51 protein-coding genes and 2 tRNA genes (1 of these 53 running past the window's edge) are annotated in these 57443 nt (G+C 63.3%); 25 read left to right on the top strand and 28 right to left on the bottom strand.

Annotated features, from left to right (window positions below):
- The 5 genes from BRO63_RS10415 to BRO63_RS34165 all read left to right on the top strand — a co-directional run.
- Positions 1-1039, top strand: the 3' end of a protein-coding gene (locus tag BRO63_RS10415; RefSeq protein WP_088139721.1) for a hypothetical protein. Its footprint begins 1691 nt before the window's first position; only the last 1039 of its 2730 coding nucleotides appear in the window; its start codon lies off the left edge, out of view; it ends in the stop codon at positions 1037-1039.
- Positions 1040-1049: 10 nt separating this feature from the next.
- Positions 1050-5252: a DEAD/DEAH box helicase gene (locus BRO63_RS10410; RefSeq protein WP_088139720.1), complete on the top strand. Its 4203-nt coding sequence runs from the start codon at positions 1050-1052 to the stop codon at positions 5250-5252.
- Between the two features lie 12 nt (positions 5253-5264).
- Positions 5265-7472, top strand: coding sequence for a hypothetical protein (locus BRO63_RS10405; protein ID WP_088139719.1), 2208 nt, complete (start codon positions 5265-5267; stop codon positions 7470-7472).
- A gap of 6 nt (positions 7473-7478) precedes the next feature.
- The gene (locus BRO63_RS10400; RefSeq protein WP_088139718.1) at positions 7479-8354 is read left to right on the top strand and encodes a phospholipase D-like domain-containing protein; all 876 of its coding nucleotides are present in this window, start codon (positions 7479-7481) and stop codon (positions 8352-8354) included.
- Between the two features lie 461 nt (positions 8355-8815).
- Positions 8816-8962 (top strand): hypothetical protein, encoded by a 147-nt coding sequence (locus BRO63_RS34165; protein WP_179215068.1) that lies wholly within the window; start codon positions 8816-8818, stop codon positions 8960-8962.
- 43 nt (positions 8963-9005) lie between these two features.
- On the opposite strand, the gene BRO63_RS10395 is transcribed toward BRO63_RS34165, so the two are convergent.
- A protein-coding gene (locus BRO63_RS10395; RefSeq protein WP_088139717.1) for an IS3 family transposase occupies positions 9006-10126 on the bottom strand; the annotation gives its coding sequence in 2 pieces (ribosomal slippage) (positions 9006-9868 and positions 9868-10126; 1122 coding nt in all).
- 315 nt (positions 10127-10441) lie between these two features.
- On the opposite strand from BRO63_RS10395, the gene BRO63_RS33925 reads away from it, so the two are divergent.
- Together BRO63_RS33925 and BRO63_RS34160 are read left to right on the top strand one after the other, a co-directional pair.
- Positions 10442-11194 (top strand): hypothetical protein, encoded by a 753-nt coding sequence (locus BRO63_RS33925; protein ID WP_143219461.1) that lies wholly within the window; start codon positions 10442-10444, stop codon positions 11192-11194.
- Between the two features lie 589 nt (positions 11195-11783).
- Positions 11784-11960, top strand: a complete 177-nt coding sequence (locus BRO63_RS34160; RefSeq protein ID WP_179215067.1) for a hypothetical protein — start codon at positions 11784-11786, stop codon at positions 11958-11960.
- 558 nt (positions 11961-12518) lie between these two features.
- Here the strand turns inward: BRO63_RS34160 and BRO63_RS10385 are convergent.
- From BRO63_RS10385 to BRO63_RS10340, 10 genes are all read right to left on the bottom strand, one after another.
- Positions 12519-12595 (bottom strand) — tRNA-Pro (locus BRO63_RS10385).
- A 220-nt stretch (positions 12596-12815) separates the two neighbouring features.
- Positions 12816-13247, bottom strand: a complete 432-nt coding sequence (locus BRO63_RS10380) for a MerR family transcriptional regulator (protein ID WP_054458247.1) — start codon at positions 13245-13247, stop codon at positions 12816-12818.
- A gap of 57 nt (positions 13248-13304) precedes the next feature.
- On the bottom strand, positions 13305-13646 hold the full coding sequence (locus BRO63_RS10375; protein ID WP_042792972.1) for an integration host factor subunit alpha: 342 nt from the start codon (positions 13644-13646) through the stop codon (positions 13305-13307).
- A gap of 3 nt (positions 13647-13649) precedes the next feature.
- Positions 13650-16067: a phenylalanine--tRNA ligase subunit beta gene (pheT, locus tag BRO63_RS10370; protein WP_088139715.1), complete on the bottom strand. Its 2418-nt coding sequence runs from the start codon at positions 16065-16067 to the stop codon at positions 13650-13652.
- Positions 16068-16080: 13 nt separating this feature from the next.
- Positions 16081-17103 (bottom strand): phenylalanine--tRNA ligase subunit alpha, encoded by a 1023-nt coding sequence (gene pheS, locus BRO63_RS10365; protein ID WP_088139714.1) that lies wholly within the window; start codon positions 17101-17103, stop codon positions 16081-16083.
- Between the two features lie 75 nt (positions 17104-17178).
- Positions 17179-17538: a 50S ribosomal protein L20 gene (rplT, locus tag BRO63_RS10360; protein ID WP_006218741.1), complete on the bottom strand. Its 360-nt coding sequence runs from the start codon at positions 17536-17538 to the stop codon at positions 17179-17181.
- A 17-nt stretch (positions 17539-17555) separates the two neighbouring features.
- A complete protein-coding gene (gene rpmI / locus BRO63_RS10355; protein ID WP_006218740.1) occupies positions 17556-17753 on the bottom strand; it encodes a 50S ribosomal protein L35 in 198 nt (65 codons plus the stop codon).
- Between the two features lie 324 nt (positions 17754-18077).
- The gene (locus BRO63_RS10350) at positions 18078-19607 is read right to left on the bottom strand and encodes a YifB family Mg chelatase-like AAA ATPase (protein WP_088139713.1); all 1530 of its coding nucleotides are present in this window, start codon (positions 19605-19607) and stop codon (positions 18078-18080) included.
- Between the two features lie 184 nt (positions 19608-19791).
- Positions 19792-20043, bottom strand: a complete 252-nt coding sequence (locus tag BRO63_RS10345) for an accessory factor UbiK family protein (RefSeq protein WP_088139712.1) — start codon at positions 20041-20043, stop codon at positions 19792-19794.
- 180 nt (positions 20044-20223) lie between these two features.
- A complete protein-coding gene (locus BRO63_RS10340; RefSeq protein WP_088139711.1) occupies positions 20224-20634 on the bottom strand; it encodes a DUF5339 family protein in 411 nt (136 codons plus the stop codon).
- 543 nt (positions 20635-21177) lie between these two features.
- Between BRO63_RS10340 and BRO63_RS10335 the strand changes: the two genes are divergently transcribed.
- Positions 21178-21516, top strand: a complete 339-nt coding sequence (locus BRO63_RS10335) for a P-II family nitrogen regulator (protein ID WP_006218735.1) — start codon at positions 21178-21180, stop codon at positions 21514-21516.
- A 28-nt stretch (positions 21517-21544) separates the two neighbouring features.
- A complete protein-coding gene (gene amt / locus BRO63_RS10330; RefSeq protein ID WP_013392915.1) occupies positions 21545-22783 on the top strand; it encodes an ammonium transporter in 1239 nt (412 codons plus the stop codon).
- 101 nt (positions 22784-22884) lie between these two features.
- On the opposite strand, the gene ptsP is transcribed toward amt, so the two are convergent.
- From ptsP to thrS, 6 genes are all read right to left on the bottom strand, one after another.
- On the bottom strand, positions 22885-24594 hold the full coding sequence (gene ptsP, locus BRO63_RS10325) for a phosphoenolpyruvate--protein phosphotransferase (protein ID WP_088139741.1): 1710 nt from the start codon (positions 24592-24594) through the stop codon (positions 22885-22887).
- Between the two features lie 106 nt (positions 24595-24700).
- Positions 24701-24970 (bottom strand): HPr family phosphocarrier protein, encoded by a 270-nt coding sequence (locus BRO63_RS10320; RefSeq protein WP_013392913.1) that lies wholly within the window; start codon positions 24968-24970, stop codon positions 24701-24703.
- Positions 24971-25079: 109 nt separating this feature from the next.
- Positions 25080-25481 (bottom strand): PTS sugar transporter subunit IIA, encoded by a 402-nt coding sequence (locus BRO63_RS10315; protein WP_088139710.1) that lies wholly within the window; start codon positions 25479-25481, stop codon positions 25080-25082.
- A gap of 18 nt (positions 25482-25499) precedes the next feature.
- Positions 25500-26471, bottom strand: coding sequence for a glutathione synthase (gene gshB, locus BRO63_RS10310; protein ID WP_088139709.1), 972 nt, complete (start codon positions 26469-26471; stop codon positions 25500-25502).
- A gap of 154 nt (positions 26472-26625) precedes the next feature.
- Positions 26626-27177 carry a translation initiation factor IF-3 gene (gene infC, locus BRO63_RS10305; protein WP_080551054.1) on the bottom strand — a complete coding sequence of 184 codons (552 nt, stop codon included), beginning with the start codon at positions 27175-27177 and terminating at the stop codon, positions 26626-26628.
- A 20-nt stretch (positions 27178-27197) separates the two neighbouring features.
- Positions 27198-29150 carry a threonine--tRNA ligase gene (gene thrS / locus BRO63_RS10300; RefSeq protein WP_088139708.1) on the bottom strand — a complete coding sequence of 651 codons (1953 nt, stop codon included), beginning with the start codon at positions 29148-29150 and terminating at the stop codon, positions 27198-27200.
- 598 nt (positions 29151-29748) lie between these two features.
- On the opposite strand from thrS, the gene BRO63_RS10295 reads away from it, so the two are divergent.
- Entirely contained in the window at positions 29749-30489 is a 741-nt protein-coding gene (locus tag BRO63_RS10295; protein WP_088139707.1) for a response regulator transcription factor, read from the top strand.
- A gap of 36 nt (positions 30490-30525) precedes the next feature.
- On the opposite strand, the gene hemN is transcribed toward BRO63_RS10295, so the two are convergent.
- On the bottom strand, positions 30526-31956 hold the full coding sequence (gene hemN / locus BRO63_RS10290) for an oxygen-independent coproporphyrinogen III oxidase (protein WP_088139706.1): 1431 nt from the start codon (positions 31954-31956) through the stop codon (positions 30526-30528).
- 166 nt (positions 31957-32122) lie between these two features.
- Between hemN and BRO63_RS10285 the strand changes: the two genes are divergently transcribed.
- The gene (locus BRO63_RS10285; RefSeq protein ID WP_088139740.1) at positions 32123-32389 is read left to right on the top strand and encodes a hypothetical protein; all 267 of its coding nucleotides are present in this window, start codon (positions 32123-32125) and stop codon (positions 32387-32389) included.
- Positions 32390-32395: 6 nt separating this feature from the next.
- Here BRO63_RS10285 and BRO63_RS10280 read toward each other — a convergent pair whose 3' ends face one another.
- Positions 32396-33883 (bottom strand): glycosyltransferase family 39 protein, encoded by a 1488-nt coding sequence (locus BRO63_RS10280; protein WP_088139705.1) that lies wholly within the window; start codon positions 33881-33883, stop codon positions 32396-32398.
- A 292-nt stretch (positions 33884-34175) separates the two neighbouring features.
- On the opposite strand from BRO63_RS10280, the gene BRO63_RS10275 reads away from it, so the two are divergent.
- The 8 genes from BRO63_RS10275 (at position 34176) to BRO63_RS10240 (ending at position 42528) form a co-directional block, all read left to right on the top strand.
- On the top strand, positions 34176-34913 hold the full coding sequence (locus tag BRO63_RS10275; protein ID WP_088139704.1) for a FadR/GntR family transcriptional regulator: 738 nt from the start codon (positions 34176-34178) through the stop codon (positions 34911-34913).
- Between the two features lie 140 nt (positions 34914-35053).
- Positions 35054-36628, top strand: a complete 1575-nt coding sequence (locus BRO63_RS10270; RefSeq protein WP_088139703.1) for an ABC transporter substrate-binding protein — start codon at positions 35054-35056, stop codon at positions 36626-36628.
- Positions 36629-36730: 102 nt separating this feature from the next.
- Positions 36731-37738 (top strand): ABC transporter permease, encoded by a 1008-nt coding sequence (locus BRO63_RS10265; RefSeq protein ID WP_054458263.1) that lies wholly within the window; start codon positions 36731-36733, stop codon positions 37736-37738.
- A complete protein-coding gene (locus BRO63_RS10260) occupies positions 37735-38574 on the top strand; it encodes an ABC transporter permease (protein ID WP_088139702.1) in 840 nt (279 codons plus the stop codon). The genes BRO63_RS10265 and BRO63_RS10260 overlap by 4 nt, the downstream gene beginning before the upstream one ends.
- A 9-nt stretch (positions 38575-38583) precedes the next feature.
- The gene (locus BRO63_RS10255; RefSeq protein WP_088139701.1) at positions 38584-40215 is read left to right on the top strand and encodes an ABC transporter ATP-binding protein; all 1632 of its coding nucleotides are present in this window, start codon (positions 38584-38586) and stop codon (positions 40213-40215) included.
- Between the two features lie 39 nt (positions 40216-40254).
- On the top strand, positions 40255-40545 hold the full coding sequence (locus BRO63_RS10250) for a cupin domain-containing protein (RefSeq protein ID WP_088139700.1): 291 nt from the start codon (positions 40255-40257) through the stop codon (positions 40543-40545).
- Between the two features lie 16 nt (positions 40546-40561).
- On the top strand, positions 40562-41626 hold the full coding sequence (locus BRO63_RS10245; RefSeq protein ID WP_088139698.1) for a histone deacetylase family protein: 1065 nt from the start codon (positions 40562-40564) through the stop codon (positions 41624-41626).
- A 14-nt stretch (positions 41627-41640) separates the two neighbouring features.
- Complete coding sequence (locus tag BRO63_RS10240; RefSeq protein ID WP_088139696.1) at positions 41641-42528, top strand: DMT family transporter; 888 nt, start codon at positions 41641-41643, stop codon at positions 42526-42528.
- 9 nt (positions 42529-42537) lie between these two features.
- Here the strand turns inward: BRO63_RS10240 and BRO63_RS10235 are convergent, their stop codons facing one another.
- Positions 42538-43563: a LacI family DNA-binding transcriptional regulator gene (locus BRO63_RS10235; protein ID WP_088139695.1), complete on the bottom strand. Its 1026-nt coding sequence runs from the start codon at positions 43561-43563 to the stop codon at positions 42538-42540.
- Positions 43564-43695: 132 nt separating this feature from the next.
- Here BRO63_RS10235 and BRO63_RS10230 point away from each other — a divergent pair, with 132 nt between their 5' ends.
- The 4 genes from BRO63_RS10230 to BRO63_RS10215 are packed head-to-tail and all read left to right on the top strand — an operon-like array spanning position 43696 to position 48441.
- Positions 43696-44238, top strand: coding sequence for a TRAP transporter small permease (locus tag BRO63_RS10230; RefSeq protein WP_088139693.1), 543 nt, complete (start codon positions 43696-43698; stop codon positions 44236-44238).
- 42 nt (positions 44239-44280) lie between these two features.
- Positions 44281-45561 carry a TRAP transporter large permease gene (locus BRO63_RS10225; protein ID WP_088139691.1) on the top strand — a complete coding sequence of 427 codons (1281 nt, stop codon included), beginning with the start codon at positions 44281-44283 and terminating at the stop codon, positions 45559-45561.
- Between the two features lie 22 nt (positions 45562-45583).
- The gene (locus BRO63_RS10220) at positions 45584-46600 is read left to right on the top strand and encodes a TRAP transporter substrate-binding protein (protein ID WP_088139690.1); all 1017 of its coding nucleotides are present in this window, start codon (positions 45584-45586) and stop codon (positions 46598-46600) included.
- A gap of 59 nt (positions 46601-46659) precedes the next feature.
- The gene (locus BRO63_RS10215) at positions 46660-48441 is read left to right on the top strand and encodes an IlvD/Edd family dehydratase (RefSeq protein ID WP_088139688.1); all 1782 of its coding nucleotides are present in this window, start codon (positions 46660-46662) and stop codon (positions 48439-48441) included.
- Positions 48442-48450: 9 nt separating this feature from the next.
- Here BRO63_RS10215 and BRO63_RS10210 read toward each other — a convergent pair whose 3' ends face one another.
- Positions 48451-48843 (bottom strand): YbaN family protein, encoded by a 393-nt coding sequence (locus BRO63_RS10210; protein ID WP_088139686.1) that lies wholly within the window; start codon positions 48841-48843, stop codon positions 48451-48453.
- 209 nt (positions 48844-49052) lie between these two features.
- Between BRO63_RS10210 and BRO63_RS10205 the strand changes: the two genes are divergently transcribed.
- On the top strand, positions 49053-50549 hold the full coding sequence (locus tag BRO63_RS10205) for a methyl-accepting chemotaxis protein (RefSeq protein ID WP_088139685.1): 1497 nt from the start codon (positions 49053-49055) through the stop codon (positions 50547-50549).
- 111 nt (positions 50550-50660) lie between these two features.
- On the top strand, positions 50661-51299 hold the full coding sequence (locus BRO63_RS10200; protein ID WP_088139683.1) for a LysE family translocator: 639 nt from the start codon (positions 50661-50663) through the stop codon (positions 51297-51299).
- Positions 51300-51388: 89 nt separating this feature from the next.
- Here the strand turns inward: BRO63_RS10200 and BRO63_RS10195 are convergent, their stop codons facing one another.
- The 7 genes from BRO63_RS10195 to BRO63_RS34460 form a co-directional block, all read right to left on the bottom strand.
- The gene (locus BRO63_RS10195) at positions 51389-51583 is read right to left on the bottom strand and encodes a hypothetical protein (protein ID WP_088139739.1); all 195 of its coding nucleotides are present in this window, start codon (positions 51581-51583) and stop codon (positions 51389-51391) included.
- Positions 51584-51740: 157 nt separating this feature from the next.
- Positions 51741-53360: a GGDEF domain-containing protein gene (locus BRO63_RS10190; protein ID WP_088139681.1), complete on the bottom strand. Its 1620-nt coding sequence runs from the start codon at positions 53358-53360 to the stop codon at positions 51741-51743.
- 352 nt (positions 53361-53712) lie between these two features.
- Positions 53713-53789: transfer RNA gene (locus BRO63_RS10185), tRNA-Val, on the bottom strand.
- 213 nt (positions 53790-54002) lie between these two features.
- Positions 54003-54665 (bottom strand): phosphoribosylanthranilate isomerase, encoded by a 663-nt coding sequence (locus BRO63_RS10180; RefSeq protein ID WP_088139680.1) that lies wholly within the window; start codon positions 54663-54665, stop codon positions 54003-54005.
- 68 nt (positions 54666-54733) lie between these two features.
- Complete coding sequence (locus tag BRO63_RS10175; protein ID WP_088139679.1) at positions 54734-55951, bottom strand: TRAP transporter substrate-binding protein; 1218 nt, start codon at positions 55949-55951, stop codon at positions 54734-54736.
- Positions 55952-56003: 52 nt separating this feature from the next.
- Entirely contained in the window at positions 56004-56813 is an 810-nt protein-coding gene (gene truA / locus BRO63_RS10170) for a tRNA pseudouridine(38-40) synthase TruA (RefSeq protein ID WP_088139677.1), read from the bottom strand.
- A 3-nt stretch (positions 56814-56816) separates the two neighbouring features.
- The gene (locus BRO63_RS34460) at positions 56817-57065 is read right to left on the bottom strand and encodes a hypothetical protein (protein ID WP_256943274.1); all 249 of its coding nucleotides are present in this window, start codon (positions 57063-57065) and stop codon (positions 56817-56819) included.
- Positions 57066-57443 lie beyond the last annotated feature (378 nt).

Raw genomic sequence — 57443 nt, 5'->3', positions numbered from 1 at the left:
CTCGGCCGTGGGCAAAACACTTTCCGGTGATCAGAATGGCAAGCATTTCACCTTTGTGGGCGTCAATTCGGATGTGCTGCGAATTTTGATGACACACCCCGAGGTCCCACACGGTACCTCTGTAATGGTCGCCTACCGCCAAGCTGATTCCACGCTGAAGACGCTTACGAGCATGAAAGATGTGGACGAATTTAAACCCTACCGCGGACGAATCGGCCTTCTAGCGCTGGAGTTAGAACGGCGACTTGCGGAAATTCCGAATCCGCTCATCATCAACAAGCTGCGCGAAATGCCTCTGACGTTCAAGTTTGAAGATAGCGGCCAGAGTGGCGAACATGTCTACCACAAGTTTGATCTGGAAGGTGGTGCCCGGGTATTTGCTTCTGGTTGGGTCTATCGTCACGCGCCTGATGAAGATCCTCCATTTCGTCGCGCGGCCGCTAGCTCAATTCAGCCCGGCGACTTTATCTTCGACATGAGCGACACACTGCGCGCCAAACTGGAGTCAGCGCTGCAGCTTAATGGCGTAGGCGTCAGTTCAGTTGTAGATCCGGTCCGCACGTTGCTCAAGCTGTACCACGACGACGTACAACGCCGTTGCGCGCTCATGTTCAAGTCTACGAAACGATCGGCTTTGGCACGCGAGATTCACGCCAGGATGCTCGAGCTTTCCCCTGCTGCGGCGGACTGCCGGCCTGGTCGTGTTTACTACTGGTTGGCGCTGACCAAGGAAGACAAACGACCCCATGCCTCTAAGGATGCCAAGTACTTCAAGATCTTTTGCCAGGCATTGGGTATCAGCGACGAAGAGGCCGAGCAACACTGGGCTTTCGTGCGCAATGCACGACGATTGAACCAATATCTGGGGCGAGAGTTGGTTGCTCGATATGCCGAAATCCTGTTTCAGCCCGAGAGCGCCATGACCTATCGAAAGGTGCATGAAGATGTCATCCGGGAGCTTCAGCAGGACGCATTGCGTTGCGTCTATCGCGTCGAACACGTTGTACCCCCCTCAGGTCGAGTAACCCCAGGCAACTAAGGAGAGACAAGTGCCCATCCTCAGTGAGAATCCGCGTGACATTCATCCTGCATACAAGGAGGCGGTGGTAGATAGCCTGCTAAACGGTTTGTCGGCACGGTTGGCGGGTCGGGGAGAGTTCTACCAAGTCGTCTATGGGGCTAAGCCGAGTGCGACACTGATGTCGGAGTTCATCGTTCCGATGCCTCCTGAAGAACGCGACGGCGACGAGGAGGCAGATCCCATCCGAATCAGTGCTCACGGCATGGATTTTCAGATCAACTCGACAGCTGCAGGTACGAAATTGTCGGCTTCCCTGACCGGTGCCGTATACGTCCGGATTCTGCCCACAGAAGATGAGGTGAAAGCTGGCGGAAGACTGGAAGCCACTTTCCCCTTGACCCGTCAGGCTCGGTCCGAAATTCGGGGCAAGGTCAAGGATGCGTTGACGAAGCTCATGGCCGAGTTGCCTGGAGGCAAGAAACACCCCGAGTGGGGAGCGAAAAGCTACGACGTCCGCAAAGGAATCTATGAATCGATGGGGCTGCTTTTCGACAACCGTTTGGATCGTACACCGGCAGAGGAAGAAGCAAATGTAGATGGTGAGGAAAGCGAGAGCTCCAGCGGCATAGAAGATGGTGAGGCGATACCAGTGCAGGAGGTCGCTGTGGGAGTGGCCACACCAGACGGCTTGGCTGAAGACATCCCGCCCCCAGCAAAGTGGCTTCGGCTCGAACTCACCATGCCTGCCTTCGAGTTCACACCGGCTACCGCCGAAGCCGATGCCAAGTTGGCTACCTATTCGCTGAACGAAGCCATCGCCACGCAACTGGCGGACTGGGCTGCCAGTTCGAATACGGAAAGCGGCGGGAAACTGTGGGGATACAAGCGCACACGCGTATTGCCATCTGACGTGCGCAACTGGAATCACTACTTGGAACGGGTGCGTGCCTCGACGCTTCCTATTGTTCTGCCCAAGTTTGATTTGCGTTGGGTCATTCAGGTGACGCCTGATCCGGTAGATGCGGATCGCATGACGGTCCATGTGGCGATAGAGAACTGGAGCGATCCGCCAACGAAGACCAATTTTAAAGAGGTGGAGGCCACACTCTTTCAGGTCTCAGTAACCGTAGGAGTGCCGGCGGCCGAACACAAGTTCCTGCGTCTAGACCGCGTGAAGCCATCCTACCGGTATAACCAGTATCTCAAATACCCGGCACTCGGATTTAATGGGGGCGTCACCCTCTCTGTCAACGGTGAACAACATCTACTGACGACCACCTGGACGCCGCGGTACACGTTGCCCCGCGCTATCCCGACCGACGGCGCCGTGGAACGCAATATCGAGCGACTCTCTCAACCCGATTACCTGGCCGGGCTAAGACCGCTTATCGCGGACTACGAGGCATGGCTGACCAAGGCCGAAGCGCATCCTGTGGATCGGGGACTCGACGGCCCAAATGCGATTGAACATCTCGCTGCCGAAAGGGAAAAGCTGCACGTGGACCTCGCAGCATGGCGACGCGAGCTAGGAGCTATTCGTTGCGGTCTGGACATCCTTGAGAAGTCACACGCGCATTGGAGCGGGCCAGGAGTCCAAAAGTCGCCACTCGGCATCCCTTTCGAAGCTTGGCTTTCTATGAACACCGCCATGTCCAAGGTAGCCAAGTCGAAGGGTTACAGCGAATGGAGGCTATTCCAGCTCGCGTTCATTTTGGCGTCGATTCCAGCATTCGCAACACGAATTCCTGAGTTTCACGACTTCTACACACCCGAGGTCGCGATGCACGCCGAAGCCGTGACTCTGCTGTACTTCTCCACAGGTGGCGGCAAGTCCGAGGCGTTCCTGGGTCTGCTTGCGTTCGTACTCTTTCTCGATCGCCTCAGAGGAAAACATAGAGGCGTGTCGGCCCTGATGCGGTATCCCCTACGGCTACTCACGCTGCAGCAAGCGCGCCGCACCTTTGCGACGATGGGTGCGGCTGAGGAGGTACGGTACACACGCGGTCACCCTGGTGACGCCTTCTCACTAGGGTTCTGGGTAGGAGGCAGCAACACGCCGAACTGGCATTCCGAGGACGGTTACACCGACGTGCCCGGTGACAATGAAGTGCCACTTAGCGCGGAACTCAAGCACAGGGAAGTTCAGCCCTACAAGAGTGCGCGTGAGCGCTGGCTGAAGTTGTCAGCGTGCCCATTCTGTGCCAGTAAGGACGGCAGCTTGCTTGCGCTACGTCGGCAATCAGGCACCGGAGCCAACGCGTTAGGACACTACTGCACCACCCCCGCGGCCAAGTGTTCTTGGAACGCGAGATTCGACAGACCGACACCACTGCCTTTCTACATCGTGGATGAAGATATCTACGACTTGGCCCCCTCGGTTTTGCTGGGTACGGTAGATAAGCTTGCGGCCATCGGACAGTCGCAGGGGACCATCCGCAAGTTCTTCGGCATGTTCGGATTCGCCCCCTTAGTCGAGGCCGATAGTGGGCGCCTGTACATACCAATGGGGCCCAGAGAATGGGACGGTCATCCCGGCACAGACACTCGCGCGCTTTTCCCCTCGTTCGCGGACGGAGAAAAGAGATTCTTCGACCCTTTTCCTGCTCTGCTAATTCAGGATGAGGCCCATCTTCTGGACGAGTCGTTGGGGACGTTTTCAAGCCTGTTCGAGTCTGCGTTGGAGGCCGCGTTCGACCAGCTTTCGCTGCTGCTAAAGGGTCACCTCGCGTATGAACCTGAATCTAGTGTTCGTCGAAAAATCAAGGTCATCGCAGCATCGGCCACGGTTAGTGAGCCACAGCGCCAGATGCGGAACCTATACCAGCGCGACAATACGATCCAGTTCCCTTGTCCAGGGTTGACTCTTTACGACTCGTTCTATGCGACGCCTCTTCAACCTGATGCCTCGCCAGACGACGCCGAACGCTCAGCTATCGCGCCTGACGACGTAGAAACTCGCAGCCATTGGGGACGGCTCTACGTGTCCGTTCTGACCAACGGACATCGCCACACGGTGGCAATGGCTTCAGTGCTCGGGCACTACCACCTAATGCTTACTGGCCTCTATGAGAGGTTGCGTAGCATGGATCCGACCAAGCAGGCCGCGGCTCGTAGTGAGTTGATTCGATGGGTTTCCTCCGGCCCCCTGCAACCGCAATTCACACGACTCCTAACGAGCGCGGACGTAGCAACGCTGTTGACATTGGTTGACTTACACCGAATTGCGCTGACCTATGTCACCAATAAAAAGGGAGGTGATCAGGTCATCGATACAGAAAAAGTCCAGTTCGAGAAGCTTCACAAGATAGAGGGTTACGCGGACCAGACTTTGAGCTCGGAATTGATATCAGGAGCGGTATCCGCCGCCGACATCCAGGACATCGTCCGACGGGCCGAGACTCGCGTCGACGTCAACAAGCCTTTCCCCGAACTGAACAATACGCTTCGTTCCGTCATTGCCACCTCCGCCATTTCGCACGGCGTCGACGTTGAAGAGTTCAATGCGATGTTCTTCGCAGGCATACCTTCTGACATTGCAGAGTACATCCAGGCTTCGTCACGCGTAGGCCGAACACATGTTGGATTTTCGCTGCTGGTGCCCGTGCCGCAGCGATATCGTGACCGATTCGTTCTCGAAATTCATGACATCTTCCATCGGTTCCTGGAGAGGATGATCCTGCCCGCAGCCGTTGATCGCTGGGCTGAGAAGGCGTTGGTGCGGGTGATGCCGAGCTTCTTCCAAGAATATGTCTGTGGCTTGAACGCCATTGAGAGTCTTTGCGCATTGGATGAGGACAAGAAGCGCTACAGCCCGACGTTTTCCAAAGCACCCGATGTGCGCGACTTCCTGGCCGTGCCAGCCAATATGAAGGCGACTGAGTCGTTTATGGAAAAGGCTCTCGGTCTTTCCTTTTCACCCTCCCCTGAAGGGAAACAATACTACCGCTCGCTGCTTAAAGATCAACTGACCCACTACCAACAGGACTTACACGTAGATCGATTGGTGAATGGCACTCGATTGGTTCAGTTCTTTGCGGCGCGAAACAGCTTACTCCGTCCGATGACATCGTTACGCGATGTGGACCAACCGGGGCTTATTCACGAGTCAGCCATTGATGCGTCTTCCAAGCGCGTGACTGAAGGAATGACGGCTCGAGCAATGACCTTCATTCGGCGAGGTTCAGGCGCCGACATCGATTCGACAGATAGCGCTACTGAAGCACGGAGCTGAAGGAAGAACAAGATGGCAAAAGCAAAGACAATGAACCGCTCGCGAAACCAGCTAGCGACGGCCTACGCGCCGGAGAGCTTCTTCACGTTTGAAGGTGGCATGGGGGCATGCATCGCACGCTCGGCCGTGGGCGAGCCCATCCAGCTGTCGGATTCGACTATGAATCTGATCTTTGAGCGAATGAACGAGCTTGGACGAGCCTGGTTCAGCACCGCATCGTCCGCGCGCGACGGTGACCCGACAAAACCGCGAATTTTGCCGGCACAGTGTGTCGACCAAGTACTGCTGGACCCAACAAGGACGCAGTTTCAGCTGCCAGGTCAAGATCGCTTCTACCTGTGCCGGCCCTCAAATATGGCGTACACGCCGGCGCCGTTGACGTTCGTCTGCCGCACTTGCGGGATGTTCCAGGACTATGAGAGTCTCGCAGACCTGGACAAGAAACTCGATCACCTCACGCCCGACTATTGTCCCAATCCCAAAAAAAGCGGTCAATGCGACTGGGAACAGCTCGATGTCATCTTTGTGCATTGGTCCGGGCACTGGGAGGCGGCCTTTCCGGGCCAGTGGCATTGGAGCGACCGCGACGCCAGGGTCGTCAAGCGCCGTGACAACTGCGTTTGCGGGAGCTACCAATTCAAGCTAAACCGGCGCTCTGCTGGCATCGGTGACTGGTTCTTTGAATGCGCTGCATGCGAAAAGCCGCTCTCCCCGAAGTGGCTTCAGAACGATCGCGATACGCTGCGAATTCTCGGACCTGCAATGGGACCGGAACGACTGACCGAGGTGCGGATGCAAGCGACCCCATACCGCGCGTCGAGTGCGTACTACGTCAAGTCGGACCTGTTCATCGACTTTAAGGATGGCAGTCAGCAACTACTAACCCGACTGCGGCCAGGGCGAGAGGCCGAGCTTATGGACTTCGTAGCCAAACAGTATGGTTTTTCCGCCCAGCCCATTACCGATGAGGACGTCCGAAAAGCTTGCGAGGGCAAGCCGGAGTGCTCGAAGGACTTGGCGGATTACCTAGCAGCTGTCGAGAAAATCGGGACGGTGGAAAAAGACCTTGAGACGTACCCTGAACCTGCCCGCAGCACGATTAAAGGCTTCTTGGACATTGCCTACACTACCCGCCAACGCATCATTGATGACCTGCGTCAACGACAGATCTTGCTGCCAAAGGTTGATTTTCCTTTGGCTGTTGTCTCAAATCTTCAACACAGGCAAACGACCTTTGCCTCCAAGTTCGATCCTTTCCGGTTGGCTATAGAGCACGCGGCGCTCAAGAGCACACGACTTGACGTGGAGACACGGACTAACGGCAAGAGGCCGTATGTGTCCTTCACTCGGTTGGACGAGGACCTGGCGCCGGAAGACAAGGACCAAACAGATCACGTCCAGAGCACGACGCGTGCACTGCTTGATAGGCTCGGCCTGGAGGACATGGGCCTCATCCGAGAATTCGACCTGTGTCGCTTCAGCTTTGGTTACTCACGTATGGAGTCGACTCCGATTCTCCGAGACAAGCGGGGTATGGACATGCCTGTGCGGCTGAACCTGTTCCCCCCAGTAAAGCAGAACGACTCTACCCGGTATCCAGTCTACGTCCTGCAGCAGGGCAATGAGGCATTGTATGTGCGGCTCAACGAAAAACTCGTTCTCGAATGGCTAACCAGCCTAAATTGCCCAGACATGTTCTCGCTAAACGCGGGAGAGCGGATTGGAGCAGGCCTCCTGGGGGTAGCGCAACCAATGGCGCCCTTCCTGGACAATTTGCCAGAAACCACGACTCCGCCAGTTTATTTTTACCTGTACACCCTACTTCATAGCTACTCTCACCTGCTGATGAAGCATATTTCTGAGTACTCCGGCCTAGACCTTGGATCACTCGGCGAGTACATTTTTCCCACAGATTTGGCCTTCGTCGTCTATCGCAATGGGACTACCATGGACCTTGGTAACCTGTCCGCGCTATGGCGCAATGCGGGTCCGGCGATGCTGACAGCGATGCTCGGCTCCAAAGCAACGCAATGCGGTACGGGCTCACTTTGCACGAATCGCGGTGGCGCCTGCCCCGACTGCGTGATGATGCCGGAGACAAGCTGCATTGCTGGAAATAAGCTCCTATCACGGTCGGTCCTGCGCTCTATCGGAGGGCGACCTCGTCTCGATAAGCGGAGCATGCCGATTTCCGGCTATTTGGATATGGTCAAGCCATAGTCAAAAATGCCGACACAGAAGCTGACTGCGTTCGAAAAGACCATTTTGGCGGGTCTGGCCGAAAAGGCTGGCCTCGCTGCAGCGTTGCTAGAAGCATGGGCAAGCCTACCCGCCGACTCCGTTCAGTCCGCCCGTTCGCTAGTCGGCGCGGCGCAACTAGGCGTGACTGAAGAAATCGCGACACAGCACCTTCTCGAGCGCTCGGTGGGCTTGGGACTCATTGAGGCAACAACGACGGGATTCAAACCGCGCAGCCACATACATGGCCGATTCCGTCGACTAGCCTTTTCTCTACACTCGGTCGAATACTACAAGTCGTCCGTGCACCGCGATTTGACTGTGGCGCAAGTTGTGCTTACCAAGCCCCCGCAGCCCAGTGTACTGGAGCAAAAGCTGTCGGCGCTGGGCTGGCGAACGGCTGACCTGGACCATACGGACCACGCCTTCCATAGCATGGTTCGTGGAGCCCAACGTCGTGTGGTCGTGATGACACCGTTTTTTGATCGCAAGGGTGCGGCCTGGCTACAAGAGCTGTTGTCATACGTGTCTCCGGGAGTCGAGAGAGCTTTGATTCTTCGAAGCCTGGAAGACAACAGGCGGAACGACTACCCGTTGGGATTCGATGCCATTTCACCTTGGCTTAAGGCTCAGGGGATTCGGGTGTACAACTACTCGATCCTACGAGGAGACGGCGGTCGAGAGACCTTTCATGCTAAGGCGGTTCTATGTGATCGCACCTCAGCCTACCTCGGGTCATCGAATATAACCGCAGCCTCACTTGGGCATTCGATGGAGATGGGTGTAGTAGTAGAGGGGCGTGCCGCTGCTAGTGTGGCAGAGGTTATTGAGTCAGTTCTAGCCGCTTCCACCGTTTGGGCTTGAATCCCGACCTTACAGCAAGACACACAACGATGGCGGTTTCTCATACCGCGCTGACAGAAGCCTCGCCGACCTGAGTCTCTTGTTCCGGTACCCCACCGGTACCGCACCACGAGCCTCCCCTACCGCGCTAAGCCCCTATCATTCCGGACCACCGTTCCCCTTCATCACACTGCGAGCGCCACTTCCGTTCGACCCGCTCCAATCGGCTACGATCATGCTAGGAAAGAATCCGAAGACTGTGAATTGCGGCTGTCACGTCTCGCCGCTTCTACATTGCTCTGAAGCATGCGAGTCAACAACTTCGTTAGAGCGAGGTGCGCCCGCGTCACCAATGCAGCTGATGACAGGTCGACGCCCCTCCCGCTGCTCCGCATCGAACGCCAGCAACGCCTGATCGAGCCATCATTGTTGCTGGCACCAGCCCGTACGTCCCGTTAAGCCACATCGACTCCGAGCAGCAGATGCTCATCATCAACCACAGTTGGCCGTTGCTGAGCGTGGAAACCTTCTGTGAAAATCGCCTCCACTTTTGCGCCCCGGCGCATGGCCGCCTCAACGCTCGCGGCAACAAAGCCTGGGCTGCCGGCGGCAAAAATCGTGTGTCTTGACAGGTCCGCCGCAACCATGGGCAGAACTGACCTGCCCCCAGACTTAGTACGGCACCGACATAGAGTCCAGGGTTAAAAACTGTTGTTGCCGATGCGCCTGAGCAAACTGCTCCGGCGTTAAGTATCCCAGCGCGCTATGCGGGCGTTCGGTGTTGTACTCGACGCGCCAGTCTTCGATCAAGGATTTGGCTTGGCGCAGCGACATGAACCAATGCTCATTCAGGCATTCATCGCGGAATTTTCCGTTGAAGCTCTCGATGTATGCATTCTCCACGGGCTTGCCTGGTCTGATGAACGACAGCTTCACGCCGACCTGATAGGCCCAAGCGTCCAAGGCCCTGCCGGCAAACTCCGGGCCGTTGTCCACGGTGATGGATTTGGGCAGCCCACGCAGTTCCGCAAGCCGTTGCAGCACCTGTGCCACCCGCAATCCCGGCAGTGATGTATCGACCTCGATGGCAGGACACTCGCGCGTGTAGTCATCGACGATGTTCAAGCACCGGAACCTGCGGCTATAGGCCAGACCGTCGGACACGAAGTCCATCGACCAGCTCTGATTCGGCGCCGTCGCAACAGGACGAACTACCCGATCCGCGGGCACGATGCGCTTGCGGCGACACTTACGAACGCTCAAACCGGCTTGGCTGTAAAGCCGCCAGACCCGCTTGTGATTCGTCTGCCAGCCTTCACGGCGCAGCAGAATATGGATGCGCCGATAGCCGTAGCGTCGCTTGAGGGCTGCCATCTCCTTCATGCGCTCGGTCAATGCCACATCGCCCGTACGCTTACTTTCATAAGCGCATAGCGACCGGGAGATGCCTATCAGCCCGCAGGCCCGGGTGATACCCATGCCACGCTCGGTCGTCAACGTTCTGACCGCTTCGCGTTTCGCCTGCGGGCTTGCTACTTTCGGCTCAAAAGGTCCTGAAGCGCGGCCTTGTCCAGCATCGATTCAGCCAACAGCTTCTTGAGCTTGTTGTTCTCTTGCTCCAGCTCCTTCAGTCGCTGGGCGTCCGAGACGGTCATACCGCCGAACTTCGCCTTCCAGTTGTAGTAAGTGGCCTCCGAGATCCCGTGCTTGCGGCACAGTTCGGCCACCTTGGCCCCTGCCTCGGCCTCCTTCAGCACCCCGATGATCTGTTCTTCCGTAAATCGTTTCTTCATTGCCGTTCCTTTGTGAACGGACTCTACATCGATTTCGTACTAACCACGGGGAGCAGGTCAGCGTAGCTGGGCGAGGACAGTTTCCACGGGCACGCCTTCCGAGTCGACGATCGGCTGCGCCGCCTCGACGATTGTCTTAGGCGGTAGGCGACAGCTTGCGCTATGTGCGCCGAGCCCCGTCTTTCGCAGACTGCAATGCGCCTCCCTTCGATTCAACCATGGGATACCTTACAAAATGAAATAATATTCGACTTCACTTCACACTAGAACCGACGAGAGATGAGCGAGCCGACAGGCAGTGACGACAAAACCGGCATGACACGACGCAACCTTATGGTGCTCGCCACCGGTATGGTGACTGTGTTCGTTCTCGGTTTGCCTATCGACGGAAAATTGATCGGCCTTGTCGATCTGAAGGGTGTAAGCCCCATTAAGGTTTGGTTCGTGGCATTGGTCGGCCTCTGGTACTTCGCGGTCCGGTACTTTCTCGACCCTGCCTCCCGCAAACCTTTAGAGGCGTGGTGGAAGCAAAGTGGAACCCACGTCGAGAACGCCGTCACTACGATGCTCGATCGTGCCAGTCCCGCGGAAGGCCAGCAACTTCCCCATGGATGGGCCACCGGTGACTGCCCCCCCGCGCCTAATGCGCAATGCTGGCTAGTCTTAATGCAACCGGCACATGGAAGCCCATGGACATACGACTCAACACAACGTGAGGCTACTGCTAAAGCATTGTGGCGCGGCTACGTACAGCAAGCGGACGGCACTCTGCGCCCCGGCTTTCTCACCGAAGCATTTACTGTCACGCGAAGAGTCAGCACAGCCATGCTCATGAAAAGCGGCTGGATCGCGACCGGCCAAGTATTCAAACCAGTCTGGCCTTTTTGGGAGTACGTGTTTCCGCTGATATGGGCTGCGATCGCGAATTACTGCGCCAGTTTGGCCATATGGGGGCACTTGCTACGTTCGCCAGCAGTGGCAGCACTGCGAGAATGGATCGTTAGCAGTGCAATCCTAGGCTGGTTGCGTTCAGCTGATCCCTTCGCGCGTGCGATTTTTTGGACATAAACGAACCCCACTCGGTTTCCCGGCAGGGTTCTTAGGCGCACTGATGACGAATGACAGAATGACAGAATGACAGCGATCTTGCGGGTTGAATTCTCAGAAGTTAAGCAGTGGTCTCCAACTCGCCCAGAATTTCCGCACCACTGACTTGAATGTCGAATTCAGCCAATTGGTCCAGATAGTGACGAAGCAAAATGCGCTACCCGAGCGCATCGCTACGTCCTCACCCTGGACGAACGAGTGCCATACTCTTTGCTTTCTGCCGAGCAGAGGAGGCGCGTAGACACCGCTTCGGTGGCGAGCGTTGCATAAAATCAAGGAAAGCCTGTGCGTCCTCGAGGACTTCGCCTATCGGTATAGGCGTGGCACCCTCAAGTCGACGGGTCACCGCCACGTGCAACACAAACTCGACGGCGTTGACTCGGATGTGCACGTCGTGCATACCCTACCCATGCACAACCGCGTGCCCCCGCGCCGCGCCATGGCGGCGCGAAACTGGCGAGCCCTCCTTCCTGCAGCTACCATCGGCGTTGTCCGGATGTCCCGGACTTGGCGATCAACCACTACCAACTTCCCCACAGGAGGGTTCCTCATGGATCGACAACAATACGCAGCGGCGATGGAAGCTTTTCTCGCAATGCTCCAACGCCAACCTAGCATCATAAAAGAGACATACCCAGGCGAGAATGCAGGCAAAGAGCTAGCTGTTACGGCGTGGGCTTTCATTGAAGAGTTCCACCGGCAGCATCAGGAGAAGGTGAAGGGTTAACACCGTTCACCACACTCCAAGCCTCAACGGCCGCATTCGCCACCAAACGAGTGGCCTTCAGCGGATACCTTTCGCCCGTGCCGCGCAACGCGGCCTCAGCCGCACTAGTCGCAACTCCGATAACTTCGTGCTGGGTTTCATGCCGCATGATGCCGGACGCCTGCGCTGAACCGGATGAACGAGACACGGCCTGGCGAAGCGCACGTAAGTGCGCTGCTGAGAGGAGGAAGAAGCTGCACGGAGTGTCTGCTCATCCCAACTTTGGCCGGGTCCGCGTGCATTATTTGGCATACCTTCGGGCGCCGGCTGCGCACAGCAGATGTGCCAGAGGAAGATCGTAAGGCGCTGTTGGGCCATACGGTGGGTTGCATCACCTCGTTTTACTCCGCGGCCGAACTGACCAAGCTGACTGAGTATGCGAGCCGCATTGCAGCAACTGAGACGCGCAGTCCGACGTTGACAATACTGAAGCGGCGGGTGGCGTAAACGTGAGAGACAGTGAGTCCCAGCAAATGAAAAGGCCGTCAGTGATTTCTCACTGACGGCCTTTGGAACTACTGGTCGGGACGGCGGGATTCGAACTCGCGACCCCTTGCACCCCATGCAAGTGCGCTACCAGGCTGCGCTACGCCCCGAAAGAAAAAGAGTATAGCAGAACAAAAAATTGTTTGCACGCATTCGTGCAAAAAAAGTGCTGAATACTCAAAAAAATTTTCGCGCTGCGTTCATCGATTGCATCAACCGCATGCGCATCGACGCGCGCGGCGCGAGGTACTGCTCAATGCAACGCGCGGCATCAGCCGCGCGTTGCAGGTACTTCGTTCAAACAATGTGGGGAAGACGATGCGCCGACGATCAGGCCGCAGGGCTGACGTTGCTGGCGCTTGCGCCTGCAGCGTTTGCTGCGGTACCCAAGGCTTCGGCCAGCATCGTCGAGACGTTGCCCAGCTCGTTGCGCAGGGCTTGCATCTCGGCGCCCGACAGGCGCACTGCCGCGTCCTGATCGTGCGGCACGTCGCGCGCGTCGCCCAGGCGATTGCGCGCGCCGCTGATCGTGAAGCCTTGCTCATACAGCAGCGAACGGATACGGCGGATCAGCAGCACTTCGTGATGCTGGTAGTAGCGGCGGTTGCCGCGCCGCTTCACCGGCTTGAGCTGCGTGAATTCCTGTTCCCAATACCGCAAGACATGGGGCTTGACGCCACACAGGTCGCTGACTTCACCGATGGTGAAGTAACGCTTGGCGGGAATGGGCGGTAAGGTAACGGTGGATTCGGTACGTGTCATAAGGGGATTTTATGCCGCGATGCGTCAGGTGCCGATAACAATTGCCGACAAAGCGTATCACTCCTCGGCGTCGGATGCTGCGGGCGCGGCCTGCTCCACCACGCTCTTGAGCTTCTGGCTCGCGTGGAAGGTGACCACGCGGCGCGCGGCGATGGGGATGGTTTCGCCAGTCTTGGGATTGCGGCCAGGGCGCGGCGGCTTGTCGCGCACCTGGAAGTTGCCGAAGCCGGAGAGCTTGACGGAATCTCCGCGCGCCAGGGCATCGCGGATTTCCTCGAAGAAGGTATCGACGATGTCCTTGGCTTCGCGCTTGTTCAGGCCGACCCGCTCGAAGAGCAGTTCGGCCAGTTCAGCCTTGGTCAGAGTGCGCGGCTCGGCAGCAAGCATACTGTTCCCCATGGTTCAGGCGCGTTGGCGCGCGCCATGCGCAGCCACCAAGGCTTCCTTGATGCGCGCCAGGCAATCCGCCACGCGGGCCTCGTCCAGCGTGACCTCAGTGTCCTGTAGCCAGAAACGGAAAGCAAGGCTTTTCTCGGCGACGGGCTCGCTGCCTTGGGGCTTCTCGCGCCACACGTCGAACAGGCGCGCGTCCTGCACTACAGCCAGCTGCGGATCAGCCTTGACGGCCGCAAAGACGGTGTCGAGCATCGATTGCGCGGACACCTCGGCGTCGACCCACAGCGCCAGATCGCGCACCACCACGGGCTGGCGCGACAGCTCGCGCACTTGCGGCAATTCGCCTTCGGACAAGGCTGCGGCGTCCAGTTCGAACACGACCGGGGCATGCGCCAGGTCGGCTTGCTGGGCCCAGCGCGGGTGCAACTCGCCGATCCAGCCGACGTGCTTGCCGTCCAGTTCGATGCGGGCGCTGCGGCCCGGATGCAATGCAGGATGCGCCGCGGACTCGAAACGCAGACGGCCGCCGCGCGCGCCGAACAGCGCCTCGACATCCATCTTCACGTCGTAGAAGTCCACTTGGCGCGTTGCCACGCCCCACTGCTCTTCCAGGGCCGGGCCCCAGGCCGCGCCCGCAAGCCGCATCGGCTGGCGCACGCCCGCCACTTCCAGCGGACCATCCTGCACGGACGCATCGCGCGTGAACACGCGGCCCAGTTCGAACAGGCGCACGCGCGACTGCTTGCGATTGGCGTTGTGGCGGATGTTGGCGACCAGGCTGCCGATCAGGCTGGAGCGCATGACGGACAGATGGCTGGCAATGGGATTGACCAGGCGCACCGGCGTTTCGTTGCCGGCGTAGTCGCGTTCCCAGTCGGCTTCGACGAAGCTGTAGTTCACGACTTCCTGGTAGTCCTGCGCGGCGGCCAGGCGGCGCAGCGCATGGGCGCCGCGGCGGATTTCCGGTTGCGAGAACATCTTGGCGCGCGCCATCGGCGGCTCCACGGGAATGTTCTCGAAACCGTAGATGCGGGCCACTTCCTCGATCAGGTCTTCTTCAAGCTCCAGGTCGAAGCGGTAGGACGGCGGCGTGACGATGAAGTCGTCGCCCTCGATCTTGAAGTCCAGGCCCAGGCTGCCGAAGATCTTGGCGACTTCGGCTTGCGTGACCGGCACGCCCAGCACGCGGTGGCAACGCGCCAGGCGCATGCGCACGGGCTCGCGCTTGGGCAGGTTGACGATCTGGTCGTCCAGCGGGCCGGCTTCGCCGCCGCAGATGTCGACGATCAGGCGCGTGATGAATTCGATGTGCTCGGGGATGGTGGCAAAGTCCACGCCGCGCTCGCCGCGGTGGCTGGCTTCCGAGCTGAACTTGTAGCGGCGCGCACGGCCGGCGAGCGACTGCGGCCACCAGAACGCGGCTTCCAGATAGATGTTGCGGGTGTCGAGCGTGACCGAGGTCGCTTCGCCGCCCATGATGCCGGCCAGGCTTTCCACCTGATCGCCGGCAACCACCACGCCTACCGTCGAATCCAGCGTGACGGTCTGGCCGTTCAGCAGCTCGAGCGTCTCGCCTTCGCGGGCCCAGCGCACGCTGAGGTCGCCATGGATCTTGTCCAGGTCGAACACGTGCGAGGGGCGGCCCAGTTCGAGCATGACGTAGTTGGAGATGTCCACCAGCGCCGACACCGAGCGTTGGCCGGCGCGCTCCAGGCGCGTCTTCATCCATTCGGGAGTCGCTGCGCGGGCGTTGACGCCGCGGATCACGCGGCCGCCGAAACGGCCGCACAGATCGGGCGCCTCGACCTTGACCGGCAGACGCTCGTCCAGCGTGACCGGCACGGCGACGGCCGTGGGCACCGACAACGGCGCGCCGGTCAGGGCGGCCACTTCGCGCGCCACGCCCAGGATGGAGAGGCAGTCGGCGCGGTTGGGCGTCATCTTCAGCGTGAAGAGCGTGTCGTCCAGATTCAGCGCTTCGCGGATCGATTGGCCCGGCGTCATGTCGGCGGGCAGCTCCAGCAGGCCTGCATGGTCTTGCGACAGGCCCAGTTCGCGGGCCGAGCACAACATGCCCGAGGACTGCACGCCGCGCATCTTGGCCACGCCGATCTTCATGCCGCCAGGCAGCTCGGCGCCGACGCGCGCCAGCGGCACCCTCAGGCCGGCAGCGGCGTTGGGCGCGCCGCACACGATCTGCAGCAGTTCGCCAGAGCCATCGTCCACCTTGCAGACGCGCAGCTTGTCGGCATCGGGGTGCGGTGCGATTTCGACGATGTGGCCCACGACCACGCCGCTGAAGGCGGGTGCGGCAGGCACGGTGTCTTCGACTTCCAGGCCGGCCATGGTGAGCCGGTGCGCGAGTTCTTCGGTGGCGATGGCGGGGTTGACCAGCGTACGCAGCCAGGATTCGGGAAATTGCATGATCAGCCGTCTGTTATTCGTTGAACTGGCGCAGGAAGCGCAAATCGCCTTCGTAGAACTGGCGCAGATCGTTGACGCCGTAGCGCAACATGGTCAGGCGCTCAAGCCCCGAACCGAAGGCAAAGCCGATGTAGCGTTCGGGATCGAGGCCGAAGTTGCGCACCACTTGCGGATGCACCTGGCCCGAGCCGGAAATCTCCAGCCAGCGGCCGCGGTTCGGACCCGAGGTGAACATCATGTCGATTTCGGCGGACGGTTCCGTGAACGGGAAGAACGACGGACGGAAACGCACGGCCAGGTCGTCGGTTTCAAAGAAGCAGCGCAGGAAATCGGTGTACACGCCCTTCAGGTCGGCGAACGAGATGTCTTCGGCGATCCAGAGCCCTTCCACCTGGTGGAACATGGGCGAGTGCGTGGCGTCGCTGTCGACGCGGTAAGTGCGCCCAGGCGCGATGACCTTGATGGGCGGCTTGTGCATGCGCGCGTAGCGCACCTGCATGGGGCTGGTGTGCGTGCGCAACAGCAGCGGCTGACCATCGGCGTCGTTCATGTCGACGTAGAACGTGTCGTGCATGGAACGCGCGGGATGGTCCAGCGGGCTGTTCAAAGCAGTGAAATTGGTCCAGTCGTTTTCCACTTCGGGGCCGTCGGCCACGTCGAAGCCTATGGAACGGAAGATCTCTTCCACGCGTTCCCAGGTCCGGATCACCGGATGGATGCCGCCCGGCGCGCGGCCGCGGCCCGGGAGGGTGACGTCAATGGTTTCGGATGCCAGGCGAGCGTCCAGTTCAGCCTGTGCCAGCGCGGCGCGGCGCAGGTTCAGCAGCTCTTCGATCTTTTGCTTGGCCTGATTGATCCGGGCGCCCATCTCGCGCTTCTGCTCGGGTTCGAGCTTGCCCAGGGCTTTGAGCAGCACCGTCAGTGCGCCTTCCTTGCCCAGGAACCGAGCCTTCGCATTTTCCAGCGCGGCGGCATCGGAGGCCGCTGCGAAGCGTTCTTGCGCCTGGGAGACCAGGTCGTCAACCGTTTGAGTCATGAAATCCAGCCTTCAAAACGCAAACGGGGCCATTACAGCCCCGTTTGCAGCGATGCGCGATGAGTTAAAGCGCGATCAGGCAGCCAAGGCAGCCTTGGCTTGCTGCACGATGGCGGCAAAGCCGGCCTTGTCGCGCACGGCCAGGTCGGCCAGGACCTTGCGGTCGAGTTCGATCGAAGCCTTCTTCAGGCCGGCGATGAACACGCTGTAGCTGACCCCATGTTCGCGGACGGCGGCGTTGATACGCGTGATCCACAGAGCACGGAACGTGCGCTTCTTGTTACGGCGGTCGCGGTAGGCGTATTGGCCAGCGCGCATGACTGCTTGCTTGGCAATACGGAACACATTACCGCGGCGGCCACGGTAACCCTTGGCGGCGGCAATGACTTTCTTGTGACGTGCGCGGGCGGTTACGCCGCGTTTGACGCGAGGCATAGTAGATCTCCCTTAGATCAAGCGAAAGGCATCATGGCCTTGACGGAGGCCACGTTGGATTCATGAACCGCCGTCGAGCCGCGCAGTTGACGCTTGGCCTTGGTGGTCTTCTTGGTCAGAATGTGGCGCTTGAACGCCTGACCGCGCTTGATGGAGCCGCTGCCGCGAACCTTAAAGCGCTTGGAGGCGCTTTTCTTGGTTTTCATCTTGGGCATGTTGATTCCCTAAACTAAACACTCATTGTTGATATGCATGACGCCAGGTGCTTGACGCATGGAAGGCCGATGAAACCTTCCATGGCGGCAAAACTTGGAGACCTGTTGCCACTTCTGGGGGTACTCCGGGAGGTCTTCCCGAGGGGCTACCCAAGGGCCTTCCGAAGCACTTTCCGCCAGCATTGCTGCCAAGCGGATTCTTTCCAGAACGGATCAAATCTGACCCAGATCCGGGAAAGCCTTTGATTATATGGTGATTTCCCGTATTTTGTCGAGTCGCCCGGCGTGGCATGCGCGGGGCCCGCAAGGCGGGGCGCCGCGCCATCATACGCCCGGCCGCCGGTACTGCACCGCCTGGGCGATGTGGCGGGCGCCCAGGGCGTCCTCCCCTTCCAGGTCGGCTATGGTTCGCGCCACCCGCAGCGCCCGGTGCATGGCCCGGGCCGAACCGGCCAGGCGGCGCATGGCCTGCAGCAGCAAAGCCTGCGCGTTGTTGTCCAGCCGACAATGCTCGTCCAGCTCGGCCCCCGCGAGCCCGGCATTGGGCTTGCCCTGACGGGCCAACTGGCGCGCGCGGCAACGAGCCACGCGCTCGCGGACCGGACCGGAGGCCTCACCCGGCGGCTTGCCCATCCATTCGGGGTCGGATGGCGGCAAGGCCACATGCAGGTCGATGCGGTCCAGCAAGGGACCCGATATCTTGCCCGCGTAGCGCGCCACCTGGTCCGGCGTGCAGGCGCAAGGGCGCCCCGGATGCCCGCGCCAACCGCAAGGACATGGATTCATCGCCGCCACCAGCTGGAAGCGGGCGGGAAACTGCGCCGCCCGCAGCGCGCGCGCGATGACCACCCTGCCCGTCTCCAGCGGCTCGCGCAGCGCTTCCAGCGTGCGCCGGCTGAATTCAGGCAGTTCGTCCAGGAACAACACGCCATGGTGTGCGAGGCTGATTTCGCCCGGACGGGGACGGCTGCCGCCGCCCACCAGCGCCGCCGCCGTGGCGGAATGATGGGGCGCCCGAAACGGCGGCTGGCCTGCCGGCGCGTCGGACGAGCCCGCCAGCGCGGCCACGGCGGCCACCTCGAGCGCCTCGCTGCGCGCCAGGGGCGGCAACAGGCCCGGCAAGCGCGCCGCCAGCATGCTCTTGCCGGCCCCCGGCGGCCCTATCATCAACAGGCTATGGCCGCCCGCTGCGGCAACCTCCAAGGCCCGCCGCGCGCCTGGCTGCCCCCGCACATCCGACAGGCACGGTCCGGGGGCAGCGGCCGGCCAGGGCCTGGGCACGGCGTCGGGCAGCAGGCAGGCGCCGGTGGCGTGCGCAGCCACGTCGGCCAGGGTGCGCGCCGACAACACACGCAGCTCCGGCACCCAGGCGGCCTGCTCGGCGCTGCCCGCGGGCAGGATGAGCGTGGCGCCGGGCGCCTCTCGGGCAACGCTCAGCGCGATGACGAGCGGCGCCGCGACAGGCACCAGCGCACCGGTCAGGGACAGCTCTCCGGCCAGCACCAGGCCGGCCAGCGCCGGATCCCGTATGGGCGATTCCGGATCGCGCACGTCCGCCGGCGCCGCCAACTGGCCCGAGGCCAGCAACAGGCCCAGGGCGATGGGCAAGTCGAAACGCCCGGATTCCTTAGGGATATCGGCGGGCGAAAGATTGACGGTGATTCGGCCGGGCGGGAACTCAAAGCCGCTGTTCAGGATGGCCGCGCGCACGCGCTCGCGGCTTTCGCGTACTTCAGTGTCGGGCAGGCCGACCACATTGAAGCTGGGCAGGCCCGGACCCAGATGCGTTTCCACGCGCACCGCATGGGCGTCCAGGCCGCACAGGGCGCGGCTGGCAAGAACGGCTAGCGTCAAGGCGGTCTCCGAATGTGAGCTGGGCCCGCCAGTATCCGCAAACAGGAGGCCGCCGCGGCGGCGTCCGTGACAAAAGCATCCTGCCGGTCAGGCGCGGATCCGTGCTTCGAATGCAAAACGGCCGCTGATCGCGGCCGTTTCCGGAAAGCGTTCCATGCCGGCCTCGGCGCGGCCGGATGCGGGCTTACTTTTCCAGCGCGGACAGGCGCGACTCCAGCTGCTGCACCTGCGCGGCCAACTGATCGACCCGGGCGCGGGTGCGCGCCAGCAGATCGGCCTGGATGTCGAATTCCTCGCGCGTGACGAGATCCAGCTTGGAGAATGCCTGCGTCATCATCGCGCGCACGTTGCGCTCCACATCGGCGGCCGGACTGCGGGCGATCAGGTCGGAGATATTCTTCTGGATGTCTTCCATCCACTGGGTGCGATTGTTCATGACGGCCTCACTGTGTTCTTGATGCCTCAAGTGTAGTGCGTAGGAACGCGGTTTCCGGGCCGGCGGCGAAAAAAAGGGCCGCCTCCGTTCAAAAAAAGAGGGCGGGCCGCATGCGGTGACCGCCCTTCAAAGCACAGGAGAAAACCGGGCTGCCATGGCGGCAACCCCCTACCAACATCGTTACGGGCAACCCATCTGGCTTGCCGACTGCGTGAACGTATCCGACGACTGCTTGCATTGCGCCGCCAACTGCGTCTTGTCGCTGACTGCCGTCCACTGGGACCTGGCCGCGTCCAGCTGCTCCTTGATCGCGGCGGCGGCCGGATTGCCGCTACCCAGCTTGTCCATGCAGGCGTTGATCTTGGCGACGTAGGCTTCGCATTCGGCCGGAACGGACGCTGCGGCGCCTGGCGCCGGGGCAGCCGCGGGAGGCGCGGTCGAGGAAGGCGCCGGCGCCGCTGGAGCTGGAGCCGGAGTGGAAGACGCGGGAGCGGCCGGCGTGGCGGCCTTATCTACCTTGTCGCAGCCGGCCAACGCGGCAAGCGCCGCAGCCAGGGTCAGAATGCAGAAAGCCTTGCGGTGGATCTTCATGACTACCCCTTCCCGTTCCTGCTTTCTTTTGGGAGTTGCTTCAACACCGGAAGTACTCCACCTGCCGCCCATCTCATCGGGGACAGGCTTGATCTGATATCGATTCTTCTGCAGCGGCTCCTGGACAACAAGCTTGTGGGTGTAAACCCTCGTATCACGCACCCGCGCCTATCCCGCCAATTCCAGCAGCCGCCAGCGCCGTCCTGAACACTCGCCGATTTGTGCCAAAGGCCCGTACAACAAGGCCTGACGGGGAGTGGGCAGCGCGCTGGTAGTCAGATAAAACAGCTCATATGCCAGCATAAAACGCAATAAACTGCGCATCAATTTGCTACAAATATCGGGCGACAAACATATTTTGTTGCTTGCCCCAAGGGGCCGCGCTTCGCACCAATTTGAAGCCGTCCGGCGGTGCATGAAGCACCAAATTGGTGCAATCAGGCACAACTTGAGCGCCCCCGCTTGCTCCGCTGAGCGGCATCCGGCATGGCATGGAATTTGCTTGATAGACGAAGCCAACGTGCAACCATGAGAGGAAATGCCATGAAACTCATCATCGCCATCATCAAGCCCTTCAAGCTCGACGAAGTGCGGGTGGCTCTATCCGGGATCGGCGTCCAGGGCCTGACTGTCACCGAAGTAAAGGGATTTGGCCGCCAGAAAGGCCATACCGAGTTGTATCGCGGCGCCGAGTACGCCGTTGATTTCCTGCCCAAGCTGCGGGTCGAGGCCGCCGTGCCCGACCACCTGGTCGATCAGGTCATCGAGGCCATCGAACAGGCAGCCCGCACCGGCAAGATCGGCGACGGCAAGATCTTCGCCGCGCCGCTGGAACAAGTGATCCGCATCAGAACGGGTGAAGCCGGCGAAGCTGCGCTGTAAATAAATAAAGACTCAATGGAGCCTGAAAATGGATAAAGCGGATATCTCCTGGTTGCTCGTCTCTACCCTGCTTGTATTGATGATGGCCGTACCCGGTCTGGCGATGTTCTATGGCGGCCTGGTACGCAGCAAGAACGTGTTGTCCGTGTTGCTGCAAGTGCTGTGCACGTTCGTGCTGGGCCTGGTGCTCTGGTTCATCTACGGATACTCCCTCGCGTTCACCGAGGGCAACGCCTTCTTCGGCGGCCTGTCGCGCGCCTTCTTCTCCGGCATGTTCACCCCGTCCGACGGCAAGTACGCCATGTCGAACTCGCTGACCGAACTGCTGTTCGCCTCGTTCCAGGCCACGTTCGCCGGCATCACCTGCGCGTTGATCGTGGGCAGCTTCGCCGAACGCGCCCGCTTCTCGGCGGTGCTGGTGTTCACGGTGATCTGGTTCACCTTCGCCTATGTGCCGATCGCCCACATGGTCTGGTTCGCGTCCGAAACGGCGCCTGGCCTGCTCAATGCCAAGGGCGCGCTGGATTTCGCCGGCGGCACCGTGGTGCACATCAACGCCGGCGTGGCTGGCCTGGTGGGTGCCTACGTGGTGGGCAAGCGCGTGGGCTACGGCCGCGAAGCCATGCAGCCGCACAACCTGCCGATGACCTTCGTGGGCGCGGCGCTGCTGTGGGTGGGCTGGTTCGGGTTCAACGCCGGCTCTGCCCTGGCCGCCAATGAAAATGCCACCCTGGCCTTCTTCAACACGATGATCGCAACCGCGGGCGCCGTGCTGTCCTGGCTGTTCACCGAATGGGCCGTCAAGGGCAAGCCCTCGATGCTGGGCGCTGCCTCCGGCGCCGTCGCCGGCCTGGTCGGCATCACCCCGGCCGCCGGCCTGGTGGGTCCGGTGGGCGCGCTGGTCATCGGCGTCATTGCAGGCATCGTCTGCGTCTGGGGCGTGAACGGCCTGAAGCGCCTGCTGCGCGCCGATGACGCGCTGGACGTGTTCGGCGTGCACGGCGTGGGCGGCATCGTAGGCGCCCTGCTGACCGGCGTGTTCAATGCGCAGATCCTCGGCGGCCCCGGCCTGGCCGAGCCCGGCATGATCGGCCATCAGTTGTGGGTCCAGTTGGAAGGCGTGCTGCTGACCATCGTCTGGTCCGGCGTGGTGGCATGGATCGCCTACAAGATCGCCAACGCCCTCTGCGGCATGCGCGTGCCGGAAGACCAGGAGCGCGAAGGCCTGGACGTTACCAGCCACGGCGAATCGGCCTACCACAGCTGAACGCGGAATTTCCAGCCCGCCGGCAGGCATCGGCGGGCGTGGAAAAAAAAGGCGCCGGGGCATACCGCCCCGGCGCCTTTTTCATGTCGCGGCGTACCGCCTCAGGCCAGGTCCAGCGTATCCAGGTCCACCGGCAAGGCACGGTTCAAGGCGCTCGCCACCTTCACGCGCAAGGCGTTGGAGTGCGCGCGCCGGACCTCGCGCTTGACGTCCAGCAGTTGCTGCGGATGCATGGAGAATTCGGTCAGGCCCAGGCCCAGCAGCAGCCGGGTCATGCGCGAGTCCCCTGCCATCTCGCCGCACACGGCAACCGGCTTGCCAGCCCGCTCGCCCGCATTGATGGTGTGCGCGACCAGGCGCAGCACCGCCGGATGCAGCGGATCGTAGAGCGATGCCACGTCGTGGTCGCCGCGATCGATCGCCAGCGTGTACTGGATCAGGTCGTTGGTGCCGATGGACAGGAAATCCAGCGCCTGCGCGAACGGTTCGATGGCGATGGCGATGGCGGGCACCTCGACCATGGCGCCCACTTCCATGTGGGGCGCATAGGCCTGGCCGCGCGCATCGAGTTCGCGCCGAGCCGATTCGATGGCCACCTTGGTCGCCACCACCTCGTGCATGTGCGCGATCATCGGTATCAACAGCCGCACGGGGCCGTGGGCCGAGGCCCGCAGAATGGCGCGCAGCTGTGTCGCGAACATCTCCGGGCGCGCCAGGCAATAGCGGATGGCGCGCTGCCCGAGCGCGGGATTGGTGGCCACGGTGGCCTCGCCGTCCAGCGTCTTGTCCGAGCCGATGTCCAGCGTGCGGATCGTGACGGGCCGGCCGGCCATCACCTTGACCACCGACGAATAGGCTTCGTACTGCTCTTCCTCGCCCGGCAGGTCAGGACGTCCCATGAAGAGGAATTCGCTGCGGAACAAGCCTATGCCGTGCGCGCCGGACGCCAGCGCCAGCGCGGCCTCATCGGGCAGTTCGATGTTGGCGTGCAGCACCACATCGATGCCGTCCAGCGTGACGGAGGGCTCGTCGCGCAGCAGGCTCAGTTCGGCGCGCTCGTCGGCATAGGCCGATTGGCGGCGGCGGTATTCTTCCAGGATGCGGTTGGACGGATTGACGATCACCGCGCCGGCTGCGCCGTCGATGATCAGCATGTCGCCGTCGCGGACCAGTTCCCGCACGTTGCCCATGGCGACCACCGCTGGCACGGCCATGCTGCGCGCCACGATGGCGGTATGCGAAGTGGGACCGCCCAGGTCCGTCACGAAGGCGGCAAAGCGGCCGCCCCGCAGGCGCAGCATGTCGGCGGGCGAAATATCGTGGGCCACGACCACCAGCGCGTCGTCGCCGCCCATGTGGGACATGTCGGGCAGGATGGCCGAGGTTCCAGCCAGCACGTGCAGCACCCGCTCGATGACCTGGCGCACGTCGGCCCCGCGTTCGCGCAGGTACTCGTCTTCCATGGCGTCAAACTGCTGGCCCAGGATCTGCCCCTGCGTCGTCAGCGCCCATTCGGCGTTGTAGTGACGTTCGGCGATCAGCGCCAGGGTCTGCTCGGCGAGCAGCGGGTCGCCCAGCAGCAGGCTGTGCACGTTGAGCATGGCGCCGAGTTCGCGCGGCGCGTCGGCCGGCAAGGTATCGGCCAACTGCAGCAGTTCCTGCTGCGCCGAGGCCAAGGCGTCGGTGAGCCGGCTGCTTTCGGCGGGCACATCCTCGGGCGAGATGCGGTAATGCGCAACTTCCAGCGCCGCCGCGCCCATGACGACCGCGCGGCCGATGGCATATCCCTTGGCGACGCCTTTGCCGTACAGACAGACAACGGGGCTGGCAGAGCCAGCCCCGTTGTTGGGTGCGTCATTGAGGGGCGTAGACGAGCCGGCCTGGGCAACGCTCAGGCCGGCCGATTCGGAAGAAATTCTATTCCTGCTCACCGAATTTGCTGTCGAACAATGATTGAATTTCGGAAAGGGCCTGATCGGCATCGTTGCCGGAGGCCTCCAGCTTTACGGTCACGCCCAGCCCGGCAGCCAACATCATGACGCCCATGATGCTCTTGGCGTTCACGCGCTGCGCGCCGCGCGAGATGAAGATCTCGCTGGAAAACTTGCTGGCCAGCTGCGTCAGCTTGGCAGCCGCCCGAGCGTGCAAGCCCAGTTTATTGCTGATGACGATGTCTGTATTAGGCATAGGAAATATGGTGGCTGCGGCATGACGCCGCAGTGTTGATCGCAGCAAAACGTCGAACCGCCGATCGGCCAGAATCGATAGCCGACATGATAGGGCAAACTTCCGCCCGTCAGTCTACACGTAAGACACCCTGAAGCCCCCCGGCCAGCGCCTTCTCGCGCGTTTCGGCCAACGGTAAATTACGATAGGTCAGAGCCCGCAGCAGCATCGGGGTGTTCAATCCGGCCAGCACACAGCACTGTATGCCCTGGGCCTGGGCGTCGGCGACGGCGCGCTTGGCGATATTGGCAGGCGTGGCGCCGATCAGGTCGGTCAGCACCAGCACGCCCGCGCCGTGTTCCTGCTCCAGGATGTCCTTGAGGACTTGCGGCGCCAGGTCGTCCGGGCGGTCTGCAGGCAGGATATCGTGTATGGCCAGCATGCCGTCCAGGTTGCCCATGACGTGGCTGGCGCAATCGCGTATCGCCGCGCCCAGGGGCGCGTGCACGACGATGACTATACCGGTGGTCATGACGGGAATCCTGGCAGGTCAGGCTGCCGCGGCAGGGGTCGCCACGGCCTTTTCCAGCGCCTGGACGAACATGCCCGCGACATCGAAACCGGTTTGCTCCGCGATTTCCACGAAACAGGTGGGGCTGGTGACATTGACTTCAGTGACGTAATCGCCAATGACGTCCAGGCCGACCAGCAACAGGCCGCGCGCGGCGAGCTTGGGAGCCACCGCCTCGGCGATCTCGCGATCGCGCGGGGAAAGCTCCTGGGCCACGCCGCGGCCGCCGGCCGCCAGGTTGCCGCGAGTTTCGCCGGCCAGCGGAATGCGGGCCAGGGAATACGGCACCGGCACGCCGCCGATCAGCAGGATGCGCTTGTCGCCCTTGACGATGTCGGGAATGTAGCGCTGCGCCATGATGGTGCGCGCGCCGTTCTCCGTCAGCGTTTCCAGGATGGCGTTGAGGTTGGGATCCTTGGGTTGCAGCCGGAACACGCCGGTGCCGCCCATGCCGTCCAGGGGTTTGACGATGACGTCGTGATGCTCGTCGTGGAATGCCTTCAGGCGGGCCATGCTGCGGGTCACCAGCGTGGGCGCGGTGAACTCGCTGATTTCGGTGATGGCCAGCTTTTCCGGATGGTTGCGGATCGCCGCTCCGGTGTTGAACACGCGGGCGCCCTGCGCCTCGGCATATTCGAGCAGATGCGTGGAATACACGTATTCCATGTCGAACGGCGGGTCCTTGCGCATGACCACCGCGCCAAACTCCGCCAGCGGCAGATCCCGGGCGGCGGACTCGCGCCACCAGTCGTGGCCGTGCAGATCGGCGTCCGCGACCAGTTCGATGGGGGTGGCCGCGGTCTTGACCGTGCCCGCCTCGATATAGAGATCGCCCTGCATGGCCACGCTGAGCGTGTGGCCGCGCGCCACCAGGGCGCGCATCATGGCGACAGAGCTGTCCTTGTACGCCTTGAGCAGCGGCAAGGGATCCAAAACGAACAATACATGCATCGCGACACCCTGAACGGACGCCGCCTTCCCTCGCGGGAAGGCGGCTTTATGACATCGTAGCGCAGAGCCGCCCAATTGGCGAACCCGCCGGCGCAAAGACTGGCGGCGGGTCGCTGGAGCGGCGTAGTCTCCCTGGAGAGACTACGGCAGGAGTTCAGGCGGCCGATTCAGGCTTGCCCGCAGGCACGGCCTTTTTCTTCGGCGCCAGCACCATGACCATCTGACGGCCTTCGAGCTTCGGCATGGCTTCGACCTGGGCAAGCTCCAGCAGATCGTCGCGCACACGTTCAAGCACCCGCATACCGAGTTCCTGGTGGGCCATTTCGCGGCCGCGGAAACGCAGCGTCACCTTGGCCTTGTCGCCTTCTTCGAGGAAGCGGCGCAGATTGCGCAGCTTGACCTGGTAGTCGCCCTCGTCGGTGGCCGGACGGAATTTGACTTCCTTGACCTGGATGACCTTCTGCTTGGAACGAGCTTCGGCTTGGCGCTTCTGCTCCTGGTACTTGAATTTGCCGTAGTCCATCAAACGGCAGACCGGTGGTTCGGCGTTCGGCGCGATTTCCACCAGATCCACGTCGCTTTGCTCGGAAAGACGGAAGGCGTCGGCAATCTTGACGATGCCGAGCTGTTCTCCGTCCAGACCTATCAGGCGCACCTCGGGGACGCGGATTTCACCGTTGATGCGATTGGCTTTTTCAGTGGCGATGTTGAAAGCTCCTAGAAATGTTAAGCAGCGCTGCCATCAGGTTGATTGACGTCGCGACGGGTGGAAACGTCTTCGGACAAGCGCGCGACGAATTCGTCGTATGCGATGGCTCCGAGGTCCAATCCACCCAGTCCGCGTACGGCTACGGTGCCGTTTTGCTTTTCCTTGTCGCCGACGACGAGGATGTACGGCACCTTTTGCAGGCTGTGCTCCCGAATTTTACGAGTGATTTTTTCACCGCGCAAATCGGACTCTACTCTAAAGCCTTGTTTTTTCAGGCTTTGCGTGATTTCAGCCGCATAATCGGCCGAAGGTTCGGAAATGCAGCATACAACCGCCTGCACCGGGGCCAGCCAGGGAGGCATGGCGCCGGCGTGGTTTTCGATCAGCATGCCGATAAAACGCTCCAGCGAACCGAGAATCGCACGGTGCAGCATGACCGGCGGGCGGCGCTGGTCGTTCTGGTCCACGTACTCGGCGCCCAGGCGCACGGGCATGGAGAAGTCGACCTGGATCGTGCCGCACTGCCAGTGGCGACCGATGGCGTCCTTCAGGGTGTATTCCACCTTGGGACCGTAAAAGGCACCCTCGCCCGGCGACACTTCGAACTCGCAGCCGGTGCGGCGCAGGCTCTCCATCAGGGCGGCTTCGGCCGTATCCCAGACTTCATCCGAGCCAATGCGCTTTTCGGGACGCGTGGCGACCTTGTACAGCACCTCGGTGAAGCCGAAATCGCGATAGACCTTCTGCAGCAGCGCCGTGAAATCGGCGCACTCGTCCTGAAGCTGTTCTTCGGTACAGAAGATGTGGCCGTCGTCCTGCGTGAAGCCGCGCACGCGCATCATCCCGTGCAGCGAACCCGAGGGCTCGTTGCGGTGACACTGGCCGAATTCACCGTAGCGCAAGGGCAGTTCGCGATAGGAATGCAGGCCGGCGTTGAAGATCTGCACGTGGCCCGGGCAGTTCATCGGCTTCAGGCCGTAGACGCGGTTCTCGGACTCCGTCGTGAACATGTTTTCACGGTAGTTGTCCCAGTGGCCCGTCTTCTTCCAGAGCGAAATATCGAGGATCTGCGGCGCCTTCACTTCCTGGTAGCCGTTGTCGCGGTAGACGGAGCGCATGTACTGCTCCACCTGCTGCCACAGCGCCCAGCCCTTGGGATGCCAGAAGATCAGCCCGGGAGCCTCGTCCTGGAAGTGGAACAGGTCCAGCTCGCGGCCGATCTTGCGGTGGTCGCGACGCTCGGCCTCTTCCAGCATGTGCAGGTAGGCTTCCTGTTCTTCCTTGGTGGCCCAGGCCGTGCCATAGATGCGCTGGAGCATCTCGTTCTTGCTGTCGCCGCGCCAGTAGGCGCCGGCCACCTTCATGAGCTTGAAGACCTTCAGCTTGCCCGTGGACGGCACGTGGGGGCCGCGGCACAGGTCGATGAAGTCGCCTTCGCGGTACAGGCTGAGCGGCTCGTTCGACGGAATCGAGGCGATGATCTCGGCCTTGTACTTTTCGCCGATGCCCTTGAAGAATTCGACGGCGTCGTCGCGCGACCATTCCTCGCGCGTCACGACTTCGTCCTTCTTGGCGAGTTCGGCCATCTTCTTCTCGATGGCGGCCAGGTCGTCGGGCGTGAACGGGCGCTTGTACGAGAAGTCGTAGTAGAAGCCGTTGTCGATCACCGGACCGATGGTGACCTGGGCATCCGGAAACAGCTCCTTGACGGCATAGGCCAGCAAGTGTGCGGTCGAGTGGCGGATCAGATCCAGGCCATCGGCGTCCTTGGCGGTCACGATGGCCAGGCGGGCGTCGCCCTCGATGCGGAAGCTGGTGTCGACCAGCCTGGAATCCGAGCCCTCAAACGTCACGCGGCCGCCCAAGGCGGCCTTCGCCAGGCCCGTACCGATCGATTGCGCCACTTCGGCAACCGTTACCGGCCCCGGATATTGGCGCTGCGAACCATCGGGCAATGTGATCTGTACCATCGGGAGTGCTTCCTGGGGGGTTCTGGGAACTAAAAAACAAATTACGGAAACGAAAAACGCGGCCTGAGAGCCGCGTTCCTTGGATTGTCTTGCTGAGTCCTACCGCTGACCTGACACGGTGAAACCCGACGCACGAAAACTTAACGCGACATAGGGCGAAAGTTCCGGGTCGTAGTTCGTGCCAGCGGGAAAAACATGGTGTCTGGACCTAATGGTGCTCGCCGCAGCGGCATGGATCAAAAACAGCAAACAATGCACTGCGCAACAGAAGCTGTGCTTATCGTCGACGATTGTATCACTATTTACGCCTTTCCCGTGGCAAAAGCGCCACAGCTCGCCCGGGAGGCCACGTCGGCTGCGCCTGGCTGCGCGCCGCTGCCCCATAACTCAAAACCTCGTCTGCCGTCGCGGCCTAAATCTGGGCTGTTCCGCGCGTGCTTCTCGCATATATGACAGGTCGACGGTGCAACAGTCTTATTTTGGCGCGATTCATCTCCCGCGGGCCATGCGAAAACGTAATCTGCCTTCGCAAATTCAGGACACCCGCGACCTGCGCAATCGACCGCCGGCGTTCCCCCATCCTGCATGTGGAGCATCGATGAAAACTGTCTCAGCGCTCAACCTCAAAGCGCCCCCACACATCAATCCCGAGCCCGCCGACAGCGGCGACCGCCCGGGCACGCGCCGGCACTTGCTCCTGTCCCGACCGCCGCCTCTCATCAAGGTCGCAATCCTGGACGACCACCCCGTGGTTGCCGTGGGCGTGGGCGCCTACCTGGAGAGCCGGCCGGGCTTCCGGGTGGTGCACCGGGAAACCTCGGCCCGTTCGCTACTGGAAAAACTGTCCCACTCGCCCTGCGAAGTCGCCCTCGTCGATTTCTACCTGCCCCTGGAACCCTGGGACGGCGTGAACTATCTGCGGCGCCTGCGCCGCTACCACCCCACGATGGCGCTCATTACATTCTCGGCGGGTAGCCGCCAGGAGACCCAATACGCCGCCTTTCGCGCGGGCGCGAACGGCTACTTCGCCAAGGAATGCGGCATGGTGCTGCTGCCCGAGATGATCCGCGGCGTCCTAGCGGGCAAGGAGGAGTTCCTCACGGTGCAGGACGGCAAGATCCGCCCCCAGCAGCCGACACACCCTCACTCCGCCTTGACGACTTCGGAAGTGGAGATACTGCGCCACATCAGCCAGGGTTTGTCCGTCACGCAGATCTCGGCGCGGCTGATGCGCAGCAAGAAGACCATCAGCACCCACAAGCGCCGCGCCATGCGCAAGTTGCAGTTGTCCGACGACCTGTCGCTGGCGCTCTATTTGCGTGAGAAGTTCGCCGAATGAACGCAGCCCGGCGCCCGCCCCACGCGAAATTGCAGCTCAGATGATCCGGGAGTAACTGGCGGCCGTGCCTGGCGCCTGCAGATAGCCGTCGAACGCCATGGCGACGGCCCGCACGAAGTACCAGCCCAGGCCGGTTACCTGCAGCTCGTCGGGGCGCAGGTGGACCAGGCCCAGCTCCGCCAGATTCGCCATCTGCTGCAATTCCCGGCCAAAACTGTCGGCAAACCGCAGGCCGTGACGCGCCTCGATCCGGCCAAAGTCCACGCGGCCCTGGCACATGATGTCCATGATGATCTCGCGCCGCACCAGGTCGTCCGCGTTCAACGCCAGCCCTCTTTCGACGGCAAAGCGCCCCGCCTCGATCGCCGCGTAGTACTCATCCAGGACCTTGGCGTTCTGGCTGTAGGTATTGCCGATGCGGCCGATCGCGGACACGCCCAGCGCGACCAGATCGCGGTCGGGCTGCGTGCTGTAGCCCTGGAAGTTGCGGTGCAACTCTCCCTTGCGCTTGGCGATCGCCAAGGCATCGGTTTCCAGCGCGAAATGGTCCATGCCGATGTAGGCATAGCCCTGCTTCAGGAAGCCGTCGATGGCGGCGCTGAGCAGCCCCACCCGCGTCTCCCTGTCGGGCAGGTCGGCCTCGTTGATGCGGCGTTGCGGCTTGAAGCGCGCAGGCAGATGGGCGTAGGCATACAGCGCGATGCGATCAGGGCGCAGCGCAATGACCTGGGCGATGGTGCGGGCAAAGGACTCCGTGGTCTGCAGCGGCAGGCCGTAGATGAGGTCCACGTTGACCGAGGCATAGTCCAGCTTCCGGGCGCTCTGCATCAGCGCCCGCACGTCCTCGAATGATTGCATGCGATGCACCGCCGCCTGCACCCGGGGATCGAAATCCTGCACGCCGAAGCTCAGGCGGTTGAAGCCCAGCTCACGCATATGGGCCAGGCGCTCGGGCGTGGCGGTGCGCGGGTCCACCTCGATCGAGATTTCCGCGTCGGACTCGAAACGGAAGGCGCGGCGCAGGTTCGCCATCAGGCGCGCCAATTCCTCGTCGGACAGGAAAGTCGGCGTGCCGCCGCCGAAATGCAACTGCGACACGGGCACGCCCTCGCCTAGCTCGCGCACATGCAATTCGATCTCGGCAGCGAGGGCATCCAGATAGCGGGCGGCGCGGTCGTGATGCCGGGTCACCACCTTGTTACAGGCGCAGTAATAACAGACTGATTCGCAGAACGGAATGTGCACGTAGAGCGACAAGGGCTCCACCGGCGCCGCGGCGCGGCGCTGCTGCAGCGCCTGCCGGTACTCCTGCTCGGCAAACCCGCCGTGATACCGGTCTGCCGTGGGATATGAGGTGTAACGGGGGCCGTTCTTGTCCAGCCGCGCCAGCAATTGGGGCGGGAACAAGGGGCTGGCGGCGCAGGGCTCGCGGGACTCGGTCTGTGATGGGCGTAGGACGGCTTGCATACCTGGAATTATTCGCCTGTGCCGGCCAGTCCGGCTTGATCTTGCGCAAACACCGGCGTCTTACCGTCCAGCCCGTCCGCCCGTCCCGCCCTGCCCCCTGGCGGCGCTTGCGGCCACGCCCCCGTAAAATGCGCCTGTCACAAAGATGCACAACAAGGAAACCATCATGGGCACTGAACTGGACGGCCGCCTGCTCGCCATGCGCCAGGCGCTGGCGATCGCCATCGCCCTATCGACCCGCAGCAGCCCCCAAGCCACCGACATGGCGCTGGAGCTGCTCAATGACCTGAAGGCGAACATGGACAATGCCCCCTCGGACAGTCCGTTCGAGAAGCCGGAATGGGTGGTGGGCGCACACGACGAGCTGGATGGCATCGCGCGCCTGGTGCGGGCCTTCACGCAGACGCCCGAGCCGGATGGCGAGGCGCAGTAGCCAGCCTTAGGGGCGCGGCGGACCTGACGCCGTACCGCAGAGCGCGGAGGACGGCGTCACGCGCCAGTACAGGCCCGGGAAGTCCTGCCCGACCTCGACGAATCCCGGCCCGGACGCCGTCCGCGCCAGTTCCAATGCGCCGCAAGCCTCGGCCACGTCCTTCGGCACCCAGGGGCTGAAGCGGAGTTGCCCGTCTATCAGCACCAGCGGCTGCTCCGGCAGGCGCAACGCCAGCGCTCCAGCCTCGTCGGGCGGTCCAGAGATCAGCCTGACCGGCCCACCCAGCGCGGCCTTGGCGGGTTCGTGCAGGGCATCGGCCAGCGCGCGGGAATCGAAATAGCGCCAGTCCGACGCCTTGCGCGCAAGTCCCGCGCCGCCAGGCGAAGTCAGCCCGACCCGCAACATCAACAGCGCCTGGATCAGTACGAAGACCAGCACCGCATCGCGCGGCCGCACGCGCTCCAAGACGGCGCCACGCATCAGTTCCATCGCCGCCGGCGCCACGAACAGCAGATAAGGCGTGCCCCAGTGCAGCTGCACATGGGAACCGCTGGCTAGCGTCATGACGCTGACGAAGACCAGCGGCGTCAAACCGAACGACAGCAGAATCGCATGGCCCGCATCGCGCGGTCGCGCTTGCCTCTCCACCGCGCCAGCGGCTGCGCGGCGGCGGACCAGCCACCACAAGCCGCCCAGGAACACCCACGCTGGCAGCGCACGGTTCAGCAGCTGATCGCTCCACCACCGCGCCACTTCGGCCACGCGGCCGGCCGACGGCAGGCCCGCGGCCAACGATGAAGCCATCGCGTAATTCAGGGGCTCGAAATCGTTGTAGGCCAGCCAGCACAGGTGCGGCGCAAAGACCGCCAACGCGGTCAGCGCGGCCACCTGCAGGCCAAAGCGGTGCATGGGATCGCGCCAGCCGCGCTGGCTCAGCCAGAACGCCAGCACGGCGGCGCCCGCCACCGCGCTCTGGTACTTGGACAAGCCGCCCAGGCCCAGGCAGGAGCCCAGCACGATCCACCAGCCGATCCGGCGCGTGGTCCAGGCTTTCCAGCACGCGGCGGCGCAGCCCACCGCCAGCGGAATCAGCACGATCTCGTGGTTGTAGAAATGCAATCGGCCGTTGTAGAAGGTGATGCACAGGCCGGCCAGCAACGCGATCCGCGCGTAGCCGCCGCCGCGCATGTCACGCAGCCAGCGCCACAGCAGCGCGAAAGCGCCCAGGGTGCAGAGTGCGCCGGCGATGTAGCTCGTCCAGGCCGACCAGCCCAGCAATTGCACCGCGGGCCACAGCAGCCAGGTCGGCAGCGGCGGATGCTTGTAGTAGCCCCATTCCAGGCTGCGCACCCAGGTGAGCTGCTCGATATTGTCGGTGGGCGGCGCCAAGGCCGCCCAGTCCAGCAGCCACAGCCACGCCAGAGCGAACAGCGCCATGCCCAGGCCGATCCGCCAGCCCTCGGGCCGCAACGCCCGTTCCGCGACTTCCTTCACATCCCTCTCCCTTCCTGCCGGCGCAGCGCGCTGCCTTGCTTCATGCCCGTACTCGGGCGGGACGGAGTATGGGATGGCGTCAGCCCGCAACAGCGGGGGTTCTGTGCGGGATTTGTCTGGAAACTGTAAAGGGATCGAGGCTTTCCTAACTGGCCTGACCACCCTAAAGAAAGACGTGAAATCCCTGTGATCGTTTTCCCTTGAAATGCGAAATTTCCCTTCTTATTCAAGGGCGAGATGCCTATATTTGGTGGCCTGACCACTTGGCCCGAAGTTCCCGCCTCACCCGCCGATGAACACCTTCCAAGCCGCCGCCGTCACCCGCCTGTACCGCGTCATCGCCGACCAGATCGCCGGCCGCATCCGCGCCGGGGAATTTCCCCGCGGCGCACGCCTGCCTTCCGAACGGGAGCTCGCCGAGCAACTGCAAGTCAGCCGCGCGTCGATCCGCGAAGCCCTGATCGCGCTGGAAATCGAAGGCTATGTCGAAGTGCGCGTCGGCACCGGGGTGTTCGTCACCGCCGCCCGCGAAGCCGCCGCCCCCGCCGCCGGTCACGCCACGCCGGGACAGGACGGCATCGGTCCGTTCGACCTGCTGGAAGCGCGCATGCTGATCGAGCCCGAATGCGCCGGCATGGCCGCGCAACACGGATCGCCGGCCCAGATCGCCGCCATCCGCGACGCCCACGAAGGCATGTCGCTGGGCAACTCGCCGGGCCGCCACGACCGCGATTTCCACAACGCCATCGCCGCGGCTTGCGGCAACGCCGCGGTGGCGGCCTCGGTGGCCCACCTGTGGGAATTGACGCAGGCCAGCCCCGTGTACAGCCGCATGGAGGATTACTTCGTCGACACCAAAGTCTGGGCGATCGCGCATGCCGAGCACCAGCGCATCCTGACGGCCATCCAGGCGCGCGACCCGATCCGCGCGCGGCACGCCATGCATGCGCATCTGCTGGGCATCCTGGCGCGCCTGCGCGAGGACTTTGGCGAAGACAACGGCGCGCCGCAATGGTGCGCGGCGCGCTGAAAAGCACCTGTACGAAGCATTGTTGTAGCGGCTCCACCCGCAGTACCCCTGAAAACACAGGTGGCATGAGGTTTGCTTGCCAGTGCACGGCATCCGCGACGCGGACACCTGTCAGACCCTTTCCAGCCCGGAGGCTCGCAGTGAAATCGAAAAAATGGTTCTCTCTAAGCATCGGCGCACTGGTCCTCGCGGCCGCGCTGCCCGCCACGCAAGCCCTGGCGCAGACCATGGGCGGCACGCTGAACATGATCGTGCAGCCCGAACCGCCGGTGATCGTCACCGCCATCAACCAGCAGGGCCCCACGCAATTCGTCGCCGGCAAGATCTACGAGAGCCTGCTGACCTACTCCACCGACCTGAAGCCGCTGCCCGGCCTGGCCAAATCGTGGGAGGCCTCGGCCGACGGCCTCTCCTATACCTTCCACCTGCAGGACAACGTCAAGTGGCATGACGGCAAGCCCTTCACGTCCGAGGACGTGGTGTTCTCGCTGGCGGACATGCTGCCCAAGACCCATGCGCGCGCCCGCGTGATCCTGAACAAGTTCGTGGAATCGGTGCAGGCGCCGGACGCCAAGACGGTCGTCGTCAAGCTGAAGACGCCCTTCCCCGCCTTCATGCTGATGTTCGAACCGGGCTTTGCCCCCATGATGCCCAAGCACATCTACGCGGGCACCGACTATATGACCAACCCGGCCAACCAGAAACCGGTAGGCACCGGCCCGTTCATGTTCAAGGAATGGAAGCGCGGCGAATACATCAAGCTGACCCGCAACCCCGACTACTGGAAGCCGGGCAAGCCCTATCTGGATGAGCTGGTGTTCAACATCATTCCCGACTCGGCCTCGCGCGCGGTGGCTTTCGAGCGCGGCAGCGTGGACGTGCTGCGCGGCGGCGACGTGGACAACGTCGACATCAAGCGCCTGCGCGCCCTACCCAAGGTCGAATACACCACGGCCGGCTGGGAGATGTTCTCGCCCCAGGCCTACCTGATCTTCAACATGCGCAAGCCGCCCTTCGACAACCTGAAGGTGCGCCAGGCGGTGATGGCGGCGATCAACCGCAACATGGTCGTCAACAACATCTTCTTCGGCCTGGGCAAGGTCTCCACCAGCCCCTTCGTCACCACCGAGATGTTCTACGACAAGAACATGCCGCCGCTGGCGTTCGACATGAAGAAGGCGCGCGCGCTGATCAAGGAATCCGGCATCAAGCCCGAGGACTACACGATCCGCCAGCTGAGCTTCCCCTACGGCTCCACCTGGGACCGCCTGGGCGAATACACCAAGCAGGCGCTGGAGCAGCTGGGCTTCAAGGTCAACCTGGAAGCCACCGACGCGGGCGGCTGGGCCAGCCGCACGGGCAACTGGGACTTCGACATGACGACCACCTTCACCTACCAGTACGGCGACCCCGCGCTGGGCGTGCAGCGGCTCTATATCTCGTCGAACATCGTCAAGGGCTCGCCGTTCGCCAACGTGCAGGGCTACAGCAACCCCGAGACCGACAAGCAATGGGAAGCCGCCGCCTCGGAAGTGGATCCCGCCAAGCGCCAGGAGCTCTACACCAAGCTGCAGACCACGCTGGTCAATGAGATCGCCAACGGCTTCCTGGTGGACATGGAGTTCCCCACGCTCTACCGCGGCAACGTGAAGAACCTGGTCAAGACCGCCATCGGCCTGAACGAGACCTTCGACGACGTGTACATCGAGAAGTAAGCGCCGCAGGACGCCGCGGCGGCTGGCCTGCCGCCGCGGCGAATGCCGGCCGGACAACGGCTGCCCAAGGCAGGCCGCGCCCGACCAGAGAGGACCCCGAGCATGAAATTCCTGTCTTTCCTTGTTTCCCGCATCGGCAAGGCCCTGGTGGTCGTGCTGGGCGTGGTGATCATCAATTTCTTCCTGATCCGCTTGGCTCCCGGCGACCCCGCCGCCGTGCTGGCGGGCCAGGCCGGCGCGGGCGACGCCGCCTACGTCGAACAGCTGCGCGTGGCCTTCGGCCTGGACAAGCCCATCCTGACCCAGCTGATGCTGTACCTGAAGGGCGTGGTGCAGCTGGACCTGGGCTTCTCATACCGCAACCATGTGCCGGTGCTGGACCTGATCCTGGAACGCCTGCCCGCCACCTTCCTGCTGATGTCCTGCGCCTTCGTGTTCTCCATCGTGCTAGGCGTCTTCCTGGGCGTGGTGGCAGCCAAGGCCCGCTACCGCAACAAGCGCCGCTGGATCGATAGCTCCGTCATGACGGGCGCCCTGGTGCTGTACGCCACGCCGCTGTTCTGGCTGTCGCTGATGGGCATTCTGCTGTTCTCGGTGGTGCTGGGCTGGCTGCCTGCCTTCGGCATGGAGACCGTGGGCGCCAACCTGAAGGGCTGGGCGCGCGCGGGCGACATCGCCCAGCACCTGATCCTGCCCACCGTGACGCTGGGCTGCTTCTTCATGGCGGTCTATGTGCGGCTGACCCGCGCCTCCATGCTGGAAGTGATAGGCATGGACTTCGTGAAGACGGCGCGCGCCAAGGGCGTGAGCCCCGGCCGCGTGATCCGCGCCCACGTGCTGCGCAATGCGCTGCTGCCGGTCATTACCTTCGCCGGCATCCAGCTGGGCCAGATGGCGGGCGGCGCGGTGCTGACCGAAACCGTGTTCGCCTGGCCCGGCATAGGCAGGCTGATGTTCGACGCGCTGCTGCAGCGCGACTACCAGCTGCTGCTGGGCATCTTCCTGGTCACTTCCATCATGGTGGTGGTGTTCAACCTGCTGACCGACGTGCTGTACCGACTCATCGATCCGCGCATCGGCGCGGGCGCGCAGCAAGGAGCCGCCGCATGAAGTCATTTGCCCGGCGCTATATGCGCAATTACGGAGCGGTGGCCGGACTGGCCATCATGCTGGTCGTGGTCCTCGTGGCCCTGGCCGCGCCCCTGCTGTATGAAGAATCCCCCTGGATGATGGTGGCCGATCCGCTGATTCCGCCGTTCACCAACGCCGACTACCCCTTCGGCACCGACATGCTGGGCCGCGACATCACGGCAGGACTGGTCTGGGGCGCCCGGGTTTCATTGATGGTAGGCCTCTTGTCGACCGCCGTGGCGCTGGTCTTCGGCATCGTGGTCGGCTCGGTGGCGGGCTATTGCGGCGGCCGGGTGGACGACGCGCTGATGCGCTTCACCGAGTTCTTCCAGACCATCCCGCAGCTGGCCATGGCCGTGGTCCTGGTGGCGATCCTGAGCCCGTCCGTCTATTCCATCATGGGCGCCATCGCGGTCGTATCGTGGCCGCCGGCCGCGCGCCTGGTGCGCTCGGAGTTCATGACGCTCAAGCAGCGCGAGTTCGTGCAGGCCGCCATCGTCATCGGACAGACGCCGGCGCGCATCGTCAGCACCCAGATCCTGCCCAACGCCATGTCGCCCATCATCGTGTCGGCGTCGTTCATGGTCGCCACCGCCATCCTGACGGAATCGTCGCTGTCCTTCCTGGGGCTGGGCGACCGCAACCTGATGAGCTGGGGCTTCATGATCGGCGCGGCGCGCACCATGATCCGCGAAGCCTGGTGGATGAGCGTCTGGCCCGGCGTGGCGATCCTGCTGACCGTGCTGGCCATCAACCTGATCGGCGAAGGCCTGAACGACGCCCTCAACCCGCAGCTGCGCAAGCGCGGCGAATAGGAGGACGACATGAACGCTTCCGCCCCCTTGCTGTCCATCCAGAACCTGAGCATCGCCTTGCCCAAGGGCGGCGACCGCCCCTATGCCGTGCAGGACGTGTCCTACGACATCCGCGCAGGCGAAATCCTCTGCATCGTCGGCGAATCGGGCTCGGGCAAGTCCATGAGCGCCAACGCCATCATGGGCCTGCTGCCCGACTACTTGACGCCGCAGCAGGGCCGCATCCTGTTCCGCGGCCAGGACCTGCTGCGGCAGGACGAAGCCACCCTGCAGGCCATGCGCGGCAAGGACATGGCGATGATCTTCCAGGAGCCCCTGTCGGCGCTCAACCCGCTGATGACGGTGGGCGAGCAGATCAGCGAAGTCATGCGCGTGCACACCGCGTACCCGGGCGCGCAGCGCATGGCCCGCACGCTGGAGCTGCTGGCCTTCGTGGGCCTGCCCGACCCCGCCACGCTCTACCATGTCTACCCGTTCCGGCTATCCGGCGGCCAGCGCCAGCGCGTGATGATCGCCATGGCTTTGGCGCTGGAACCCGCGTTCCTGATCGCCGACGAACCCACCACCGCGCTGGACGTCACCACCCAGGCGCAGATCCTGGCGCTGATCGCCCGCATCCAGAAAGAGAAAGGCATGGGCGTGATGTTCGTCACCCATGACTTCGGCGTGGTGGCCGAAATCGCCCACCGCGTCGCCGTCATGGAAAAAGGCATCCTGGTCGAACAGGGGCCGGCCGAGGAAGTGCTGAACCGCCCCCGCCACCCCTACACCCAACGCCTGATCGCGGCCGTACCGCACCGCCGCGGCGCCGAGCGCGAATCCGCCGCGCACGAGCAGCCCGTGCTGGACGTGCGGGACTTGAAGAAGACCTATGTGGTGGGCCGCGGCTGGCTGGGCGGCAAGCGCGAGGTTCACGCGGTCGACGGCGTCAGCTTCAGCGTGCGGCGCGGCGAAACGCTGGGCATCGTGGGCGAATCGGGCTCCGGCAAGTCCACCATCGGCAAATGCCTGCTCAAGCTGGTGGGCATCAACGGCGGCCAGCTGATCTTCAACGGCCAGGACATCGCCGCCATGCCGGAATCGCGTTTCCGGCCCCTGCGCCACGACATCCAGATGATCTTCCAGGATCCGTTCGCCTCGCTCAACCCGCGCCACACCGTGGGCCGCATCATCAGCGACGGCCCCGTCGCCAACGGCGTGCCGCGCGCCCAGGCCGAAGCACGGGTGCGTGAGCTGCTGTCGCTGGTCGGGCTGGATCCCTCCGCCTTCGACCGCTATCCCAACCAGTTCTCGGGCGGACAGCGCCAGCGCATCGGCATCGCGCGTGCGCTGGCGCTGGAGCCCAAGGTGCTGGTGGCCGACGAATCGGTTTCGGCGCTGGACGTCTCCGTCCAGGCGCAGGTGCTGCAGCTATTGCACGATTTGCAACAACGCCTGAAGATTGCGCTGGTCTTCATCACCCACGATTTACGCGTGGCGGCCCAGATCTGCAATTCCGTTCTGGTCATGCATCGCGGCAAGGTGGTCGAGTACGGCTCGCCCGCGCAGATCTTCGACAACCCGCAACACGCCTACACGCGGCAGTTGATCGCCGCGGTCCCCGGCCAGCATTGGGACCCGACCAAGGCGCAAGCGGCCTGAACGCACAAGAATATCCATACTCACCAAGGAGAACGCCTCATGCAACGCCCCGCCGCCATACCGACCGTGCAGATCGACAATGACATGGTCACCGTCACCGAATGGCGCTTTCCGCCCGGCGGCGAAACCGGATGGCACCGCCACGGCATGAACTACGTGGTGGTCCCGCAGACCACCGGCCCGCTCTTGCTGGATACGCCCAACGGCGAGATCACCAGCCAGCTCACCACCGGCGTGGCCTATTACCGGCCGGTGGGCGTGGAGCACAACGTGATCAACCCCAGCGACACCGAATTCGTGTTCGTCGAAATCGAACTCAAACACGCATAACGCCAGCGAGGCAGCCATGAAGGCGTTTTTCTCGGAAGAGCAGCTGCTGCATACGCCGCAGCAATTCATGCGGCTGGGACGCATCAGCGCCCCGACCGACCTGCCGGCGCGCGCGGAAAGCCTGCAAGGCGCATTGGCGGCGCGCGGCATAGGCGTGCAGGCGCCGGCCGACTACGGCCGCAAGCCGCTGCAGGACATCCACAGCCCGGACTACCTGGACTATCTGGAAACGGCCTATGCGCGCTGGCAGGCCCTGCGGTCGACCGCGGTGGATCCCGGCCCCGAAGTGCTGCCCAATCTGTCGCCCTACTACAACGGCCGCGCCGAACTGGCCGGCCGCGGCCCCTGCCCGTCGCCCTCCATCGTGGCGCAGACCGGCTACTACCTGAGCGACCTGTCCTGTCCCATCGGCCCCCAGACCTGGCGCTCGGCGCTGCGCTCCACCCATAGCGCGGTGGCCGCCGCCGACCACGTCGCCAGCACCGGGGGCATGGCCTATGCCTTGTGCCGGCCGTCGGGCCATCACGCCCACCGCGACCGCGCAGGCGGCTTCTGCTATCTGAACAGCAGCGCGGCCGCCGCCAGCCGGCTGCTGCAGACCTGGTCCAAGGTGGCGGTGCTGGACGTGGACGCCCACCATGGCGACGGCACGCAGAACATCTTCTACCAACGCGCCGACGTCATGACGCTGTCCCTGCACGCCGACCCCGCCGGCTACTACCCTTTCTATACCGGCTATGCGCATGAGCGCGGTTACGGACCCGGCGAAGGCTGCAACCTGAATCTGCCGCTTGCGCATGGCTCGGGCAACGACGCCTTCCTGCGGGCGCTGGACACGGCGCTCGCCGCGTTGGCGGGCTACGCGCCGCAGGCGCTGGTGCTGGCCCTGGGCTTTGACACCTACAAGGACGATCCCATCAGCGTGCTCAAACTGGACATCGATGCCTACCGCGACATCGGCGCGCGCGTCGCCAGCCTGGGACTGCCCACCGTGATCGTGCAGGAAGGCGGCTACATGGTCGAGGCCATCGGCCCCGCGCTGGACGCGTTCCTGCAGGGCGCGGGCCGGGCGGCAGCCTGAGGCCGGCCGCAGACATGAGTTCCGTTCCCATCGCCTTGCCCTCGCCGACCGCCGCGCGCCAGACCGGCATCCTGCTGTTCTTCGCCGCGCTGGTGGCCTTCGCCACCTTCGATGCGGGGTCCAAGCACATGCTGGCGCGCTACCCCGCGCCCTTCCTGAACATCATGCGCTACTCGGCGGTGGTCGTGCTGGCGGTGGCGCTGCTATGGCGGCACCGCGGCGGACCGCGGCTGCGCGATGCGGCCGAAAAGCCCCTGCTGATACTGCGCGGCCTGCTGCTGGCCACGGTAGGCACCTGCTTCATGACGGCACTGATCTGGATGCCGCTGTCGGAAGCCACGGCCATCTACTTCACCTCGCCCCTGATCATGGTGGCGTTGTCGCCTTGGCTGCTAGGCGAACGGGTGCGTCCCGCCCAGTGGACGGCGGTGGCGGCGGGCTTCGCGGGCATGCTGCTGATCGTGCGGCCGGGCTCGGACCTGCCCTGGCTGGGCACGCTGCTGATGGCGGTGTCCGCGGTCAGCTACGCGGTGTTCCAGGTGCTGACGCGCAAGCTTTCGGGCAAGGTGCCCGGACCGGTCCAGTATGCGTATACCGCCTTCATCTGCCTCATCGTGACGGGACTGCCGGCGCCGTTCTTCCTGCCGGACCCGTGGCCGGATCTTGCCGACATGCTCTTCATCGTCGGCCTGGGCGCCTGCAGCGGGCTGGCGCAGATCTTCCTGATATCCGCCTTTCAGCGCGTGGCCGCGGCGACACTGGCCCCGCTGAACTACTTCCAGCTGCTGCTGGCGGTGCTGTTCAGCACCTTCTGGTTCCAGCGTCCGCCGGACGCGCTGGCCTTGGCCGGCATGGCGCTGATCATCGCCTCGGGCGTGTTCCTGGCGCTGCGCCGGGCCTGAGGCTTGCGTTCAGCTGGTTTCGCGCTGCACCAGCTTGAAGCCCAGGTCCACGTGGCGTTCGGCGACAGGTTCGCCCGCCAGATGCCGCATCAGCAAGCCCGCGGCCGATACGCCGATCTGGTAGCGCGGCGTGGCGATGGTCGACAAGGGCGGCGTGGTCCAGGCCGTGCCCGCCACGTCGTGGAAGCCGACAATGGCCATGCGTTCGGGCACCGGCACGCCCAGCCGTCCGCACTGGAACACCGCGCCCTGGGCCAGGTCGTCGTTGCAGAAGAAAAGCGCGTCGCAGTCGGGATTGCGCGCGCGCAGTGTTTCCAGCAGGGAGGCCCCCAGGGCGATGGATGATTTCTCCGGCGTCATGATTTCCAGCGCCGGGTCATACAGGCCCGCATCCCGCAATGCCTGGCGGCAGCCTTCGCAGCGGCGCAGCGAGCGCGGATCCAGCTGTGCGCCGACGATGCCGATGCGGCGGTAACCCCGGTCCACCAGATGGCGGCCGGCGGCATAGCCGGAATCGAACTGCGAAAAACCCACGCTCATGTGCTCGCCACCGTCCAGGGTCTCGATCGTGTGCACGGTGGGAATGCGCTGCGTGTCCAACAAGTCCCATACGCCCTGGTTGTGATCGATGCCGGTCAGGATCAGGCCGTCGGGCGCGTGCTGCAGGTACTTGCGCAACAGGGCCTCCTCTTCGTCCGGCGAATAGCCGGTCACGCCGATCAGCATGTGGTAGCCGTGGCGGTCCAGCTCTTCCTTGATCCCCGCGATGATGTCGACGAACACCACGTTGCTCAGGGATGGAATCAGCGCCACGATGGTCTGCGAGCGCGCCGAGGCCAGCGCGCTGGCCGCATGGTTGGGCACGTAGCCCAGTTCCTGGCACACCCGCGCGATGCGCAGCCGCAGTTCTTCCGCCACCTTGTCCGGCGTGCGCAACGCGCGCGATACCGTGATCGCGCTCACGCCCACGCGGCGCGCGACATCCTGCATGGTGACGCGGCCGGCGCGTGAACTGCGGGGTTTACGGATGGACATCGGTCCTCGGCATCGGTTGGTGAGCGCGTAGTCTGACGTAAAAAACTGGGGCTTGCCAAACGCAAAATGTTAGCGCTAACATTTCGCACAGCATAACCCTAAAAAATTCCGGGAAACGGATAGGAGACAAGCATGCAAGCTTCCCCACCGGGGCGGCCCGGCGGTACGCCGCTGGCCCGCGCCGCCAACTGGTGCTTCGCGCTGCAGACCTGGCTGATGGTGGCCTGTCTGGCCGTCATGGTGGTGCTGCTGTTCGGCAACGTCGCGCTGCGCTACCTGTTCAATTCCGGCATCAACGTATCCGACGAGATCGCCCGGCTAGCGTTCGTCTGGATGATTTTCCTGGGCTCGGTGATTGCGCTGCGCTCGCACCAGCACATCGGCGTCACCATGCTGGTCGAACGCTTCGGCCCCGCCGCCCGTCGCGCCTCGCATGTGTTCTGCCAATTGCTGACGCTGTGGGTGCTGTGGCTGATGGCCCAAGGCAGCTGGACCCAGACCGTCATCGGGCTGGACACCGTGCTGCCCGTGACCGGCATGTCTCTGGCGATCTTCAACGCCGCGGCCCTGTATGCGGCTGCCGCCATGGGCATCCTGACCTTGATCGATCTGGTGCGCGTCCTTGCGGGCGGGCCCTTGCCGGCGGAATCCAGCCCCGAAGACCCGCTGGTCTGACGGCTCCGCCTCCAACTCCCCTACCCCGCCCGGACGCCCCCAATGATCTTGACCGTTTTCCTGCTCGTGCTGCTGGGGCTGATCGCCCTGGGCATGCCTATCGCCTTCGCGCTGCTGCTCAGCGCGATCGCCATGATGTTCCAGCTGGACTTCTTCGATACCCAGATCCTGGCGCAGAACATGCTGTCCGGCGCCAACAGCTTCACCCTCATGGCGGTGCCGCTGTTCATGCTGGCCGGCGAACTGATGAACGCCGGCGGCATCTCGCGCCGCATCGTCAATCTGGCCAGTACCTTCGTGGGCCACATCCAGGGCGGCCTGGGCTATGTGGCCATCTTCGCCAGCGTGCTGCTGGCCGCCCTGTCGGGCTCGGCCGTGGCCGATGCCGCGGCGCTGGGCTCGCTGCTCATCCCCATGCTGCGCGAAAAAGGCTATGACGCGGGCCAGGCCTCGGGGCTGATTGCAGCCGGCGGCATCATCGCGCCCATCATTCCGCCCTCGATATCCTTCATCATCTTCGGCGTCGCCACCAACGTGTCGATCACCAAGCTGTTCTTCGCCGGCATCGCGCCCGGCCTGATGATGGGCCTGACCCTGGTCGCGGTGTGGACCTGGGTGGCGCGCAAGCACGGCAGCATCAAGCCCTCGCCGCGCGAGCCCTGGAGCAAGCGTTGGAAGGCACTGCGCGAATCGCTATGGGCCCTGATGCTGCCCGTCATCATCATCGGCGGCTTGCGCGGCGGCATCTTCACGCCGACCGAGGCCGCCGTCGTCGCCGCGGTCTACGCGCTGCTGGTCAGCCTGTTCGTCTACCGCGAAATCGGCGTGCGCGACCTGGCGCCGCTCTTCATCAACGCCGCCAGCACCACCGCCATCGTCATGTTCCTGGTGGCCGCCGCCATGGTCTCGTCCTACATGATCACCCTGGCCGATATGCCGCAGGACCTGATCGCGCTGCTGGAACCCGTGCTGGACCAGCCCAAGCTGCTGATGTTCGCCCTGCTGGTGCTGCTGACGCTGGTGGGCACAGTGATGGATCTGACGCCCACCATCCTGATCCTGGCACCGGTGCTGATGCCGGTGGTCACCAAGGCCGGGATCGACCCCGTCTACTTCGGCGTGATGTTCGTCATGGTGGGCTGCGTGGGCCTGCTGACGCCGCCGGTGGGCACCGTGCTCAACGTGGTCTGCGGCGTCGCCCGCATCAATATGGAAACCATCTGCAGGGGCGTGTGGCGCTACGTCGTCGCCTACACGCTACTGCTGGTCCTGCTGGTGATCTTCCCCGAGCTGATCACCGTCCCCGCACGCTGGATGCATTAGAAAAACCCCAAGGAGGAGCACCATGATCACCCGTTTCAAGACCCGCATTCTTGTCCTGGCGACGGCGCTGTCCTGCGCCATCGCCGGCGTCGCGTCCGCCGCCGACGTCAAACCGCGCCTGATCCGTTTCGGCTATGGCCTGAACGAGGAAAGCGTCCAGGGACGCGCCGCGCGCCACCTGGCGCAGGAACTGGAAAAAATCAGCGGCGGCAAGCTCAAGATGAAGACCTTCGGCTCGGCCAACCTGGGCTCGGACGAACAGATGCAAAGCGCGCTGGTGGGCGGCGTGCAGGAAATGATGGTGGGGTCCACCGCGCCCCTGGCCGGCATGGTCAAGGAGTTCGGCGTTTTCGACCTGCCCTTCCTCTTCAATAGCGAAAAGGAAGCGGACGCCGTGCTGGACGGCCCGATGGGCCAGGACATGCTGAAAAAGCTGGAAGCCAAGGGCATCGTCGGCCTGGTCTATTGGGAAAACGGCTTTCGCAACATGACCAATTCCAAGCGCCCCATCGCCCGCGCGGAAGACCTGCAAGGCATCAAGCTGCGCGTGATGCAGAACCAGATCGCGCTGGGCGTATTCAATACGTTGGGTGCCAACGCCGTGCCCATGCCGTTCTCCGAACTGTTCACCGCGCTGGAAACCCGCACCGTGGACGGCCAGGAAAACCCCATCACCACCATCCAGAGCAGCAAGTTCTACGAGGTGCAGCCCTATCTGACCATCACCCGCCACGTCTACACGCCCTGGGTGGTACTGGCATCCAAGAAATGGTGGGACACCCTGTCGCCAGAAGAACAGAAGCTGATCCGCCAGGCGGCCGCGTCCTCGCGCGACTTTGAACGCCAGGACAGCCGCGCCGATTCGCAGAAGGCGATGACCACGCTGGAAAAGGCCGGCATGAAGATCAATACGGTCTCGCCCGAAGAGATCGCGCGCATGCGCCAGAAGGTGCAGCCGGTGGTCGACAAGTACACGCAGGACCTCGGCCCCGAGCTGGTCAAGCAACTCAATGACGAAATCCAGAAGGCGCGCAACTAGGCCTTTTGCGGCCCGGACGCGCGCCGGGCCGCCACGCAACCGCTGTAAACGAGAATCCCATGTCCCAGACTCCCCGCAAGCTGCGCAGCCAGAAGTGGTTCGACGACCCCGCTCACGCCGACATGACGGCCATCTATGTAGAGCGCTATCTCAACTACGGCCTGACGCGCCAGGAACTGCAATCGGGACGGCCGATCATCGGCATCGCCCAGACCGGCAGCGACCTGGCGCCCTGCAACCGGCATCACCTGGCCCTGGCCGAGCGCATCAAGGCCGGCATCCGCGACGCGGGCGGCATCCCCATGGAATTTCCCGTGCACCCGCTGGCCGAACAGGGGCGGCGGCCCACCGCCGCGCTGGACCGCAACCTGGCCTACCTGGGCCTGGTCGAAATCCTGCACGGCTATCCGCTGGACGGCGTGGTGCTGACCACCGGCTGCGACAAGACCACGCCGGCCTGCCTCATGGCCGCGGCCACCGTCGACATTCCCGCCATCGTGCTGTCCGGCGGACCGATGCTGGACGGTTGGCATGACGGCCAGCGCGTCGGCTCCGGCACGGTCATCTGGCATGCGCGCAACCTGATGGCCGCGGGCAAACTGGACTACGAAGGCTTCATGACGCTGGCCACGGCATCGTCGCCGTCCATCGGCCACTGCAACACCATGGGCACGGCGCTGTCGATGAACTCGCTGGCCGAAGCCCTGGGCATGTCGCTGCCCACCTGCGCCAGCATCCCCGCGCCCTATCGCGAACGCGGCCAGATGGCGTATGCCACCGGCTTGCGCATCTGCGACATGGTGCGGGAAGACCTGCGCCCCTCGCAAATCCTGACGCGGCAAGCCTTCGAGAACGCCATCGTCGTAGCCTCGGCGCTGGGTGCCTCCAGCAACTGCCCGCCGCACCTCATCGCCATGGCCCGCCACGCCGGCATCGACCTGAGCCTGGACGACTGGCAGCGCTTGGGCGAAGACGTGCCGCTGCTGGTCAACTGCGTGCCCGCGGGCGAACATCTGGGCGAAGGCTTCCACCGCGCGGGCGGCGTCCCTGCCGTGCTGCATGAGCTGGCGGCGGCCGGCCGCCTGCATGCGGACTGCGCCACCGTGTCCGGCAAGACCATCGGCGAGATCGCGGCGACGGCCAAGACCAACAATGCCGACGTCATCCGCAGTTGCGACGCGCCGCTCAAACACCGCGCCGGATTCATCGTCCTGTCGGGCAATTTCTTCGACAGCGCGATCATCAAGATGTCGGTCGTGGGCGAAGCCTTCCGCCGCGCCTATCTGTCGGAGCCGGGTTCGGAGAACGCCTTCGAGGCGCGCGCCATCGTGTTCGAAGGTCCCGAGGACTACCACGCGCGCATCGAGGACCCCGCTCTGAACATCGACGAGCATTGCATCCTGGTGATCCGCGGCGCCGGCACCGTGGGCTATCCCGGCAGCGCCGAGGTAGTCAACATGGCGCCGCCCTCGCATCTGCTCAAGCGCGGCATAGACTCGCTGCCCTGCCTGGGCGACGGCCGCCAGAGCGGCACCTCGGCCAGCCCTTCGATCCTGAACATGTCGCCGGAAGCCGCGGTGGGCGGCGGCCTCGCGCTGTTGCGCACGGGCGACCGCATCCGCGTCGACCTGAACCAGCGCTCGGTCATCGCCCTGGTGGACGAAACCGAAATGGAACGCCGCAAACTGGAGCCGCCCTACCAGGCGCCGGAGTCCCAGACGCCGTGGCAAGAGCTGTACCGGCAACTGGTCGGTCAGCTTTCAACCGGCGGCTGCCTTGAGCCCGCCACCTTGTATCTGAGGGTCGTGGAAACGCGCGGCGATCCCCGGCATTCGCATTGACGCCGGCGGCTATGGGGCTTGTCCGCCGCCGGACTGCGGATCCTGCGGCGCCGGCCGCGTGACGACGTAGGCGGCGCTGGCCAGGAAGAACACCGCGACGGCGGCGGCCAGCATCCACGACGGATGCGCGCCCCACCAGAACAGCACGTAGCCCACCGCCATGCCCAGGCAGGCATAGGTCTTGCCCTTGCGCGACACGGCCCCCTGGTCCCGCCACGCGCGCAGGGCGGGACCGTAGGTCGGGCTATCCAGCAACCATTTCTCCAAGCGCGGCGAAGAACGCGAAAAGCAAGCCACCGCCAGGATCAGGAATATGGTCGTAGGCATGACGGGCAGAAACGCGCCGATCACACCCAACGCCAGCATCAGGCAACCCAGGCAGAGCCACAGTACTCTCATCATGATGGGCAGCAGGATATCCCAGGTTTTCCGCTCGCTTCAAACTCGCCGCGCAAAGCCTCCGTTTCCAGACCTACAGCCGCCGGACGGACCGCTCGGTAGCGCCGCGGCAACAACACAGAATAATTTGGAATATATATTCACAAATTGGAATTATTGAATAAAAATCGAGCGTGCGCGGGGCTCCGCGCTTCCCGTCGCAAGGACAAGCCATGCGCAACGCAAGCGATTTGCTGGAAGACTTGTACCGCCGGACCGACCGGGCGATGCTGCCCCTGCTCTGGCTGCTGTTTGCGGTCGGACTGTGCATGGCCCCTCAGTACGGGCGATGGGGCGCCGCGCTCGGAATCGGCCTGGCCGCCGCAGGCATACCGTCGCTCCTGATACTCTGGCGGCCCGGCCGGCTGAGCACCCGCCTGGTGGTGGCCTGTAGCCTGATGGTGCTGGCCGCGCTCCACATCCATCTGATGTCCGGCATGGCCGAGATCCATTTCGGCATCTTCGTGCTGCTCTCACTGCTCCTGGCCTATCGCGACTGGCGCACCATCCTGTGCGCGGCGGTAGTCATCGCGCTGCATCACCTGTCCTTCAACTTCCTGCAGCAATGGGGTTATGGAGCCATTTGCTTCACCGAGCCCAGCCTGCCCATGGTGCTATTGCACGCGGCCTACGTCGTGGTGCAGGCCGCCGCGCTAGGCTGGCTGGCCTGGAAAATGGAACGGGCCGCGGTGGCGGCCGAGGAACTGGCCCGGCTCAGCGCGCACATAGGCCGCGAGGCCGGCGTGTTCGACCTGCGCTTCGGCGGCATGAGCATGGACAGCAGCCTGGGCCGCAGCTTCAAGGCCACGATGGACGCTGTGCACCGGACCCTGAGCGGCGTAAGGAGCACCGCCACCGCCCTTTCCGCCGCCTCGCGCGACATCATGCAGGACAACCAGCAACTCGAGGAACGCACCCGGACCCAGGCCGACTCCCTGGAGCGGACCGTGGCATCGATGCGCGACCTGGCCGCCAACGTCCACGACAACGCCAGCAATGCCTTTCAGGCCCAGCAACTGAGCGACGAAGCGCGCCGCATCGTCGACACGGGCAGCGCCGCGGTCGCGGGCGTCGCATCCGTGATGGGAGAAATCCAGCAGGAAGCCAACAAGATCTCCGAAATCACCGGCTTGATCGACAGCATCGCGTTCCAGACCAATATCCTCGCCTTGAACGCCGCGGTGGAAGCAGCCCGCGCCGGCGAAAGCGGGCGCGGCTTTGCGGTCGTCGCCACCGAGGTCCGCGCGCTGGCCCAGCGCAGCGCCAGCGCCGCGCGCGAAATCCGCACCCTGATCGACGGCTCTCTTGAAAAAACCGGCAGCGGTTTCCGCCAGGCCGACCATGCCGCCGGCGTGATCCGCGAGGTCGTGGCCAGCATCGAACGCGTTGCGGCCATCGTCGGCCAAATCGGCGACGCGGGCCGGGCCCAGAGCACAGACATCGACGAGGTCAACCAGGCCGTGACCCAGATGGACGAACTGACCCGGCAGAATGCGGCCCGGGTGGCCCAGGCCGCCGACGCCTCGGCGTCCCTGCAATCGCAGGCGGCCGAACTGCTGCAAGCCGTGGGCGTGTTCCGCCTGCAGGATGAACGGCAGCCGGAAACGCCGTCCGCCCCGAGGGTGGCCGCTCCAGGGCGCGCCGCGCCGCTGGCCCTGGCCGGCGGCTGAGGCCAGGATTGCGCGAAACGCCTGCCGCCGGCAGGCGCTTCACCGTCCTTTGCAGGGCTGGGCTTTCATGGAAGAATCATTGTCTCCCATGGCTCCAGCCCCCTCACGACCATGACTCCCTTTGCTTCCATACTCGCTATCCTCGGTGCGCTGTGGCTCGGAGCCATGTTGCCGGGGCCAAGCTTCATCATCGTTGCGCGCAAGGCCATCGGCCAGTCGCGCTGGGACGGCCTGGCCTCGGCCTTCGGCATGGGTGCGGGCGGGATGCTGTTCGCCGGCCTGGCGCTGGCGGGCCTGTATTCCCTGCTGCAAAGCGTGGAATGGCTGTACGTCGCGCTGAAAATCGCCGGCGGCGCCTATCTGCTTTACGTCGCTGCCGGCATCTGGCGCAACGCCAGGCAGCCTTTTTCAATGCCCGGCAGCGGCGCGCCAGCATCGCGCAATGGACGTCGTTCCTTCTGGATCGGTCTCACGACCCAGTTGAGCAACCCCAAGACGGCCATCTGGTATGGCAGCATCTTCGCCGCCCTGCTGCCCCAGCATCCGCCGGCATGGACCTATGTCGCGCTGCCGCCCCTGGTGTTTCTGGTCGAATTCGGCTGGTATGCAATCGTGGCGCTCTGCTTTTCCACCAAGGGCCCGCGCGAGATTTACTTGCGGGCGAAGAAATGGATAGACCGGGCAGCGGCGGGGGTTATTTCGGCGTTGGGCTTGCGGCTTATTCTTAATGCGCCCAAAAACGGGCTTTAGGAAAAGTCGGGCTTCCGATGCGCGAAACGAGCAGCCGCCGCGGATAGAAGCCACACCGCGGGTGGCGCTCCCCTGCAGACAGGCAGAACCTACCGCAGCTTTTGCTGATAGAGTTCTTGCGCGCCCTCCAATGAAGCGCGCATTCCGTAAATCGTGCCACCGCCGCCACGGCTGAACCATAGTTCGTACTGCCACATCCCGTCCACGAAGACACGGGAGATCGTCCAGCCCGTTGGCCCCTGCCAGTAATAGTCGTCCCGCTGCGTCCATTCCTCGTCGATCATGCTCCGTCCCCTCTCGGCCGAAACCGGGCCGAATTGCGCTGCTGCCGACGTCAAATATACTGTATATTTGTACAGTAAATGAAGCCTCAGCATGACGGCAAGGGGTGTTGCGGAGATTGCCGGATGCAGGTATTCCTGGACTCAGCCCGGCAAGCGATTACGCAATCTGCATCTCACGCCGCGCCTGCTTGTCTGCATACATCAATTGATCTGCTTCCCTGAGGACGGCTTGCAGCGCGCTGGCCGATGGGTCGGCGTTCACAATGCCAAAGCTCGCGCCAGCGTAGTGAAAACTGCAGTCGTCCAAGGTGTACATGCCGCTTAGCAACGGGGCTAGCCGTGTGCGCATTGTTTCAACCACAGCATCAGCCGTTGGCCCTGACCTTCGGCCCAAGCCAACGACGACGAATTCGTCGCCCCCCCATCGACCCAGCACCTCCCCAGAACGCAGGCCAGCCGACAGACGCCGGCCAACCTCGATCAAGAATTTGTCGCCGATGTCGTGGCCGTAGGTATCGTTAATCGTCTTGAACCCATCCAGATCTATAAACGCGACTTGAACAGACCGCTGCGTCCGATTCGCTTCCGAGAAATATCGCTCCAACTCCGCCATGATCGCGCGCCGGTTCGGCAAGCCGGTAAGCGCATCATGGTTGGCGGCATGCCGTTCATCCTGGCGGCGGCTCACCATTTGCGCGACCACATGGCTGGAGAGAAGGATCAGGACCAGACCGACCATCGCCACCAATCCCGTCACCCAGATATGTCGCTTGCGCATAGGCGCCAGGTATTCGAGCGAGGCCAGCGTGATCAAGTGGTATTGCCCATTCGCCAGCGCCTGCCGTCTCACCAGATATGGCCTGCCATCGATGAACCAACGGCCGGATTGGATGGACCCGGGCATGGCGCGAATATCCAGGGGTTCGCCCGGGTCTTCATCGCCATCGGAAGGCAGTACCGAACCAACAGGTAAAAGCGCTGCGACATTACGCAGCATGAACGGCTCGGACGAGGCCGTGGTTACTCTTCCCTGGCGATTCACAACCAAGGCAATATGTCGCCCGGCCAGGTAGAGAGCCACATCTGGCGCGTCGAACTTTACGGTCACTGAGCCCTGCGGCACATCATTCGCGTCCTCGATACGGCTGGCGACGAAATACGATGGGCTCTTGTTCAGCCGGGCAATACCGAAATAGCTGCCGTAGCCATCGCGCAATGCGTCTTCGAGATAGGCCCGGCCCGAGTAGATCATGCCAACGATGCTATCGGGTTCTGCCCAGTTGCTGGCCGTCACCGTATCGTCCGACATATTGTTCATATAAATACGGGCGTATCGCAGGTCGCCGGCCAGTTCATTCATGAAGTCGCCCACCCTGCGCACCAATGGATCCCGCGTAAACAGGGCGGCTCGCTGCTCTCGGGACAAGTCGGCTACGCCGGGTGGATCCGTGCGGTATCGAATGGCAAGCTGGATCACTTGGCCCTGGCGAGCCACCATGTTCGCCACGCTGACCATCTCGGTAAATAACCGGTCCATGACGCGCGCGGTAATTCTTGCTTCGTATTCAGCGCTGGCAGCGAGACTGTCCAGCCGTGATGCCTCCGTTCCCTGAGACATCCATCGTGCAATACCTATCACCAACGCAAGCCACGCCAAAACCAGACCCAGCGTCACGCGACGCACCAGGGACCGGCTCTGCCGTTCACGTCTGCCTTGTCGCGACAATTCTTCGCTCACACGGTCCCCTGGTCCAAACCAACGTGCTTTGGCAATCATCGGCCAATCCGCCAATCGTGTTGAAAGGAATGGCCCGGCCGATCAACGGAACGCGGGCAAACCATTCCGCCACACAATAATGAACCGCCATGTTTCCATTATGCGTGGCTTACTTCAACATAATTCGGTGATTTACTGTGAACTGCGCAGAACGCACAGGCTTGGGTTAATGCGGACCCAACGGCTTACGCGGGTAGCGGAAGAGTCTTCGCGCATTTGCCATTGCCCGCGAAAACCATGTCCGAATGCATGGAGCTTGGCATGCTCCGGGTAAAACCCAAACAAAAAAGCCGCCAGATCATCGATCTAGCGGCTTTCTCTTTGCCGTGCTTGACAGCACTTTGCAGGAATTTGGTAGGCGGTATTGGAATCGAACCAACGACCTCCACGATGTCAACGTGGCGCTCTAACCAGCTGAGCTAACCGCCTGCAAAGAAGAAGAATTATATAGTGCTTTTTTAAACTATGCAAATCGTCTTGGAAGACATTTTGCATTTTTTATTGCGCTTCGAAGTTTGCGGCGTTTGCTTTGCATATGCCTTCAAGCTTCTCGCGCAACGCGTTTTGAAGAGCCTGTTCTGAGAACCCGGGGCGCCGCTTTTCAGCCTTGCCGCACTGCTTCAAACCGCCTGCACCGCACTACTAATTTCCCTTCAGCTTCGCGTCTGCCGCTTGCGCCGCAGCAACGAAGAACGAGATTCTATCAGAACTTTTGATTCCTCGCTCAAGCTCCACCCCGCTACTCACATCGACCGCCCAAGGACGCACCAACTCAACGGCCTGGCCGACGTTTTCAGCGTTCAAGCCGCCGGACAGGATCAGGGGCCGCGACACCGGATCGGCCCTCACCTCGTCAAGCAAGGCGTAGTCAAATCCATGGCCGCTGCCGCCGTAGCCCGCGCTGTAGCTGTCGAACAACCAGCCTGCGGCCTCGCCGTAGGCACGGCAGGTGGAGGCCAGGTTTTCCGCGGTATCCAGGCCGGGCGCGCCGGCACGGAATGCCCGCAGAAAGCGATGGCCATGGCGCGCGCAGTCCTGCGGCGTTTCATCACCATGGAACTGCAGCAGCTCCGGCTTGACCTGGTCCAGCACGGCCTGCACCTCGGCCTGCTCCGGATTCACGAACAAGGCCACCACATCGACAAAGGCCGGCACCATGCGCCGCAACTGGGCCGCGCGCGCGGGCGTCACGCAGCGCTTGCTCTTGGCGTAGAACACAAAGCCGATCGCATCGACGCCCGCCGCCACGGCGGCGTCGATGTCCTGTTCACGGGTCAATCCACAGATCTTGATGCGTGTGCGCATGAAACTCTTCGCTTCCTGGCCGCCCTGCGCGGCCGGTCACTTCAGTATATCCGGCGTGCAGGCAGCGCCTACGCGGCCGGCTGGCCCAGGGTGGCCACGAGATTGTCGAAACTGCCTTCGGCCAGGCGGAACCAGGGAGTTTCCTTGTCGCGGAACGCCGCCATGCTGTCGTAGAGCTTCTTGAACATGGGATCCTTGGCGCTCATTTCCTGGTAGGCGGCAAGCGAGGCCTCGTAGCTCGCCTGCAGGACCGGCTTGGGAAACGCCTTCAACTGCGCGCCGCGCGAAACCAGGCGGCGCAGCGCGTCCGGATTGCCGGCATCATACTTGGCGATCATGTTGGCAGTCGCCATGCGGCACGCCAGCGCCAGGGCGGACTGATACGGCTTGGGCAGTTCATCGTGAGCGTCCTGGTTCACATACAAGGACAATTGCAGCGTGCCCGCCCACCAACCCGGAAAGTAGTAATTCCTGGCCACTTTGTAGAGCGCCAGGTTCTCATCGTCATAGGGACCTATCCACGCAACGGCGTCCACCACGCCCTGCTCCAGCGCGGCATACGCTTCGGCCACCGGCACGTCCACGGGCGTGGCGCCCATCCGCGCCAGCACATGGCGGGCAAAGCCGCCGGCCTTCACCTTGAGCCCGCGCAAATCGTCCACGGTCTTGATTTCCCCGCGAAACCAGCCGCCCATCTGCGCGCCGGTATAGCCGCAGGGAAAGTTCAGGATGTTGTACTTGTCGAACAGCACCCGCGTGAGCGCCAGGCCTTCGCCTTGCGTCATCCACGCATTCATCTGCCGCGTGTTCAAACCGAAAGGCACGCCGGCGTCAAAGCACAGCGCCGGGTCGATATCGAAGTAGCGGGTCGATGCCGTATGGCCGCAATCGACAACGCGGTGCTGCACGGCTTCCAGCACCTGGCCCGGTTGCACCAGGTCGCCGGCGGGAAAGATCTCGATGCTGAAGCGTCCGTCGGTCACCTCGTTCACGTAGCGCGCCACGTCTTCGGCGCCAGCGAACAAGGTCGGAGACTCGTTGGGAAAACTGGAGGCCAGCCGCCATGCGACCTTGGCTGGGGCTGCCACCACCGCCGGCGCTTCGGGCGCGGCGGCCGGGGCCGGGGCCGGCGGCGGGGTGGGCGCGGCCTCTTGCGGACCCGACGGCGGTTCCGACGGAGCCGGGCTGGCATTTTCCTCGGCCAACGGAACTTCCTGCGCGAACGCCGGAGCGACCAGGGCGGCGCCGCCCAAGGCAGTCTGCTTCAAAAACGCGCGGCGTTGCATGGCAAGAGCCTCCATTGGATACGGGCAGGTATCGCCGTTGCCGGCGGCATCCCTAATAGGTTTGAGTAAACGGCGACAGCAACTGCGATCCCCCGTCGAGTTCATGCAAACCGAACTCTTCCGGATAATCGATGGCGGACAGGTACAGCCCATCGGGCGCGAACGTCGGCGCGCCCAGCTTGCGGTCGCGCCAGGACAGCAACTGCGCCATCCAGTCCACCGGCTCGCGCCCCTGCCCGATCTGCAACAGCGCGCCCATGATGTTGCGCACCATATGATGCAGGAAGGCATTGGCCTTCAGCGTGAACACCAGGAACGGCCCGCGCTCATCGATGTCCAGCCGGTACAGATGGCGCACGGGATGCTTGGCCTGGCACTGCGAAGAACGGAAGCTGGAAAAGTCGTGCTCGCCCAGCAAGGCGTTCGCCGCGGTCCGCATGGCATCGACGTCCAGCGGCTGGAAACACCAACCCGCCCGGCCGGCCCACAGCGCTGGCCGCACCCGGCCGCGCCACAACAAGTACACGTAGGTTCGGGCGCGCGCCGAAAAACGCGCATGGAATTCGTCCGACACGGGCTGCGCCCACTGGACCGAAATGCTGGGCGGCAGGAAGGCGTTCACCCCCCGGACCCAGGATTCCATCCGGCGGTCAAGCCCGGTGTCCAGATGGACCACCTGCATCGCGCCGTGCACGCCGGTATCCGTGCGGCCAGCGCAAATCGTCGCGACCGGCCCTTGCACGCCACAAAAACTACCCAGCGCGGCTTCCAGCGTGTCCTGCACCGTTTGTCGGTGCGGCTGTGTCTGCCAACCCTGCCAGGCGGAGCCGTCATACGCCAGCCCCAATGCAACTCTAGACATGTATCAAACCCGTGGCCCGCCGACACGGCGCGGTTCGTCCGTGGGCGGTTCGTCCAGGTCGAGATTGATGCTACCGAGCTTGCGGTTCAGCGCCGCCGTATCCAGCGCTGGCTCGTTGAATTCATAGGTTTCCTCGTCATCGTCTCCACGCCGCGCGCCCGCCCGACGCAATAGCCATGCAATGGCGAATGCGATCAGCGCGAGCACCGCCGTGACGATGACGAGCAGATTATCGGCCAGCCACGCAGGCATGTCCGAGGTGAGATCCTTCTCTGCCGGCTTGCCGGCAGCCTGGTCCGACGAGGACGCCTCTGGAGCGGTTGCGGCGGAAGATGTGCCAGCGGCGCCTGGGGCGCTTGCACTGCCTGCCGCCCCGGTAGCGCCTGCCGCGCCCGAAGCGCCTGCCGCGCCCGGAGTGCCTGCCACACCCGAAGCACCTGCCACACCCGGAGTACCTGCCGCGCCCGGAGTACCTGCCGCGCCCGGAGTGCCTGCCGCACCCGGAGCACCTGCCGCACCCGAAGTACCTGCCGCGCCCGAAGTACCTGCCGCGCCCGGAGTGCCTGCCGCACCCGGAGTACCTGCCGCACCCGAAGTACCTGCCGCACCCGAAGTACTTGCCGCACCCGA

Origin of the sequence: Achromobacter xylosoxidans (assembly GCF_002192695.1) — a bacterium.
Taxonomy (GTDB): Bacteria; Pseudomonadota; Gammaproteobacteria; order Burkholderiales; family Burkholderiaceae_B; genus Achromobacter; species Achromobacter xylosoxidans_C.
Note: the sequence above shows the minus strand (reverse complement) of the source record. Positions and strands in the feature narration are given on the sequence as shown.

Excerpts from the sequence above, each read along its gene's own strand:
- BRO63_RS10405 (WP_088139719.1), top strand. The coding sequence starts at position 5,265 with ATGGCAAAAGCAAAGACAATGAACCGCTCGCGAAACCAGCTAGCGACG.
- BRO63_RS10400 (WP_088139718.1), top strand. The coding sequence starts at position 7,479 with ATGCCGACACAGAAGCTGACTGCGTTCGAAAAGACCATTTTGGCGGGT.
- BRO63_RS34165 (WP_179215068.1), top strand. The coding sequence starts at position 8,816 with ATGCTCATCATCAACCACAGTTGGCCGTTGCTGAGCGTGGAAACCTTC.
- BRO63_RS33925 (WP_143219461.1), top strand. The coding sequence starts at position 10,442 with ATGACACGACGCAACCTTATGGTGCTCGCCACCGGTATGGTGACTGTG.
- BRO63_RS34160 (WP_179215067.1), top strand. The coding sequence starts at position 11,784 with ATGGATCGACAACAATACGCAGCGGCGATGGAAGCTTTTCTCGCAATG.
- BRO63_RS10380 (WP_054458247.1), bottom strand. The coding sequence starts at position 13,247 with ATGACACGTACCGAATCCACCGTTACCTTACCGCCCATTCCCGCCAAG.
- BRO63_RS10375 (WP_042792972.1), bottom strand. The coding sequence starts at position 13,646 with ATGGGGAACAGTATGCTTGCTGCCGAGCCGCGCACTCTGACCAAGGCT.
- pheT (WP_088139715.1), bottom strand. The coding sequence starts at position 16,067 with ATGCAATTTCCCGAATCCTGGCTGCGTACGCTGGTCAACCCCGCCATC.
- pheS (WP_088139714.1), bottom strand. The coding sequence starts at position 17,103 with ATGACTCAAACGGTTGACGACCTGGTCTCCCAGGCGCAAGAACGCTTC.
- rplT (WP_006218741.1), bottom strand. The coding sequence starts at position 17,538 with ATGCCTCGCGTCAAACGCGGCGTAACCGCCCGCGCACGTCACAAGAAA.
- rpmI (WP_006218740.1), bottom strand. The coding sequence starts at position 17,753 with ATGCCCAAGATGAAAACCAAGAAAAGCGCCTCCAAGCGCTTTAAGGTT.
- BRO63_RS10345 (WP_088139712.1), bottom strand. The coding sequence starts at position 20,043 with ATGAACAATCGCACCCAGTGGATGGAAGACATCCAGAAGAATATCTCC.
- BRO63_RS10340 (WP_088139711.1), bottom strand. The coding sequence starts at position 20,634 with ATGAAGATCCACCGCAAGGCTTTCTGCATTCTGACCCTGGCTGCGGCG.
- BRO63_RS10335 (WP_006218735.1), top strand. The coding sequence starts at position 21,178 with ATGAAACTCATCATCGCCATCATCAAGCCCTTCAAGCTCGACGAAGTG.
- amt (WP_013392915.1), top strand. The coding sequence starts at position 21,545 with ATGGATAAAGCGGATATCTCCTGGTTGCTCGTCTCTACCCTGCTTGTA.
- BRO63_RS10320 (WP_013392913.1), bottom strand. The coding sequence starts at position 24,970 with ATGCCTAATACAGACATCGTCATCAGCAATAAACTGGGCTTGCACGCT.
- BRO63_RS10315 (WP_088139710.1), bottom strand. The coding sequence starts at position 25,481 with ATGACCACCGGTATAGTCATCGTCGTGCACGCGCCCCTGGGCGCGGCG.
- gshB (WP_088139709.1), bottom strand. The coding sequence starts at position 26,471 with ATGCATGTATTGTTCGTTTTGGATCCCTTGCCGCTGCTCAAGGCGTAC.
- thrS (WP_088139708.1), bottom strand. The coding sequence starts at position 29,150 with ATGGTACAGATCACATTGCCCGATGGTTCGCAGCGCCAATATCCGGGG.
- BRO63_RS10295 (WP_088139707.1), top strand. The coding sequence starts at position 29,749 with ATGAAAACTGTCTCAGCGCTCAACCTCAAAGCGCCCCCACACATCAAT.
- hemN (WP_088139706.1), bottom strand. The coding sequence starts at position 31,956 with ATGCAAGCCGTCCTACGCCCATCACAGACCGAGTCCCGCGAGCCCTGC.
- BRO63_RS10285 (WP_088139740.1), top strand. The coding sequence starts at position 32,123 with ATGGGCACTGAACTGGACGGCCGCCTGCTCGCCATGCGCCAGGCGCTG.
- BRO63_RS10275 (WP_088139704.1), top strand. The coding sequence starts at position 34,176 with ATGAACACCTTCCAAGCCGCCGCCGTCACCCGCCTGTACCGCGTCATC.
- BRO63_RS10265 (WP_054458263.1), top strand. The coding sequence starts at position 36,731 with ATGAAATTCCTGTCTTTCCTTGTTTCCCGCATCGGCAAGGCCCTGGTG.
- BRO63_RS10260 (WP_088139702.1), top strand. The coding sequence starts at position 37,735 with ATGAAGTCATTTGCCCGGCGCTATATGCGCAATTACGGAGCGGTGGCC.
- BRO63_RS10255 (WP_088139701.1), top strand. The coding sequence starts at position 38,584 with ATGAACGCTTCCGCCCCCTTGCTGTCCATCCAGAACCTGAGCATCGCC.
- BRO63_RS10250 (WP_088139700.1), top strand. The coding sequence starts at position 40,255 with ATGCAACGCCCCGCCGCCATACCGACCGTGCAGATCGACAATGACATG.
- BRO63_RS10245 (WP_088139698.1), top strand. The coding sequence starts at position 40,562 with ATGAAGGCGTTTTTCTCGGAAGAGCAGCTGCTGCATACGCCGCAGCAA.
- BRO63_RS10240 (WP_088139696.1), top strand. The coding sequence starts at position 41,641 with ATGAGTTCCGTTCCCATCGCCTTGCCCTCGCCGACCGCCGCGCGCCAG.
- BRO63_RS10235 (WP_088139695.1), bottom strand. The coding sequence starts at position 43,563 with ATGTCCATCCGTAAACCCCGCAGTTCACGCGCCGGCCGCGTCACCATG.
- BRO63_RS10230 (WP_088139693.1), top strand. The coding sequence starts at position 43,696 with ATGCAAGCTTCCCCACCGGGGCGGCCCGGCGGTACGCCGCTGGCCCGC.
- BRO63_RS10225 (WP_088139691.1), top strand. The coding sequence starts at position 44,281 with ATGATCTTGACCGTTTTCCTGCTCGTGCTGCTGGGGCTGATCGCCCTG.
- BRO63_RS10220 (WP_088139690.1), top strand. The coding sequence starts at position 45,584 with ATGATCACCCGTTTCAAGACCCGCATTCTTGTCCTGGCGACGGCGCTG.
- BRO63_RS10215 (WP_088139688.1), top strand. The coding sequence starts at position 46,660 with ATGTCCCAGACTCCCCGCAAGCTGCGCAGCCAGAAGTGGTTCGACGAC.
- BRO63_RS10210 (WP_088139686.1), bottom strand. The coding sequence starts at position 48,843 with ATGATGAGAGTACTGTGGCTCTGCCTGGGTTGCCTGATGCTGGCGTTG.
- BRO63_RS10205 (WP_088139685.1), top strand. The coding sequence starts at position 49,053 with ATGCGCAACGCAAGCGATTTGCTGGAAGACTTGTACCGCCGGACCGAC.
- BRO63_RS10200 (WP_088139683.1), top strand. The coding sequence starts at position 50,661 with ATGACTCCCTTTGCTTCCATACTCGCTATCCTCGGTGCGCTGTGGCTC.
- BRO63_RS10195 (WP_088139739.1), bottom strand. The coding sequence starts at position 51,583 with ATGATCGACGAGGAATGGACGCAGCGGGACGACTATTACTGGCAGGGG.
- BRO63_RS10190 (WP_088139681.1), bottom strand. The coding sequence starts at position 53,360 with ATGATTGCCAAAGCACGTTGGTTTGGACCAGGGGACCGTGTGAGCGAA.
- BRO63_RS10180 (WP_088139680.1), bottom strand. The coding sequence starts at position 54,665 with ATGCGCACACGCATCAAGATCTGTGGATTGACCCGTGAACAGGACATC.
- BRO63_RS10175 (WP_088139679.1), bottom strand. The coding sequence starts at position 55,951 with ATGCAACGCCGCGCGTTTTTGAAGCAGACTGCCTTGGGCGGCGCCGCC.
- truA (WP_088139677.1), bottom strand. The coding sequence starts at position 56,813 with ATGTCTAGAGTTGCATTGGGGCTGGCGTATGACGGCTCCGCCTGGCAG.
- BRO63_RS34460 (WP_256943274.1), bottom strand. The coding sequence starts at position 57,065 with ATGCCTGCGTGGCTGGCCGATAATCTGCTCGTCATCGTCACGGCGGTG.